Origin of the sequence: Streptomyces sp. NPDC097617 (assembly GCF_044761485.1) — a bacterium.
Lineage (GTDB): Bacteria > Actinomycetota > Actinomycetes > Streptomycetales > Streptomycetaceae > Streptomyces.
Genome location: NZ_JBIWCL010000018.1, coordinates 118,950 through 174,735 on the forward strand (window position 1 = coordinate 118,950; position 55,786 = coordinate 174,735).

General features: G+C 70.8%; 53 protein-coding genes, 2 tRNA genes and 6 pseudogenes (1 of these 61 running past the window's edge). 44 read left to right on the forward strand and 17 right to left on the reverse strand.

The annotated features are described in order from the left end of the window. A pseudogene (locus ACIQZO_RS26260) lies at positions 1–384 on the forward strand (RNA helicase); the annotation flags it as partial. Between the two features lie 216 nt (positions 385–600). Next, a tRNA-Lys gene (locus ACIQZO_RS26265) sits at positions 601–673 on the forward strand. Positions 674–891: 218 nt separating this feature from the next. On the opposite strand, the pseudogene ACIQZO_RS26270 reads toward ACIQZO_RS26265, so the two are convergent. Together ACIQZO_RS26270 and ACIQZO_RS26275 are read right to left on the reverse strand one after the other, a co-directional pair. Beyond that, a pseudogene (locus ACIQZO_RS26270) lies at positions 892–2,118 on the reverse strand (tyrosine-type recombinase/integrase); the annotation flags it as partial. Continuing rightward, positions 2,052–2,681, reverse strand: coding sequence for a hypothetical protein (locus tag ACIQZO_RS26275; protein WP_403630448.1), 630 nt, complete (start codon positions 2,679–2,681; stop codon positions 2,052–2,054). The gene ACIQZO_RS26275 and the pseudogene ACIQZO_RS26270, both read right to left, overlap by 67 nt. A 110-nt stretch (positions 2,682–2,791) precedes the next feature. Between ACIQZO_RS26275 and ACIQZO_RS26280 the strand changes: the two genes are divergently transcribed. The 12 genes from ACIQZO_RS26280 to ACIQZO_RS26335 all read left to right on the forward strand — a co-directional run bounded on the left by ACIQZO_RS26280 (position 2,792) and on the right by ACIQZO_RS26335 (position 10,473). Beyond that, positions 2,792–3,028, forward strand: a complete 237-nt coding sequence (locus ACIQZO_RS26280) for a helix-turn-helix domain-containing protein (RefSeq protein WP_403630451.1) — start codon at positions 2,792–2,794, stop codon at positions 3,026–3,028. Further along, positions 3,025–3,258: a helix-turn-helix domain-containing protein gene (locus ACIQZO_RS26285; RefSeq protein ID WP_403630454.1), complete on the forward strand. Its 234-nt coding sequence runs from the start codon at positions 3,025–3,027 to the stop codon at positions 3,256–3,258. Before ACIQZO_RS26280 ends, ACIQZO_RS26285 begins: the two co-directional genes overlap by 4 nt. A 125-nt stretch (positions 3,259–3,383) precedes the next feature. After that, entirely contained in the window at positions 3,384–3,572 is a 189-nt protein-coding gene (locus ACIQZO_RS26290) for a hypothetical protein (RefSeq protein ID WP_403630457.1), read from the forward strand. Positions 3,573–3,774: 202 nt separating this feature from the next. Then, a complete protein-coding gene (locus tag ACIQZO_RS26295; RefSeq protein WP_403630459.1) occupies positions 3,775–4,656 on the forward strand; it encodes a bifunctional DNA primase/polymerase in 882 nt (293 codons plus the stop codon). Beyond that, positions 4,653–5,777 carry an AAA family ATPase gene (locus ACIQZO_RS26300; protein WP_403630462.1) on the forward strand — a complete coding sequence of 375 codons (1,125 nt, stop codon included), beginning with the start codon at positions 4,653–4,655 and terminating at the stop codon, positions 5,775–5,777. The genes ACIQZO_RS26295 and ACIQZO_RS26300 overlap by 4 nt, the downstream gene beginning before the upstream one ends. Positions 5,778–6,068: 291 nt before the next feature. After that, positions 6,069–6,620: a multiprotein-bridging factor 1 family protein gene (locus ACIQZO_RS26305; RefSeq protein ID WP_403630465.1), complete on the forward strand. Its 552-nt coding sequence runs from the start codon at positions 6,069–6,071 to the stop codon at positions 6,618–6,620. Next, positions 6,617–6,898: a hypothetical protein gene (locus ACIQZO_RS26310; RefSeq protein WP_403630468.1), complete on the forward strand. Its 282-nt coding sequence runs from the start codon at positions 6,617–6,619 to the stop codon at positions 6,896–6,898. Before ACIQZO_RS26305 ends, ACIQZO_RS26310 begins: the two co-directional genes overlap by 4 nt. Beyond that, on the forward strand, positions 6,879–7,385 hold the full coding sequence (locus tag ACIQZO_RS26315; RefSeq protein ID WP_403630470.1) for a helix-turn-helix domain-containing protein: 507 nt from the start codon (positions 6,879–6,881) through the stop codon (positions 7,383–7,385). The genes ACIQZO_RS26310 and ACIQZO_RS26315 overlap by 20 nt, the downstream gene beginning before the upstream one ends. Further along, positions 7,382–8,101 (forward strand): hypothetical protein, encoded by a 720-nt coding sequence (locus ACIQZO_RS26320; protein WP_403630473.1) that lies wholly within the window; start codon positions 7,382–7,384, stop codon positions 8,099–8,101. The genes ACIQZO_RS26315 and ACIQZO_RS26320 overlap by 4 nt, the downstream gene beginning before the upstream one ends. Then, positions 8,098–8,361, forward strand: a complete 264-nt coding sequence (locus ACIQZO_RS26325) for a hypothetical protein (RefSeq protein WP_403630476.1) — start codon at positions 8,098–8,100, stop codon at positions 8,359–8,361. The genes ACIQZO_RS26320 and ACIQZO_RS26325 overlap by 4 nt, the downstream gene beginning before the upstream one ends. A gap of 128 nt (positions 8,362–8,489) precedes the next feature. Then, positions 8,490–9,818, forward strand: a complete 1,329-nt coding sequence (gene hisS / locus ACIQZO_RS26330; protein WP_403630479.1) for a histidine--tRNA ligase — start codon at positions 8,490–8,492, stop codon at positions 9,816–9,818. Between the two features lie 43 nt (positions 9,819–9,861). Further along, positions 9,862–10,473 carry a hypothetical protein gene (locus tag ACIQZO_RS26335; RefSeq protein ID WP_403630482.1) on the forward strand — a complete coding sequence of 204 codons (612 nt, stop codon included), beginning with the start codon at positions 9,862–9,864 and terminating at the stop codon, positions 10,471–10,473. 591 nt (positions 10,474–11,064) lie between these two features. On the opposite strand, the gene ACIQZO_RS26340 is transcribed toward ACIQZO_RS26335, so the two are convergent. Beyond that, complete coding sequence (locus ACIQZO_RS26340; RefSeq protein ID WP_403630485.1) at positions 11,065–11,256, reverse strand: hypothetical protein; 192 nt, start codon at positions 11,254–11,256, stop codon at positions 11,065–11,067. 194 nt (positions 11,257–11,450) lie between these two features. Between ACIQZO_RS26340 and ACIQZO_RS26345 the strand changes: the two genes are divergently transcribed. Together ACIQZO_RS26345 and ACIQZO_RS26350 are read left to right on the forward strand one after the other, a co-directional pair. Next, on the forward strand, positions 11,451–12,269 hold the full coding sequence (locus ACIQZO_RS26345) for a Scr1 family TA system antitoxin-like transcriptional regulator (RefSeq protein WP_403630487.1): 819 nt from the start codon (positions 11,451–11,453) through the stop codon (positions 12,267–12,269). After that, positions 12,266–12,475 carry a DUF397 domain-containing protein gene (locus ACIQZO_RS26350; protein WP_403630490.1) on the forward strand — a complete coding sequence of 70 codons (210 nt, stop codon included), beginning with the start codon at positions 12,266–12,268 and terminating at the stop codon, positions 12,473–12,475. The genes ACIQZO_RS26345 and ACIQZO_RS26350 overlap by 4 nt, the downstream gene beginning before the upstream one ends. A 130-nt stretch (positions 12,476–12,605) precedes the next feature. On the opposite strand, the gene ACIQZO_RS26355 is transcribed toward ACIQZO_RS26350, so the two are convergent. Then, positions 12,606–13,367: a hypothetical protein gene (locus tag ACIQZO_RS26355; RefSeq protein WP_403630492.1), complete on the reverse strand. Its 762-nt coding sequence runs from the start codon at positions 13,365–13,367 to the stop codon at positions 12,606–12,608. Positions 13,368–13,771: 404 nt separating this feature from the next. Beyond that, a pseudogene (gene xerC, locus ACIQZO_RS26360) lies at positions 13,772–14,719 on the reverse strand (tyrosine recombinase XerC); the annotation flags it as partial. Positions 14,720–14,990: 271 nt separating this feature from the next. Between xerC and ACIQZO_RS26365 the strand changes: the two are divergent. The 15 genes and pseudogenes from ACIQZO_RS26365 (at position 14,991) to ACIQZO_RS26435 (ending at position 27,911) form a co-directional block, all read left to right on the forward strand. After that, positions 14,991–16,340, forward strand: coding sequence for a DUF3631 domain-containing protein (locus tag ACIQZO_RS26365; RefSeq protein WP_403630495.1), 1,350 nt, complete (start codon positions 14,991–14,993; stop codon positions 16,338–16,340). A 583-nt stretch (positions 16,341–16,923) separates the two neighbouring features. Continuing rightward, a complete protein-coding gene (mobC, locus tag ACIQZO_RS26370; RefSeq protein WP_403630498.1) occupies positions 16,924–17,457 on the forward strand; it encodes a plasmid mobilization relaxosome protein MobC in 534 nt (177 codons plus the stop codon). Beyond that, positions 17,458–19,131 carry a relaxase/mobilization nuclease domain-containing protein gene (locus ACIQZO_RS26375; protein ID WP_403630501.1) on the forward strand — a complete coding sequence of 558 codons (1,674 nt, stop codon included), beginning with the start codon at positions 17,458–17,460 and terminating at the stop codon, positions 19,129–19,131. Between the two features lie 65 nt (positions 19,132–19,196). Further along, positions 19,197–19,499: a ParB N-terminal domain-containing protein gene (locus ACIQZO_RS26380; protein ID WP_403630503.1), complete on the forward strand. Its 303-nt coding sequence runs from the start codon at positions 19,197–19,199 to the stop codon at positions 19,497–19,499. Continuing rightward, positions 19,496–20,161, forward strand: a complete 666-nt coding sequence (locus ACIQZO_RS26385) for a hypothetical protein (protein WP_403630506.1) — start codon at positions 19,496–19,498, stop codon at positions 20,159–20,161. Before ACIQZO_RS26380 ends, ACIQZO_RS26385 begins: the two co-directional genes overlap by 4 nt. A 113-nt stretch (positions 20,162–20,274) precedes the next feature. Continuing rightward, on the forward strand, positions 20,275–20,622 hold the full coding sequence (locus tag ACIQZO_RS26390; protein WP_403630509.1) for a GntR family transcriptional regulator: 348 nt from the start codon (positions 20,275–20,277) through the stop codon (positions 20,620–20,622). Then, positions 20,619–21,593 carry a DUF1648 domain-containing protein gene (locus ACIQZO_RS26395; RefSeq protein WP_403630511.1) on the forward strand — a complete coding sequence of 325 codons (975 nt, stop codon included), beginning with the start codon at positions 20,619–20,621 and terminating at the stop codon, positions 21,591–21,593. Before ACIQZO_RS26390 ends, ACIQZO_RS26395 begins: the two co-directional genes overlap by 4 nt. A 272-nt stretch (positions 21,594–21,865) precedes the next feature. Then, on the forward strand, positions 21,866–22,543 hold the full coding sequence (locus ACIQZO_RS26400; protein ID WP_403630513.1) for a sporulation delaying protein family toxin: 678 nt from the start codon (positions 21,866–21,868) through the stop codon (positions 22,541–22,543). A gap of 84 nt (positions 22,544–22,627) precedes the next feature. Continuing rightward, positions 22,628–23,227 (forward strand): SdpA family antimicrobial peptide system protein, encoded by a 600-nt coding sequence (locus ACIQZO_RS26405; RefSeq protein WP_403630516.1) that lies wholly within the window; start codon positions 22,628–22,630, stop codon positions 23,225–23,227. After that, positions 23,227–24,174 (forward strand): sporulation-delaying protein SdpB family protein, encoded by a 948-nt coding sequence (locus ACIQZO_RS26410; protein ID WP_403630518.1) that lies wholly within the window; start codon positions 23,227–23,229, stop codon positions 24,172–24,174. Before ACIQZO_RS26405 ends, ACIQZO_RS26410 begins: the two co-directional genes overlap by 1 nt. 52 nt (positions 24,175–24,226) lie before the next feature. Beyond that, on the forward strand, positions 24,227–24,676 hold the full coding sequence (locus ACIQZO_RS26415; protein ID WP_403630521.1) for a hypothetical protein: 450 nt from the start codon (positions 24,227–24,229) through the stop codon (positions 24,674–24,676). A gap of 198 nt (positions 24,677–24,874) precedes the next feature. Beyond that, positions 24,875–25,126: pseudogene (locus ACIQZO_RS26420) on the forward strand (NAD(P)-binding protein); the annotation flags it as partial. A 148-nt stretch (positions 25,127–25,274) separates the two neighbouring features. Continuing rightward, the gene (locus ACIQZO_RS26425) at positions 25,275–26,312 is read left to right on the forward strand and encodes a Mu transposase domain-containing protein (protein WP_403630523.1); all 1,038 of its coding nucleotides are present in this window, start codon (positions 25,275–25,277) and stop codon (positions 26,310–26,312) included. Then, positions 26,309–27,114, forward strand: a pseudogene (gene istB / locus ACIQZO_RS26430) (IS21-like element helper ATPase IstB). Before ACIQZO_RS26425 ends, istB begins: the two are co-directional and overlap by 4 nt. A gap of 155 nt (positions 27,115–27,269) precedes the next feature. Continuing rightward, entirely contained in the window at positions 27,270–27,911 is a 642-nt protein-coding gene (locus ACIQZO_RS26435; protein WP_403630526.1) for a leucine-rich repeat domain-containing protein, read from the forward strand. A gap of 93 nt (positions 27,912–28,004) precedes the next feature. Here ACIQZO_RS26435 and ACIQZO_RS26440 read toward each other — a convergent pair. Then, positions 28,005–28,409 (reverse strand): annotated as a pseudogene (locus ACIQZO_RS26440) (transposase); the annotation flags it as partial. A 92-nt stretch (positions 28,410–28,501) separates the two neighbouring features. On the opposite strand from ACIQZO_RS26440, the gene ACIQZO_RS26445 reads away from it, so the two are divergent. The 3 genes from ACIQZO_RS26445 (at position 28,502) to ACIQZO_RS26455 (ending at position 30,699) form a co-directional block, all read left to right on the forward strand. Further along, complete coding sequence (locus ACIQZO_RS26445; RefSeq protein ID WP_403630529.1) at positions 28,502–29,443, forward strand: XRE family transcriptional regulator; 942 nt, start codon at positions 28,502–28,504, stop codon at positions 29,441–29,443. After that, the gene (locus ACIQZO_RS26450) at positions 29,440–30,168 is read left to right on the forward strand and encodes a class I SAM-dependent methyltransferase (protein WP_403630532.1); all 729 of its coding nucleotides are present in this window, start codon (positions 29,440–29,442) and stop codon (positions 30,166–30,168) included. The genes ACIQZO_RS26445 and ACIQZO_RS26450 overlap by 4 nt, the downstream gene beginning before the upstream one ends. A gap of 162 nt (positions 30,169–30,330) precedes the next feature. Further along, on the forward strand, positions 30,331–30,699 hold the full coding sequence (locus ACIQZO_RS26455) for a VOC family protein (protein ID WP_403630535.1): 369 nt from the start codon (positions 30,331–30,333) through the stop codon (positions 30,697–30,699). 48 nt (positions 30,700–30,747) lie between these two features. Here the strand turns inward: ACIQZO_RS26455 and ACIQZO_RS26460 are convergent, their stop codons facing one another. Both ACIQZO_RS26460 and ACIQZO_RS26465 read right to left on the reverse strand, forming a co-directional pair. Continuing rightward, complete coding sequence (locus ACIQZO_RS26460; RefSeq protein WP_403630538.1) at positions 30,748–31,596, reverse strand: transposase family protein; 849 nt, start codon at positions 31,594–31,596, stop codon at positions 30,748–30,750. A 53-nt stretch (positions 31,597–31,649) separates the two neighbouring features. Beyond that, positions 31,650–32,105: a hypothetical protein gene (locus ACIQZO_RS26465; RefSeq protein ID WP_403630540.1), complete on the reverse strand. Its 456-nt coding sequence runs from the start codon at positions 32,103–32,105 to the stop codon at positions 31,650–31,652. A 54-nt stretch (positions 32,106–32,159) separates the two neighbouring features. On the opposite strand from ACIQZO_RS26465, the gene ACIQZO_RS26470 reads away from it, so the two are divergent. The 4 genes from ACIQZO_RS26470 (at position 32,160) to ACIQZO_RS26485 (ending at position 35,854) form a co-directional block, all read left to right on the forward strand. Beyond that, positions 32,160–33,449 (forward strand): aKG-HExxH-type peptide beta-hydroxylase, encoded by a 1,290-nt coding sequence (locus ACIQZO_RS26470; RefSeq protein WP_403630612.1) that lies wholly within the window; start codon positions 32,160–32,162, stop codon positions 33,447–33,449. 56 nt (positions 33,450–33,505) lie between these two features. Continuing rightward, complete coding sequence (locus tag ACIQZO_RS26475; protein ID WP_403630543.1) at positions 33,506–34,663, forward strand: MFS transporter; 1,158 nt, start codon at positions 33,506–33,508, stop codon at positions 34,661–34,663. 23 nt (positions 34,664–34,686) lie between these two features. Beyond that, positions 34,687–35,169 (forward strand): flavin reductase family protein, encoded by a 483-nt coding sequence (locus ACIQZO_RS26480; protein ID WP_403630546.1) that lies wholly within the window; start codon positions 34,687–34,689, stop codon positions 35,167–35,169. A gap of 172 nt (positions 35,170–35,341) precedes the next feature. Then, on the forward strand, positions 35,342–35,854 hold the full coding sequence (locus ACIQZO_RS26485; RefSeq protein ID WP_403630549.1) for a GNAT family N-acetyltransferase: 513 nt from the start codon (positions 35,342–35,344) through the stop codon (positions 35,852–35,854). Between the two features lie 70 nt (positions 35,855–35,924). On the opposite strand, the gene ACIQZO_RS26490 is transcribed toward ACIQZO_RS26485, so the two are convergent. Then, entirely contained in the window at positions 35,925–37,190 is a 1,266-nt protein-coding gene (locus ACIQZO_RS26490; protein WP_403630551.1) for a hypothetical protein, read from the reverse strand. 310 nt (positions 37,191–37,500) lie between these two features. Between ACIQZO_RS26490 and ACIQZO_RS26495 the strand changes: the two genes are divergently transcribed. Beyond that, positions 37,501–37,574, forward strand: a tRNA-Met gene (locus tag ACIQZO_RS26495). Here the strand turns inward: ACIQZO_RS26495 and ACIQZO_RS26500 are convergent. Beyond that, complete coding sequence (locus tag ACIQZO_RS26500) at positions 37,556–37,810, reverse strand: hypothetical protein (RefSeq protein WP_403630554.1); 255 nt, start codon at positions 37,808–37,810, stop codon at positions 37,556–37,558. The two genes, ACIQZO_RS26495 and ACIQZO_RS26500, sit on opposite strands and share 19 nt — an antisense overlap. A gap of 81 nt (positions 37,811–37,891) precedes the next feature. Between ACIQZO_RS26500 and ACIQZO_RS26505 the strand changes: the two genes are divergently transcribed. Together ACIQZO_RS26505 and ACIQZO_RS26510 are read left to right on the forward strand one after the other, a co-directional pair. Beyond that, entirely contained in the window at positions 37,892–38,221 is a 330-nt protein-coding gene (locus ACIQZO_RS26505) for a SpoIIE family protein phosphatase (protein ID WP_403630557.1), read from the forward strand. Positions 38,222–38,523: 302 nt separating this feature from the next. Further along, complete coding sequence (locus tag ACIQZO_RS26510; protein ID WP_403630560.1) at positions 38,524–39,552, forward strand: M23 family metallopeptidase; 1,029 nt, start codon at positions 38,524–38,526, stop codon at positions 39,550–39,552. Here the strand turns inward: ACIQZO_RS26510 and ACIQZO_RS26515 are convergent. From ACIQZO_RS26515 to ACIQZO_RS26530, 4 genes are all read right to left on the reverse strand, one after another. After that, positions 39,461–40,873, reverse strand: coding sequence for a PrsW family intramembrane metalloprotease (locus ACIQZO_RS26515; protein WP_403630563.1), 1,413 nt, complete (start codon positions 40,871–40,873; stop codon positions 39,461–39,463). The genes ACIQZO_RS26510 and ACIQZO_RS26515 overlap by 92 nt on opposite strands. 64 nt (positions 40,874–40,937) lie before the next feature. Beyond that, on the reverse strand, positions 40,938–41,684 hold the full coding sequence (gene trmB / locus ACIQZO_RS26520) for a tRNA (guanosine(46)-N7)-methyltransferase TrmB (RefSeq protein ID WP_403630615.1): 747 nt from the start codon (positions 41,682–41,684) through the stop codon (positions 40,938–40,940). Between the two features lie 140 nt (positions 41,685–41,824). Then, the gene (gene lhgO, locus ACIQZO_RS26525; RefSeq protein ID WP_403630565.1) at positions 41,825–43,057 is read right to left on the reverse strand and encodes an L-2-hydroxyglutarate oxidase; all 1,233 of its coding nucleotides are present in this window, start codon (positions 43,055–43,057) and stop codon (positions 41,825–41,827) included. Positions 43,058–43,102: 45 nt separating this feature from the next. Next, entirely contained in the window at positions 43,103–44,830 is a 1,728-nt protein-coding gene (locus tag ACIQZO_RS26530; protein WP_403630567.1) for a sporulation protein, read from the reverse strand. Between the two features lie 630 nt (positions 44,831–45,460). Here ACIQZO_RS26530 and ACIQZO_RS26535 point away from each other — a divergent pair. Further along, the gene (locus tag ACIQZO_RS26535) at positions 45,461–47,689 is read left to right on the forward strand and encodes an asparagine synthase-related protein (protein ID WP_403630569.1); all 2,229 of its coding nucleotides are present in this window, start codon (positions 45,461–45,463) and stop codon (positions 47,687–47,689) included. Between the two features lie 46 nt (positions 47,690–47,735). Here ACIQZO_RS26535 and ACIQZO_RS26540 read toward each other — a convergent pair whose 3' ends face one another. Then, complete coding sequence (locus ACIQZO_RS26540) at positions 47,736–49,031, reverse strand: MFS transporter (protein ID WP_403630572.1); 1,296 nt, start codon at positions 49,029–49,031, stop codon at positions 47,736–47,738. 145 nt (positions 49,032–49,176) lie between these two features. Between ACIQZO_RS26540 and ACIQZO_RS26545 the strand changes: the two genes are divergently transcribed. Both ACIQZO_RS26545 and ACIQZO_RS26550 read left to right on the forward strand, forming a co-directional pair. Continuing rightward, a complete protein-coding gene (locus ACIQZO_RS26545; protein ID WP_403630575.1) occupies positions 49,177–49,683 on the forward strand; it encodes a MarR family winged helix-turn-helix transcriptional regulator in 507 nt (168 codons plus the stop codon). A 47-nt stretch (positions 49,684–49,730) separates the two neighbouring features. Then, entirely contained in the window at positions 49,731–53,015 is a 3,285-nt protein-coding gene (locus ACIQZO_RS26550) for an ATP-binding protein (RefSeq protein WP_403630578.1), read from the forward strand. Here ACIQZO_RS26550 and ACIQZO_RS26555 read toward each other — a convergent pair. Further along, positions 53,002–54,990, reverse strand: a complete 1,989-nt coding sequence (locus ACIQZO_RS26555) for a sigma-70 family RNA polymerase sigma factor (RefSeq protein WP_403630581.1) — start codon at positions 54,988–54,990, stop codon at positions 53,002–53,004. The genes ACIQZO_RS26550 and ACIQZO_RS26555 overlap by 14 nt on opposite strands. A 156-nt stretch (positions 54,991–55,146) precedes the next feature. Continuing rightward, a protein-coding gene (locus tag ACIQZO_RS26560; RefSeq protein ID WP_403630584.1) for a TetR/AcrR family transcriptional regulator crosses the window boundary here: on the reverse strand, positions 55,147–55,786 show its 3' portion. Its footprint extends 134 nt past the window's final position; 640 of the gene's 774 nt are visible here — the last part of the coding sequence; the start codon falls outside the window, past its right edge; the stop codon is at positions 55,147–55,149.

A 55,786-nucleotide genomic window follows, 5' to 3' on the forward strand; every position in this document is an offset into this window, starting at 1 on the left:
CCGTCCGGTGGTGGCTTCCGTGGTGGCGACCGTCCGTCCGGTGGCTTCAACCGCGATGACCGTGGTGGCGACCGTGGTGGCTTCCGCCGCGACGACCGTCCCTCGGGCACCTTCAACCGCGACGACCGTCCCTCGGGCACGTTCAACCGCGACGACCGTCCGTCCGGTGGCTTCCGCTCCGGTGGCGACCGTCCGTCCGGTGGTGGCTTCCGTCGTGACGACCGTCCGTCCGGTGGCTTCCGCTCCGGCGGCGGCGACCGCCCGTACGGCCGCCGTGACGACCACCGTCCGTCCGGCTCCGGCTCCGGCTCCGGTTCCGCCGGTTCCACCGGTGGCTTCGGTGGCCGCCGCGACGACAAGCCGCGCTGGAAGCGCAACGGCTGATCGCAGCTGAGCTGAACCCCTGAGAAAGGGCCCGTACGACACCCAGGTGCCGTACGGGCCCTTTCTTCGCTCCCGGCGCTCCCGGAAGCTGATGGTGCGTAACGCCCCTTCGGGGACCGGACCGAGGCGCCCGGCGGCGGTGGCGACAGGCCGGGCGGGGGATACCCGATCGGCTGACCGGCGCGGTCCGGCTATGCTCTGGGGTGAGCACCTGGAGGGCCATTAGCTCAATTGGCAGAGCAGCGGACTTTTAATCCGTTGGTTGTCGGTTCGAGTCCGACATGGCCTACTCACCCCTTCGGGGGCGGAACCCTCGTTGACCTGCGTCAACGGGGGTTCCGGCGTCTCCGGGATCTGCCCGGCGGGTGAATCCGTAGGCGGGGTGGTCACCATGTGGTCACGATCGCCGTCGGCTGGTGCCTTCGGCGCGGTGCGGCGGGCGCGCGGTACAAGGGCCGATGCGCGGTCTGCGGCGTCCCGTCCGACGCCGCCGAGCAGGTGCGAATACGTGTCCGACGTGATGGTGATGGTTGAGTGACCGAGCCGCTTCGACACGATCGCCATATCGATGCCGGCGGCGAGCATGAGGGACGCTTGACCGTGGCGCAGGTCGTGAAGCCGGATGCGGCGTAGTCCGGCCTCCTCGACCAGGGCGCCAAACAACTTCGTGACGTCGTCGGGGCGCAGGGGCTTGCCGTCCTCACGGGCGAACACGAGACCGTGGTCGGCGTATGCCTTGCCCCACGTCCCACGCTCCTGGTCCTGCCGCAGCTTGTGAGCGATGAGTGCGCCGACCGTGACCTCGTCGAGGTCGATGATGCGATCCTCGCCGGACGCGGTCTTGGGCTTGCCGAATGAAACGCCGAGGTGTCCGGCGTCGCAGTAGGGACACGCGGCGGGCTCCTGCTTGTTCTTCTTCCGTCCGGACTCCTGGACGATCTGCTGCCGAACCACGATCACGCGGCTGGCGAGGTCGATGTCGTCCCAGCGCAGGCCCACGGCCTCACCGCGGCGCAGGCCGGTACCGGCGACTACCTCGAACATGGCGCCGAGGCGGTGTGTACCGATCGAGTCGAGGAACTGGCCTAGCTCGGCGGGCTCCCACGGCTTCACGTTCGGGCGCTGCGAGGCCGGCAGGTCGACATCCTTGGCCGCGTTAAAAGTGATCATGCGGCGACGTACGGCCGTTGAAAGGGCGCTGCGCAGCGTCGCGTGAATCCGGCGAACCGTAGCGGCCTTCCGCTTCCCGTTGTCGAGGGTGGCGAGCAGCTGGTCGACGTGCGACGGCCGCAGGTCCCGCAAGCGCAGTCGGCCGAGGTGCGGCACGAGGTACTCATCTATGTGGCTCCGGTACGCGCGGATCGTCGAGGGGCGCAGGCCGGCCCGCCGCTTCAACTCCATCCACGTTTCGAGCCACACGGCGACGGTCTGCCCGTCGTCGTGGGTGTAGCTGCCTTCGTTGACCCGGCCGAGCAGCTTGGCGAGCGCCTTCTCGGCGTCGTCCGCGGTGCGGAAACCACCCTTGCGGGCCTGCTTGCGCTTCCCGTCCGGTCCGAAACCGACGTCGGCGACGTAGTACCAGGCGCCATGGTCCTTGCGACAGTTCCGCCGGTTGCCCTTGGTGTCGTAAGTGGCAGGGCACTTACACCGCTTGTAGGTCGAGCCCTTCACTGCTGTCCTCCCTCGCGTTGTGTTTCTGGCAGGAACCCCGCCTTGCGTGCCCGGTGAATCCACGAACGTACGGTCGCCGGATTCGCCTCGCGTGCACGTGCGATGGCTCCGGCAGGGTCCTTCACACCAAAGATCGAGTGCGTCGCGTACTCGATTGCGACGCTCGCGAGGTGCGTCATGCTTCGCATCTTCCGAAGGCCCGCCGGCGTCGTGTCATTCGCTAGCTCCGGGAAGTGCTTGAGGACAAGCTCTTCGGCTCCGCCCGTCTGGTCACCTACCGGGTACGGACCGCCAGGTCCGCCGCGGCCCAGCTGGATCTCAGCTTGGAACTGTGCTGCGGACTCCCAGCGTGAGAGCGGCAGGTCTCGCATATCGCTCGGCTTGACCGAGATGTACTCGGCATAGGGCAGCCCCGGTGCGGGACGCACGGTGATCGCGATAGGTGAGAGCCGGTATCCGGGTACGGCGATGTACTCGAAGACTGCGGCGCGACCGGGCGCGTTCGGATCGGTCACCGTCACAGATACGGAGACGGCTCCATCCGGGCCCCCGTCGACCGGTTCGATGTCGGACACGGTGATGTGTACGGGCTCGGGGCCGTCGGGTTCGTCTGGAGAGCTGGGCATGGGGCCATCGTGCATGAACCAGGAACGGTTACGCAACACATACGGAAGAAGTTTCGCCACATTTAAGGATACTGTTGCGCAACGCTCCCGGAAGGTGTTCTACTTCCGGCATGTCGCCCGATGACCTTCACCGAGTCAGCACGGTGCGTCGCCTCGCCGCAGTGGGTGAAGCGCGTGCTGTCCGCATTGCCCGTCGAATCAGCCTCCGGGAAATGGCCGCCACCCTCGGAGTCCGCCCCTCGACTGTCTCCCGCTGGGAAACCGGCCGAGCAGTACCGCGCTCCGCGGTGGCGCTCCGGTGGGCAGACCTGCTCAGCCTCGACATCCGAGGGGAGCGCGCCGCATGAGTAGTAGTCGCGGACTCACTGTCGAGGAAGTCCTCTCGCTGCCCGCCGCTGTAGACCTAGTCACCGCCGGCCGTGCCTGCGGGATCTCCAGGACCACGGCCTACGACCTCGCCCGCCGCGGCAAGTTCCCCGTGCCGTTGCTACGCCTCGGAGCGCAGTACCGAGCGCGCCGCGTCGACCTGCTCGACCTGCTCGGCATCGAGCAGCCTGCCCCTACCCCCGCCGCATGAAGACGGGCTCTCACCAGGGTGGCAACCCCGGCGAGAGCCCTCGCAGTACCCCCACAGACAAAGAGGGCCCGGGACTTAGCTCGCCAGCCAACCCGGGCCCCCTCACGTACGGAGCACCACACCTCATGATTGCACGCACCGCCATAGCACGTGCCGCGCAAGCCCTCGACGCCTATGACCTCGCCATCGAGCAGGGCGACCGAGGCGGCGTGGAGAGCGCCGCCGCCGAGGTCGGCCTGTGGTGGACCATCGCCGAGGCGCAAGGCGCCACCACGGCCGACGTTCGGGCCCACCGCACCAGCCGCGCCCGATGACACTCCCCACCGCGCCCAGGTGGCGCGCCGCCCTCCGTACTCCGCCCCTGCCGTGCGGGCACCGTGATCCCGCCCTTTGCGACCCCGCGCCGAGCGGGCCCTCTACATACGGCCTCGACGATCAGCAGCTCGCCGCGGAGCGGGGGCGCTGCCTCGCCGCAGGCTGGGCCCTCTGGGAAGTCACCGAAAGGCTGATGCCCGCGTGATCGAGTCCCGCACTGCGCCCGCGCGGCGAGCAGTCGAGCACGTGCTCGACCTCGCCGCGCGCGGCATGCACGTCTTTCCGCTCCGCCCCAACGACAAGCGGCCTGCTGTCGACCGATGGGAGCAGCGCGCCACCGTCGAACCGGACCGCATCCGCCGATGCTGGGACGCCGTTCCGTACGGCGTCGGTATCGCTTGCGGTCCCTCCGCCCTGGTCGTCGTCGACCTCGACACGGCCAAGGGTGATCAGCCACCGGCCGAGGGCATCACCAGCGGCGAGGACGTGCTCGCCCTGCTCTACGAACACCACGGCGACCGCTTCCCGTTCGGTACCACGCCGACCGTTCGCACCACGTCGGGCGGCACGCACCTGTACTACCGCGCCCCCGAAGATCGCGAGGTGCGTAACTCCGCATCCCGCGTCGGGTGGAAGGTCGATGTACGGGCCGCTGGGGGTTACGTCGTCGCTCCGCCCTCGACCGCAGCCGGGCAGCCGTACACGTGGCTGACTGGCCCCGCCGACGCCGAACCCCTGCCGCTCCCCGCGTGGCTCGCCGAGCGTGCCATCCCGAAGCCCATCGTCCTGCCGCGCCCCGCCATGCCCGCTGTCCTCCGCAACGCCACCGGCTACACCGCAGCAGCCCTGCGCGGTGAACTCGAAACCGTCCTCGCCGCCCAACCCGGTACCCGAAACGACACCCTGCACCGAGCCGCGTTCAATCTCGGCACTCTCGCCGGAGCCGGACGCCTCGACACCCGGCTCGCCGTCGAGGCCCTGCTCGCCGCCGGGCAGTCCATCGGCCTTACGCCGGGCGAGGTGCAGGCCACCGTCACTTCCGGCATGCGCGCCGGCACCAGCAATCCCCGGAGCAGCGCATGACCGCCCCCGCCGGCCTCGATATCGAGGCCATACTCGCCAAGGTCGCGCCCCCCGACGAGGCGGACCAGGGCGCGGCCGGACGTTCTTCCGAAGAGCACTTCGAGCTGCGCGTCGAGGGACTGCTCGGCGAACTCCTCGACAGCGACGCCCTCGACAACATCGAACCTCTTGAGCCCGTGGTCGATGGCCTGCTCTACCGCGACAGCCTCGCCCGGCTCTACGGCCCATCCGGCACGTTCAAATCGTTCCTCACGCTCGACTTTGCAGCGTGCGTCGCAACCGGCCTGCCATGGCATGGGCAGGACACCCAGCGCGGGCCCGTCCTGTACCTCGTCGCCGAGGGAATCCGCGGTATCCGTAAGCGCGTCCGCGCATGGGAACAGCACCACGGCCGCCGCATGACAGGCGTCAAGTTCCTGCCCCGACCCGTGCAGGCCCTTGACCCCGAATGGGCCGTACTGGTCGAGGTGTGTAAGCGGCTTGAGCCCGCCCTCGTCATCGTCGACACACAGGCCCGCGTGACCGTAGGCGTCGAAGAGAACAGCAACACGGAGATGGGCCGCTTCGTCGATCAGATGGAACGCCTACGGGCCGCCTGCGGCGCCTGCCTGCTCCTCGTCCACCACACCGGCCACGACACCGAACGCAGTCGGGGAGCCACCGCCGTAAAAGGCGCCCTACAGACCGAACTCGGAGTCACCCGCAAGGACACCGACACGGGCCCCGTCATCACACTCAGAACCGGAAAGCAGAAGGACGACGAGGAGTTGCCCGACCTTGCGTTCGGCATCCATCAGGTCATCCTCGACGGCGAGGCCAAGGAAGACGGCACGCCCGTTACTTCCGTCGTCCTGGTCAAGCTGGACACGGCCGGAGAGTCGCAGGCGCGCACCAGCTATCAGGGCCGCGTCGACGAAATCGCCGACGCCCTCGACCGCGCCGGGGTGCCAGCCAAGGCCGGCCGTGACCGCCTGCGGACCGAGTGCACCCGCCTCGGAATCCAGGCCCGGAACGACGTACTCGGCGACGTAGCCAAGCACCGCAAGAACCGAACAAGCGCCCCCAACGGCCTGTCCCCGAGCACCCTCGAAGACATGCCGGGAACGGGACAGGGTGAATAGGACAAACCGCCTGTCCCCAGGAACGGGGACAGGAAGGAAGAAACAGCAGGTCAAACCTGTCCCGGACAGTTCGGGGACAGCAGGAGGCAGGGCACCACCCGACGACCTGTCCCCCCTGTCCCCCCTCTTTAGAGGGGGGACAGGGGACGGACGGAAGCCCCCGCCCCAGCACGCTGCCTCACCGCGGGCCCCAGATCGTCGACAACGACGCACGGGGCCCGCCCCTGTATCCGCCAATGTCGCCCCGCGACGTTCCCTGTCTCGCGCGCACGCGCGAAGGAAGACCCCCCGATGAACACTCCGCACCTCGACCGCGACCGGTCGCTCGCGACGCGCGCACGCACACCCGCGCGTCAGGCAACGCCGATCCCCGCGACCGCGTCCGGCATCGTGACCGGTCGCGAACAGGTTCGCCTCGCCGCCACCCTTGGCACGCTCCTGCACGCCACGCGGACCGCCCGCGGATGGTCCGCACGCCACCTCGCCGCCCGAGTGGGCGCCACGGCCTCTACCGTGACCCGACTGGAGCGCGGCGAGCGGCGCCCCTCCCTCTCGATGCTCCGCGCCTTGGCTGCCGAGTTGACCGAGAGCACCGCCGAGGCAGCCGACCTCTTGACCCGCCTCACTGCCGCAGCCGGCCCCTCGCTTGTCCAGGGCACCCCCGGGACCGAACGACGCCGCGTCCGCCGCCTGCTGCGGGCCCGACAGGCAGCCGCCCGCGCAGCGTTCCAGGAGCAGCGCGCCCGCGAGGAATCCGAGCGCCCAACCCGCATCACCCGCCGCGCGCTGCGCCGCATCGCCCAGCACTCCACAGCCCTCGACCCGCGAAAGGCCACCCGATGAGCAACCGCGCCGATCTCCTCGCATGGCTGCGAGCCCAACAGCGGGCACAACGAGACGCCGACATCCGCGCCGGCCGTAAGGCACCGCGCACCATGCGGGAAACCGAGCAGTACCTCGAACACCGCGAGACGTTCGAGCAGCGCCACGCCCGCGAGGCCGAGGAGCACCGCCAACAACGCGCCAACAAGCGGGCCCGCGCCGCGATGTGGCGAGCCCAGCGAACCGCGCAGGCAGCAAGCGCGCGCGAAGGGGCGACCGATGAGCAGTCCCAGCCGTGACCACCGCGTGAGCACCCCCTCTGTGGCCAGCAGCGATGCGTCCTCCACCGGATATCAAATCCGTAGGAATCGTGAGCCCGAGCAGTCCCTCGACCTCACCCTCGACGACGGATCAGTCGTCATCCCTCCGGCCGTAGCGGGCGACGTCCTACGCGCCCTCGTGCGCGACATCACCGTCCGTATCCGCGCCGACGGCGGGGAAGTCGGCCCCGGGGTGCGCCGCCTGCTCTACGCATTGCACGAGGCGGCCCAGCGCGCCGAACTCGAACACAGTTCCGATATCGGTACTGCGCTGCCGCCCCCTGCCACGGTGGTCGAAGTATCGGTCGACGAGGCCGCAGCACTCCTCGAATGCACCCCCGAGTACGTGCGACGCCTCGCCCGCCGCGGAACCCTCACCGCCCGCCGCCTCGGCGCCCGCGCTTGGGCAATCGACCGCACCGCACTTGATCACTACCGACATCGAGCAGGAGCCAACGCAGCATGACCCACACCATCGAACCGCCGGCCGACGAGGTCACCATCGCCGAACGGGATGAGGCCGAAGCGCAACAGCTTCTCGCCGCCCTCGAAGAAGCCGTACTTGACGGCGACATCATGATCACCCCGCAGCAGCTCACGGAGCAGCGGGAACTGAGCCGCTTCGCCCGCCTGAGGGCCGAAGCCGCCCGCCGCAAGGTCGAACGCTTCGCCGCCGAGGCCGCCGAACGGAAGCGAGCACGGACCGTGGCGCGTGCCGTTCGCCTGGTCGACAACGCCGCCGACCCCGCCACGGTGGCCGCCGCCTACGACAACGCCCGTGCGGCCATCGCTGCTCTCCTCGGCATCGTGAAGGCTCACGACGACGCCATTGCCGAAGCCGCACACCTGCTCAGGCAGGCCGACGCCCCCGCTATCACGCGCTTTGCCAGCGACCCGGCAGCTGACGTAGAAACTGCGCCCGCGTGCCGCACCGCACCGACCGTCGAGCCCCAGCACGCAACCCTGTCCATCGAGACCGGCACCTACCGCGCCGCCATCGGTACGGGGCCGGCCCTCGTCGCCCTACTGGACGAGATCACCCAGGCGTACGACGTATCCATGCCACCGGGCAGCGCGGCATTCATGCAGGCCCCAATGTCTGAGCATGCATATCGCCACACCTACCCGGTGCGCCGGCTCCTCGACCTCGCCAGCACGCAGGCCGAAGGGAGCACCAAGTGACAGACCGCGCGCACATCACGGACGACAATCACCACCAGGCCACCATGCATCGGCACGCACCGGAGCCGACCGGGTACGTGTCCCCCGCATACCGGCGATGGGCCGAGTACTCCCAGCGCGCCGCGGAGCCTTCGCCCGACACCTTTACCCTGCCGACCACCACGGCCGAACTGGACGCCATGAGCTATGCCGACCGCGTACGCGCCTACACCGAAGATCAGGCCCTGTACGACCGGCTCACCGGCCGCACAGCCGTATAGGAAGCGACAGAGCCCCGCTGCTCAGGTCCCTCCGACCGGCCGCGGGGTAAAGCGTTCGCATGGATCGGGTTGAGACACCGGCCGATGTGTTTTGCCCCGGGCCGCTGGCTTCCGGGATTATGGCTCGCATGGCCTCCTTGAAGCAGTTCGACCCCGCGTCCGGGACGCGCGACTTCCTCGCCGCCGAGTTCGAGCGGCGTGAGCACGCGTTCGCGACTATCCGTTCCGTGTTCGCCCGCTACGGCTTTCAGCCTCTTCAGACCCCGGCATTCGAGCGGCTGGACGTGCTCACCGGCAAGTACGGCGACGAGGGCGACAAACTGATTTTCAAGATCCTCAGGCGCGGCGAGCATGAAGCGACCGGAGAGGCAGACCTCGCCCTTCGCTACGACCTCACTGTCCCTCTGGCCCGAGCAGTAGCCGCCTACGGCAGTCAGCTCCCCACGCCGTACAAGCGGTACGCCATCGCGCCGGTATGGCGAGCAGATCGGCCCGGCAAGGGGCGGTTCCGTGAGTTCGTTCAGTGTGACCTGGACATCGTCGGCTCATCCTCGCCGCTTGCGGACGCGGAGGTCGTTCTTGCGCTGCACGACGCCCTTGAGTCGCTCGGCGTGCCGGAGTTCCGTTTCCTCTTGAACTCCCGGCACGTTCTGTTCGGTCTGCTGGAGGCGTACGGCGTCCCGGACGATCTCGGTGGCGGCGTGCTGATCACGCTCGACAAGCTCGACAAGCTCTCCCCGGAGGCGGTCGTGACCGAGCTGGTAGCCAGTCGTGGACTGTCGCCAGAGGTGGCGGAGGGCTTGGTCGGCGACCTCACTGCCCCCGACTCCGTCGAGCGCATCCGGGATGAGCTGAAGGCCAGCGAAACCGGTCAAGCCGGGTTGGCCGAGGTGGACCGGCTCCTAGAATTCACCAAGGACGCCATCCCCGCCGAGCGCATCGGATTCACGCCAAACCTCGTGCGGGGACTCGACTACTACACGGGGATCATCTTCGAGGTAGTCGCCCCCGGCATGCCCGGATCGATCGCTTCCGGAGGCCGGTACGACGGCCTTATCGGCCGACTTGGAGGCAAGGACTCCCCTGCGTGCGGCGGTTCACTGGGCATCGAACGCATCCTGCCCCTGCTCGCACAACCAGACGAAGCCACCTACTCCCAGATCGACGTAGCCGTCACGGTCATGGGCGAGGACCAGGCCGCCGACAGCTTCCGCCTGGCAGCCGAGATCCGCCGTGCTGGAGTCCGCACAGGTGTCTACCTCGGGTCAAGCGGAAAGTTCGCCAAGCAGATGAAATGGGCGAGTGACCAGGGGGCCCGATTCTGCGTGATTTACGGCGCTGCCGAACGTGAGGCCGGTACCGTCACCCTGCGGGACATGGACAGCGGTGAACAGGTCCAGGTCCCGTTTGATCAGGCCGCCGAAGAACTCTCCCGGCGGTGCGCACCATCCAGTTGAGCAGCGGACCCCTCCGCTGCCGACTCGTTCCAAGGAGGAGCGGATGGGAACGCAAGGCGATCGAATTTTCGAGATCACGGCCGAGCGCGGGTTTCCGGACCCGTGGCTCAGCTTCGGGGACTCGCTCTGTGATGAGGCAGCCCTCAGCACAGAGTTGACCCGAGCCATCAGCAAGGCGCGCAAGGAGTCCTCGGACCAGACCCACGCCGAGGTTGCGCGGGTCTTCGAGGCGAAGAAGGCGAATCTCCGGCGCTGTGCCGGAATCCTGGACCAGGTGCTCGGCGACTACGACGAGTCGGGCATGTGGAACGTCCTGGACGAGCGGGCCGGCAGGCTCGACGTGCCGGACGTGCTGGAGACCTGGGGCCGCACACAGGCACTCCACCCGTTCCCCGTCGTGCTCCGCAGCCTTGAGTTCAACTGGGGCTACATGAAGGAGCACGGCGTCCGGGCGTTCTACGAGATGACGCGGGGCTACGTGTCGCGCCTCCAGGAGAACACCGAGCGGTGGCACGTCGCATGGCAGGGCGAGGTACAGACCGGGGTCGTGGACCGCATCACGTCCATCGAGGCCGACCTCGCCAGCATCGAGGCCCCGATGCACTGTGACGTCTGCAAGAAGACGATCACCGCGCTGCTGTACCTCGACGAGTAGTCCGCGGTAACACAGTGGGCATGAAGGAGGCCCCCGCACCGGCTGACCCTGGACAGGTCATGCAGCCGAGCGGGGGCCTTGGTGCACCCGCTCTGGTCACACGGCGGGGGAGCCGGATGAGCCCCACCCCACCGGATGGCGAGGTCTTCCAAGGGGGCTCCCGCGACCAGAGCGGGGGTCTAGGTGGCGCCGGAGCGCCGAGCGCGAAGGCCACGCTGCTGAGGTTCAGCAGGAGACACCAGCGGCTACGAGGTGGCGATCACACCTACGGCGAGCAGCACCAGCGACCCGAAGATCATCACGAGGTACAGAGGGCCGGCGAACCGACCGAACCGGCGCAGGGCCCACCTGCCTAAGCAGTGCACTACGCCGCCCCTGAATCGATCGAAGCCGGACGCAGAGCGCGGGCCGATAAGGTCGAGGAGTCGACGCAGCGGGCGCACTCGCAAGGCGGGTAGCGACCCGGGTCCGACAGGACGACGTACGGATCGCCCGAATGAACGCGGAGCGTCTGTGACCACGTCTGGCCCGAATCCCGCGACACCCGAAGCGTCATCAGGACTCGCGGTTCGTCATCGCCCAAGCTCCGAATCACAGGCTTCCCCGTCCCTGATGGCTTTCCTTGTTGGCCTCGGCAACGAGCGGCACCAGGCGCTCACGTGCGGTTGGCCGCCGGAACGATCCCGTCTCCCACACGTCGTCGTTGGGCGCCTTGAGGGTGAGGAGAACCCCGTCCCAGGCCGTCACGATCCCTACTCGGCCCGTCCGGGCATCGGTGGTCAACTCCCCTTCCCTCGGCACGTATGCAGGCTCAACGGTCCCGCCGTTCCCCTGCGCTTCCGGCACTCTCCCGCTCATGCGTGCCGCGCCTTTCGCTGGGTACGTCACCTTGCGTAGTTCCAGGGTTGCCCCGTGCTTGTAGGCCCGCTAGGCGTGTAGCCATGACAGGGCGAGAGTCATGAAAGGCAGTTGGACAGATGACCGCAGAGACCGACGGCCCGGATCCCACCTCGTCGCTACTCGCCTTCTTCGGCTCGGAGTTGTTGCGCATCCGCACCGAGGCTGGATGGTCACAAGCGAAAACGGCCCATAAGGCGCACACCACGCAATCGATGCTCAGCAAGGTCGAGTCGGCTCAGCGAGTGCCATCCGAAGACCTAGTTCACGATCTTGACGAGGCGTTCGGCACCGGCGGGCACTTCGGCCGGCTGCACCCGCTCGTCATCCGCTACGCATACCCGAAGTGGTTCCTGCCGTTCATCGAGCTGGAGCGAGACGCTACGTCGATGCGTGTCTTTGAGAGCCAGATCCTGCCCGGCCTCTTGCAGACGGAGGAGTACGCCCGAGCCATGCTCAGCGCCGTCCGCCCGGACAACCTTGACGATCTCGTTGCGGCGCGGATAAGCCGCCAAGACATCCTTGAGCGGGAGACTCCGCCCCGGTTGTGGTGCGTGGTAGACGAGCACGCGTTGCTCAGGCCCATCGGCGGAGCCGGCGTGATGCGGGCCCAGCTCGAACACCTGTTGAAGGCGAGCGAGAAACCTCGCACCGTGATCCAGGTGATCCCGACGAACGTCCCAGCTCATGCAGGTCTCGCCGGGCCGTTCACGATCCTGGGTTTCAACGAAGGCCCAGATGTGCTCTACGTGGACGGCTTCGGACAGGGCCGCATCGCGCTCGATATGACCGAAGTAGCCGAGGCCGCTCGCTCCTATGATCTGCTCAGGGCCGTAGCCCTGTCGCCCGACGCAACCGCCGACCTGATCGGCGCGCACCTGGAAGGACTGAACCGATGATCAGCGCAAGCAAGCTGTCCGTTGCATGGCGCAAGAGCAGTTACAGCACCAACGGCGGCAACTGTGTTGAGGTGGGACAAGGGATCTCCCATGCCGTCCCTGTCCGTGACAGCAAGGACCCGCACGGCCCGGCGCTCATCTTCGAGCCGTCCGCGTTCGCCACGTTCGTCTGTGCCATCCAGCGCGGGGAGCTCAGGGCGTTTTGATCCGCCTACCCACTCCCTCGGAGTTGAGGAGCGCAAGGGCCCCCGGTTCCGAGACCCGGGAACCGGGGGCCGTGTGCTGAGGGACGATCTACGTCAGAGCGTCAGTCCCCTGGGGGGATCCGCTGCGACCTCAGGCGGCGCGCAGTGCCGGGCCGCGGGCGTCGTCGAGGCGGGCGAACACCTTCTTCGCGTACGAGTTGCTGCGGGTAGCTAGGCGCGCTGCTTCGGCTGGCGGGGTGCCCCTTGACCAGCACGATTCGAGGACGACACGGGCGGCATCAGTAGACAGCCGTTCGGGCTGCTCGATGGGCACCTCGTCGTCATTGTCGGCGGCGGGTACCTCAAGGCGGTACACCTGGCGGTCACCGCAGATGACCAGCGGTGATGCCTGCGGCGCGGTGCCGACCTGGTCGGTGTCGAGTGGTGGCTCGGCGGTCACCTGGACCGCAGGCGGATCGGTCACCTGAACCGGGTAGCCGGCCGGTTCCGCCGTGGGCGGCGGGGTGACCGGTGCAGCCGCGGTGAGGGTCCGCTCGCGCGTCCGGACGATGGCCTCGACGTCGGCGAGCCTGTGCACGCGCCACAGGACAAGCGGAGCGATGGCGGACACTCCGACGACCAGCGGCCACGCCACGGGTAGCAGGCCGGCGGACACGAGGTGCGCCGCGGCGTTCGTGGCGATCATCGCGGCAACGGCACTAGCCACGTCGCGCCGTGCGCGCAGTGCCCGTACGGCGTAGATGTCGAGGGCGGCGGGCAGGGCTGCGGCAGTCCACTCGTCGAGCCCGGCAGCGCGGGCGAGGGCGTACTCGGCGGATGCGGTGACGACCAGGGCGGCGGCGAGCGCGGCCCATGCGAGGTAGTCGCGGGGTGGGCGGGTACGGTCGTGCAAGGGTCTTGGCTCCTTGTACCGGAAGGGCTTCGGCTCAAGGCGCCGCCTGGTGTTACGAGCACTGGGCGGCGCCGTCGTGGTGTCGGGGGCGCGGTGGTCACGTGGTCACGGTCGTGGTCACGGACGCGCTGTAGAGGCCCGACAGGGGCCGGTACGCGGTGGTGGGGCTCTGGCCTGCTGACCGGCATGGGAGCCGGGAATTGTCATCCGGCATCATCCGGCGACACGTCCGAATTCGAACTTTTAATCCGTTGGTTGTCGGTTCGAGTCCGACATGGCCTACCGCTCACAGGCGGGGGTTAACCCCTCTGACCTGCTACTGAGCGCCCCACCCGGTTTCGGCCCGGTGGGGCGCTCAGTCGTTTCCAGGCTCGTGCGTGAGCGGACGGCCCGTCATCCCATGGTCAGGAGGCGGACGAGCGGGCACGAGGCACCAGCTGCGCCGCCGCCTCTGCGGCTGCCTGGTCGACCTCGGGGAGCAGGCTCGTGTACGTGCCCGAGGTCAGCGTGATCGTGGAGTGGCGGAGCGTCTCCTTGATCGTGTGGAGGTCGCCGCCCCCGCCGTGGGTGAGCGTGGCCGAGACGTGGCGCAGATCACGAAGGGTGATCGGCGGCAGGTCGGTGCGGGCCAGGATCTGACGGAAGGTCTCCGAGGCGGTCTCGGGATGGAGCCAGGCGCCGTTCTCCTGGGTGAAGACCTTTCCGGTGTCCTGCCAGGCCGGCCCCCACTTCTCCCGCTCCTTCAGCTGACGGGTGCGGTGCTCGCGGAGCGCGGCGACGTTCAGGCTGTCCAGGGCGATCGTGCTCGCGCTGCCGTCCGTCTTCGGTGCTGACTCGTACGGGTCCCAGCCGTCCACCACGATCTCCTTGGCCGGCGTGATCTGCCCGCCGTCCAGGTCGACGTCGGACCACTCCTGGCCGACGCACTCGCCCCGGCGGAGGCCGCGGGTGCCGGAGAGGTGGAAGAGGGCGTACAGCCGGTCGCCTTCGGCTTCGTCGAGGAAGGCGCCGAACTGGGCCGGGGTCCACACCATGACGGGGGAGGGCTTCTCGCCGGTGATGCGCCACCGCTCCACGCGGGCGTCCGTCCACAGCAGCGGCTTCGGGCGCTTGCCGGACTCCAGCTCTACGTGGGACGCCGGGTTGAACGTGATGAGCTGCTGGCGGATGGCTCCGTTCAGCGCGGCCCGCAGGGTGCGGCGGACGCTCTGCCGGGTCGCGGGGCCGGTGGGCTTCCGGAAGGGCTCCATCGCATCGAGCTTGGCCCGCTCGGCGGCCAGGAGTGCCCGCTCGGCCGCGACCGGCCTGCCGGCCTTGCTCGGCTTGCAGCGGGCGATCTGCTCACACCGGGCCGACCTGCTGGGCCTGTTGGGACTGGCCGCATGACCGCCCGGCTCCGCGCCGGAGGATTCTGCGCGGAGCTGACACATATTGCTGGACTGTGGCCAGGGCCATACGTACTGTTCGTGTTCCCCCGGGGCAGCCAACTGCCTGCGCCCGGTGGCGAATTCCCCGGCGGATCGACGCCGGAGGCCCCCACAACCTCCCCCACCCGCGACGCGCGGACCACCCGGTGCCCGGGTACCGCCGCATGCCCACAACCCACGAAGAAGGAGCTGCCCCTTGGAACACACCCAGCCCACCGCCAAGACCGTCTGGCCCGTGACGGCGATACCCGGTCAGCCCGGCGCCCACCTGCAAGACCGCCGGAAGGAGCCCGGCGAGGAGCTGTCCCCCAGCCTCCCGGCCCAGCCCGCCGACCTCGGCCCTCGGCCCATGGCCGAAGGCGAGCAGGCGCTGGACGACCTGCGGCAGAAGGTCAAGAAGTACGTCGTACTGCCCAGCGAGGAGGCCTTCACGGCGGTGACGCTGTGGGTGGCGGCCACTCATCTGCAGACCGCCTGGCAGCACGCGCCGCGCCTGGCTGTGGTCGGTCCCGCGAAGCGGTGCGGTAAGTCGCGTTTGCTGGACGTCGTCGCCGAGACGGTCCACGACCCCTTGGTCACGGTGAACGCCTCTCCCGCCGCGATCTTCCGGTCGATCACCGAGACCCCGCCGACTCTGCTGGTCGACGAGGCCGACACCCTCTTCGGCTCGGCGAAGGTGGCGGAGAAGAACGAGGAGCTGCGCGGTCTCATCAACGCGGGCGCCCAGCGAAACCGGCCGACCCTGCGGGTCTCCGGGCCCAACCACGAGGTGTCGAAGTTTCCCACCTTCGCCATGGCGGCCCTCGCCGGCATCGGCGATCTGCCCGACACGATCATGGACCGCTCGGTCGTGATCCGGATGCGCCGCCGCAGGCCCGGCGAGAGCGTGGCGGAATTCCGCTCCGCCCGCGACATCCCCGCGCTGAACGCCCTTCGCGACCGCCTCGCCGCCTCGCCGCCTCGCCGCCTCGCCGCCTGGCTGACGCCGCTCCACGCCACGGCGATGGGCATGGCGCCTGCCATGCCGGTTGAGGACCGGGCGGCCGATACCTGGGAGCCTCTGGTCGCCGTCGCCGTCGCCGTCGCCGTCGCCGTCGCCGTCGCCGTCGCCGTCGCCGTCGCCGTCGCCGTCGCCGTCGCCGTCGCCGACCTCGCGGGCGGCCAGTGGCCCGCCCTCGCCCGCACCGCCTGCCAGGCGATGACGAGCCACGAGGCCGAGCAGGACCAGGACAGCAGCGGCCTGGGCATCCGCCTCCTGGCCGACATCCGCCGCGCCTTCGCCACCGAGGGCGACCCTGCGGTGATCCGGACCAGCCGCCTGCTCGACATCCTGAACAAGGACGACGAGACGCCCTGGCCGGAGCACACCGACAAGGGGCTCACCCCGCGCGGTCTGCAGATTTTGCTGAAGGACTACGGGATCAGCTCGGCCAACCGGCGCTTCCCCGACGACAGGCAGGCCAAGGGCTTCACCCGCCTGCAGTTCGCCGACTCCTGGGCACGCTACTGCCCCGAGCCGAAGCCGGAACCCGCCACCGGCGCCTGACCCGGCACGACCCGTCGCGACCCGTCGCGCCGCAGGTCAGCCCGGTTACGAGTCACAGGCCCGCAACGAGTCGACTCGACATCAACACCGCACCCGTACCTGCCCTGACCAGGCACGCGACGAGTCGCGACGGGTCCCCACCCTCCACGGGCGGCCACGCCCTGCCCTGCACGCCGTGGCCGCCCCTCCCCACCTGCCCTTGGAGCACACCCGCTTGTCCGCACCTGCCACCACCGCTCAGGCCGCCCCGACCGCGCTGGGGATCACCGCGATCCGCCTGGGCATCACCCTCCTCGGCGTCACCGCCTTCGCCCTCTCGGGCACCGCCGCCTGAACCACCGCGGCCTCCCTGCCCTGCCCGCCTCCGCACCAGCCCAGCACCGGGGGCGGGCCCCACATGGCCCACGTCGCCGTGACCCCACCAACACCCCCACACCCGCCGAGGAGCATCCGCATGCCCGACCAGCCGAACGAACTCCCCACACCAGCAGCCCAGATACCCTCCGCCTCAGCCCCAGACCAGGCAGCAAGGTATGGCGTTGGACCGTCCAAGGGCCGGTCCAACACAGCCTCCGCCCCAGGGGTGGCGGAGGAGGAGCCCCGGCGCGAGGGCGCACCGGAGCAGAGGCCGTCGGGCCTCTCCGCCGTCGGCAGCAGTCCCGTCGTGGCGGTACGGGCCGCCGACAAGGCCGCCCTCTACCGGGTCGCCCGCCGCCGCAGGCGCAAGCACGTCCAGCGCAAGGAACGCGTAGATGTCCGCTGGAGCGTGGAGGAAAAGGCAGAGATCCTCGGCGAGGCCCGCCGGCTGAATCTGGCCGGCGCGCACCTCGTCGGCGCGATCGTCATGGCGCACCTCCACGGCGATCTTGCACTGCCCGGCCAGCGCACCGGGCTCGATGACCTGATCGACGAACTCGCCGCCCTGGGCTTCGAGGTCTCGGCGATCGGCAAGAACCTCAACCAGATCGCCAAGAAGCTCAACTCCGGAGGCCATCCACACCCTGGGGACAGCGCGGTCCTCGCCGCGGTCGGTGACGTCCTCGACCGGGCGCACGCTGCCGCCAGGGCGATCGACACCGCCGCATATGCGGCTGCCACATCGAAGCGGGTGGCGTGATTGATCGCGAAGATCGGCAAGGCAGGCGCCAACACCCGTGGGCTCCTGAAGTACCTGTACGACACCGTACGCGCCAAGGATCACACCGACCCCCACCTGGTGGCGGCCGGGGTCGACGGCTTCGCCCCCGACCCCGGCCGCCACGAGGCCGACACTCTCGCCCGGCTCGCTGCCATCCTCGACCTGCGGGTCAAGCAGGCCGGCGACCGCGCGCCGGACAAGCACGTGTGGCACTGCTCGGTTCGGGCCGCACCCGAGGACCGGATCCTGTCGGACGAGGAGTGGGCCACGGTCGCCCGCCGCGTGCTGAACGCCACCGGCATCGCACCCGCAGGCGATCCGGACGCCTGCCGCTGGGTCGCGGTCCGCCACGCCGACGACCACATCCACATCGTCGCCACCAAAGTCCGTGGCGACCTCAGCCAGCCCCGCAACTGGAACGACTACCTGCGCGCCGACAAAGAACTCGCCGCCATCGAAAAGGAGTACGGGCTACGCCAGGTCGTGCGCGGTGACCGCACGGCGGCCAAGCGGCCCACCCGTGCAGAGCAGGAGAAAGCCCGCCGCGCCGGACACGCCACCACCGCCCGCGAGCGCCTGAGCACCCACGTCCGCACCGCACTCACCGCAGCCACCAGCACAGACGAGTTCTTCCACATCCTTGCAAGCACCGAGGTACTGGTGGAAATCCAGCGTTTCCCTTCGGGGGACGTGCGCGGCTACAAGGTCGCCCTCGACGGCGACACCAACAAGGACGGGCAGCCGGTGTGGTTCTCCGGCTCCGTCCTCGCCCCCGACCTGTCCTACCCCAAGATCGCAGAGCGCTTCACCGACGCTCCGGCACCGACCCTCCCGCAGCCCGGCCGCAGGCGTCCGGCGTGGCAACGGGTCACCGACGCCACCGACCGCATACCCGACCTCCTCACCCGAAGCGAGGACGGCGACGCTCAGGCGCACATCGCCGTCCTCGCCGAGACACTCGACGCCCTCCCGCTGATCGCCTCAGCCCACCTTCAACCGCAGCTGATGCAGGCGGCAGCCGCGTTCGAACGGGCCAACCGCTCCCGCATCCGCGCCCGACACGAACAGGCGCAGGCCACGCGGCGGGCGGTGAAGGCGATCGTGCGGGAACCCGCCCCGAAGGACGCGGCCGCCCTGGCGATCATGCTCGACGTGATCTGGCTCGCCGTCATCGCCGCGCGGCACTGGCACCAGGTCCGGCAGCACGACCAGCAAGCCGAGGCCGCCCGCCAGACGGCGGAGCATCTCCGCGCCGCCTACCAGCAAGCCTCAGCCCAGCCCATGGCCGTGATCGTCCAACGAGGCCAACGCCTGACCGTGCAGGTTCAGCAGCGGCAAGTGACCATCCTCCGCCAGGTGCTGCCGGAACTGGCCGAGCAGATCCTGGCCGAGCCCGGCAGGCCCGCCCTCGCCGACACCCAGGCCGCCGGCCACGACTCGGCCGTCCTCCTCACCGAGGCGGCCACCCGAAGGGAACTCGACACCGCCACCTCCATCAGCGACGTCCTCGTCTGGCGCCTGCGCCACACCGCCGACCTGCCCACCGCTGACAACCCCGAGACACCCGCCCGAGGCAACCGCCCCGCCTCGCCCCCGGCTCCCGCCACGCAGCCCACGAACCGGACCACGAACGGCGGCGCTCGTCGGCGCTGACTCCGTGAAGCCGACAGAAGTTAACCGACGATCCCCGGTTAGCCAAACCGGGGAATCTCCAGACCATGAACACCAGGGCCTACGCCCAACCCCATCCACAAGGCCGCACGGCACACCCATGCCGTCTGCACCCCCACCACCGCAAGGAGCACACCCTGAAGGTCCACCCCTTCGCCGACACCCTCCCGATGCTCGACCAGGACGAGCTGCACGACCTCGCCGAGTCCATCAAGACCGAAGGCCTGCACCACCCGATCGTCCTCGACCCCGACGGGGTCCTCGTCGACGGCCGCAACCGCCTCGCCGCCTGCAAGATCGCTGGAGTCGAACCCGCTTCACCACCGACGACAGCGATCCGCTCCGCTTGATCGTCTCGCACAACGTGATCCGCCGGCACGTCAGCAAGGGCCAGCAGGCCATGATCACCGCGATGGCGTGTTCCTTTTCGGGACACTCCCTGTGGGCTCAGGCCAAGCTCCACGGCCTCAGCCGCAGCCGCCTCTCCGCCGCCAACGTCGTCCTCAAGCACGCCCCCGACCTCGCCGAAAGGGTCCGGGGCGGCACGCTCGGCCTCGACGCCGCCCACGCCGCCCACGCCACCGCGCTCCAGCGCAAAGCCCACGCCGAGGCCATCGCCGCCCAGTACGAACAGCTACGCCGACACGCTCCCGGCCTCGCCGACCAGGTCACCGAGGGCCACATCAGCCTCGACGAAGCCCTCCTCCGCCACCTGGTAAGAGACACCGATACCGTCCGTGCCGCCGACGGCGACACCGCACCCGCCCTCACCCAGCTCGCGGATCGCGGACAGATCACCTGGGACCAAGCGGCTCAGCGCGCCGAGGAACACCGCACACACCGCAGCGACGCCATCCGCCGCACCCAGCAAGCCCTCCAGATCGTCGCCGAAAACTGGACCGCCGTCCACGACCTCACAACCCGACCCGACACCCCCTACACCCAGGAGATCCTCGACGGCCTCACGCCCGAAGCCCGAACTCTCGTCACGCAACTGACAACCCGATCCTGACCCCGTCAATCCCTGGGGGGTCACGTCCAAGGCGTTGGCCCCCGAGGGAAACCTGCCTGTGCTCATCGGACCCCAGTCATCATGACGCCAATAGTGCTACGCTCACTAGCATCATGCTGCTGAGACTGGACACCACGGACAGTCGCCCTCTCCACGAACAGGTAGCGGGGGCGATCCGGCGCGCCATCGCCGAGGGTGAGTGCGCGCCGGGGGACCGACTGCCTCCGGCCCGGGATCTTTCCCAGGCGCTCGGGGTGAACGCCAACACGGTCTTGCGCGGGCTGCGCGCTCTGCGAGACGAGGGGGTGCTGGAGTTCCGGCGGGGTCGCGGGGTCACCGTCGCCGAAGGCGCGGACCAGCGGTCCGAACTGCTGAGCAGGACTCGGCAGTTGGTGGCCGATGCCGCGCACCTCGGATACAGCAAGAACGATCTCATTGAAATGATCAGGGGGCTTTCGTGACTGACCGTACGAAGCGGACGGGTGGCACGCGCTGGGGAGCGGCGGCCTGGGCGGTGGGCGTGCTGGCTGTGCTGGCGGGACTTCCACCGGCCGCGAGCAGCCGGCTGCCGAAGCGCCTTGCCACGCATTGGGGCGATGGGGCTCCTGACGGTTCGATGCCCTTGTGGGCGGCGGCCGTGTTCCCGGCGCTGATCTGGGCCGTTCTGGCGCTTTCCATCGCCATAGCCGGCCGGCGCGGAGGCGCGCCCGCACGGGCGTGGATCGGGGTGTCCCTGCTGTCCGGCGGTGTGTTCCTGGCCGGCGCCCAGGCTTCGATCGTCCGCGCCAATCTGGACCGGACCGACTGGCGGGACGCCGGTTCAGTGGGCGTGGGGATGGCCATCACGGCGGCGGTCGCGGTCGTGGCCGGTGTGCTCGGGTGGTTCGCCGGCCGGCGCGCGGCGCTCCCGGTCCAAGCTCAGCAGGACGGGAGCGGCGAGGTCATGGAGATCCCTGAGGGTGAGCGCCGAGTCTGGCTCTCCCGGACCACGAACCCCTGGCTCCACCTGACCGCCGCCCTCACCGGCCTCGTGGCGGCAGCCGCCGTACTCGCGGCCGCTGGGGGTCTGATTGGCATGCAGTGGGCGCTCATCGCCCCGTTCGCGATCGCTTCGGTGCTCGTACTGTTCTGCGCATCGGTGCAGGCGCGGGTGACCGAGTCCGGGCTGGAGGTGGCCTTCGGTCCGCTCGGCTGGCCGGTGCGCCGCTGGCCGGCCCAGAACATTGTTTCGGCGCGTGCCGAGATGCGGACCCCGGCGCAGGTCGGCGGGTGGGGCTACCGGCTCAGCGGCCTGGGCACCACGGTGATGCTCCGGGCCGGCGAGTGCCTGGTCATCCGCCCGGCCAAGGGCACGGAGTTTGCCGTGAGTGTCGATGACGCCGAACGCGGCGCCGCACTGCTCAACGCACTTTCGACCCGACGCACCAGCTAATCAATCAAGCCATTCTGGCGAAATTGATTCGCCAGAGTCGCCCTGATTGACACTCCCTCGGATACCCCGAGTCAAGTACCTCCGCCGCTACTGGCCGGAAAGAAGCGGAAGATTACCGGAAGGTGTCTTTCCGCTTAGGCCGGCTGTGAGTGCGGTCATATTTGCTCGACTCATGATCATTCCCTATGCGAATATCACGGAGGCAAGTTCACGCATCGGGGGGCGAGTGACCAAGAGCCTGTCCGCTCCCTGATGTTTTTCCAACGAGGGGAATGAAGTTGAACATCAAGCAGCGCGGCATCCTGGTGGTCGCGGGCGTTACGGCAGCGGCCCTGTGCGTGGCCGCAGCCCCGTCGGCGATGGCCGACGCGGGTACCAAGCCCGTCACCACCGTCTCCGTCGCGTCGCCGGCCTCGGCCAAGGCCGATGGCGAGAAGGTCTTCCGGGGCCTGTTCTTCGGCCAGGGTGAGGTCGGCAGCGACCTGTCGAAGCTCGACCTGTTCGCGGAGGCCCGCCAGCACGTCGACAACGAGGACCTCGACGAGGTGCGGGCCTCGAACGCTGTCATCGACCTGATCAACAAGCGGTCCCCCGCCTTCTTCGCGGAGCTCAGCGCGAAGACCCGCAGCGGCGACCCCCGCCAGGTCGAGAAGGCCGTCACGGACGCCCAGAACATGCTGATGGCAGTGGCGCAGAAGGACGACAAGGCCACTCCCATCGAGAACGGCCAGCTGTGCGGCGTCACCGTCGCGGTCGGCGCCGCGGTCGTCCATATCGCCGCCGTCGTGACCGCGGCCGGCGCCGTAGTGACGGTCACCGTCGCGGTGGGAGCGAACTTCGTCAAGGGCAAGAACTGGTTCTGGAGCCCGCAGCCCACCACCGGTGACGGCACCCCGCTGTCGAAGGACGAGGCTGTCGCCCAGGTGACGAAGGCACTCAAGGCCGCCTAAGCGAAAGGGGGGCGGAGAGGCTGCAGACTCTCCGCCCCCGACGCTGCGTTCCCGTCCAAGCGGCAGAGGACCCTCCCTTCCATCATGAACAGCAAAATCCGGACGGCCTGTGCCGCATTCACCCGCAGCGGCAAAGGCACCGTCTCCGTATCCCTTAAATCGGTCGTCATCGTGTGCATCATCTGGTCGGTGATCGTGCTCTACGCAGTGCAAGAACAGGTCCCGAAAAACGTCATCACATTGCCAGCGCAAAATAAGGTGAAGCATGCGGTAGTGAATATCGCACCACAAGGCTGGGCCTTTTTCACCAAGTCCCCGCGCGATCCCGAGGTCGTCCCCTATAAGAAGACTCCCGAAGGCTGGCAGGCACTCTCCCTCACCCCGCACGCCTCTCCACGCAATGCCTTCGGGCTCAACCGCGAATCACGCGCCCAGGGCGTCGAAATCGCTATGCTGCTCGCGGCCGCCCAGAAGTCGGACTGGCGTGAATGCACCGACAGCGGGCAGACCTGCCTGTCCGGCTCCGGTGACGCCGCCCGCCAGTTGGAGAACAGCTCCCCCGACCCCACACTGTGCGGAACCGTCGGCCTGCTGCAGGAACGCCCCACGCCCTACGCGTGGCGAGACCTCGTGCCCGAGTCCCACTCCACCGAACGTGTCATGGTGCTCGAGGTGACCTGCTGATGCGAAAGCGCACCGTCACCCTCCCCTGGGCCGCCGGCTACGGCCTGGCCCGCACCCTTCTGGCGCTCGGTACCTTGGGCACGCTCGCCTTCAGCGACAGCGCGACCCTCTTCCGGGAAGTCTCCACCGTCGGCCAGTACCCGCTGTGCCGGGGCGTCACTGGAGCAGGAGCCTTCTGCCTGGTGTCCCCCGACCATTTCGAGACGATGCGCTGGGTGTGCTGCCTCGTCCTCGTCATCGCAGCCAGCGGCTGGCGCCCCAGGTTCACCGCCATCCCCCACGCCTACGTCGCCTTCAGCGTGTTCACCGGCATCTCCATCCCCGATGGCGGAGACCAGATCACCTGGATCCTCACCTTGATCCTCGTCCTGGTGGCCATCGGCGACCCACGACGCTGGCACTGGCAGCCACAGCCGTCCGAACCCACGGAGAACACGCGCCGCCCAACCCTGGCTCTGATCGGGGTCAGCGCGATCACCGTGGCCCGTATCCAGATGTCCGTCGTCTACTTCCAGTCCTGCGTGGCCAAACTGCCCCACGCCGAATGGGCAGACGGCAGTGCCCTGTACTACTGGATCAACAACTACGCGTTCGGAGCCCCCGACTGGCTCCGCCCCGCCCTGAACACCGTGGTGGACAACCCCCTCGGCGTCGCCGCGCTCACCTGGGGCCCCCTCGTACTCGAGATCGTTCTCGCCGCCGCGCTCCTGCTGCCGCAGAAGGTGCGGTGGGCCCTCCTGCCCGCCGGCATCCTCTTCCACCTCGGCATCGCCGTCGTCATGGGCCTGTGGAGCTTCGCCTTCGCCATGTGGGCCGGCCTGCTGCTGCTCCTCGCCCCCTACGGACACGACCCCCGTCTCACACGGTTGTGGCGCAAGCGGGCCCAGCCCGCCGAACCCGAACGCCCGGCCGTCGAGACACCTGTCAACGATCCCGTCCACGCCTGACCGACGGCCCACGTACAAACCTGCCGAACACTCCACTGAAAGACCGCTGCCCATGCGCTCCAGCACCCGGAAGACCCTCACTGTCGCCCTCGGCTCGGCCGCCGCCATCCTGCTGGCCGCGTCCCCGTCCTCCGCCGCCGGAGTGCCGTGGTCAGCCGGCCACGGCGCCGCCACCGCCAGCGGCACCCGATGGCTCGAAAAGGGCAGCGGCATCCTCACCTCGACGCTCGCCGTCGAGGGCGAGCTGAAGAACACCGGACCCGGGTGCTACTCGCTGTGGTCCATGACGATCCACGACTTCGCCCCCATGCCCGCCCGCAAGATCGCCACGCAGTGCGGCGCTGGTACCAAGCCCGTCAGCTTCAAGACCCACTACGCTCCCACCACCACAAGCAGTGTCTACGTCTGCAAGGGCGAGGTCGCCCAAGACTGCGGCCAGCAGGTCTCCATCACCACCTGGCCCATCCAGAAGCCGGCTTCACCGACCGCCGCCGCCAAGTAGCCGAGCAACGACCACAGGGCGGGCCGCAGGCAGATCCTCAGCCCCAACAGCGAGCCCCTCAAGGCAACAGCCGTCGTACAACCAGGTGCACGCACTAGCCGACGGCGCAGACGGTACTGGCACTGATACCAGTACCGTCTGCCCCTGAGGCGTGCCGATCCGGACAGACACCCAACCACGCACCGAGGAGCGAACGGCATGTCTCCGGACGCGGTAATCATCGGCACTGGCCCCAATGGGCTGGCCGCCGGCGTCACCTTGGCGCGCGCAGGGCTCTCCGTCGCACTGTACGAAGCACGCGACACCATCGGAGGAGGCCTACGCACCGAGGCCCTCTTCGACAGCGACATCGCGCACGACATCTGCGCCGCCGTCCACCCGATGGCCCTGACCTCCCCCTTCTTCCGCGAGTTCGACCTCACCCAACGGGGGGTGCAGATGCTGCACGCCCCCGCCAGCTACGCGCACTTCCTGCCCCACGGAGCCGCAGGCATCGCCTACCGCGACCTCGACGCCACGTGCGCCGGTCTGGGAATCGACGGTCGGCGCTGGCGCAGCCTTCGAAGGGCACGTTCACGCGCTTCGGACGCTGGGCGGGGTGCCACGGAGCAAGGTCCGCTACGACAACTTGAAAGCCGCCGTCGCCCGGGTGCTGGGGCTGAGCCGGGCGAGGGTGGAGGCCGACCGGTGGATCGCCTTCAGGTCGCACTTCGGGATCGAGAGCTTCTACTGCCGGCCGGGCATTGAGGGCGCCCACGAGAAGGGCGGAGTGGAGGGGCAGATCGGGTACTTCCGCCGCAACCACTTCACCCCGGTGCCCGAGGTCGATTCGCTTGCCGAGCTGAACGAACTGGTCGATCAGTGGGACCTGCGTGACGGGCGGCGCCGGATCGGTTCGCGGCCGCGGACCATCGACGAGTACTTCCAGGTCGAGCGCCCGCTGCTGATGCCGCTGCCGGAGGAGCCGTTCGAGACGGGCCGGCTCTTCACTCCGAGGGTGGACCGTTACAGCCAGATCGCGGTCCGCACGAACCGGTACTCGGTTCCGGTCCGGCTGATCGGCAAGCGGGTCCGGGTCGTGTTGCATGCCTCTCACCTGGTGGTTTACGACCGGAACGTGGAAGTGGCCCGGCACGAGCGGCTGATCGCGAAGGGCGGCTGCCGCCTGGATCTGGACCACTACCTGGAGGCCTTGATCCGCAAGCCGGGTGCCTTCCCCGGCGCGACCGCGCTCGAACAGGCCCGCTCAGCTGGCAAGTTCACCCCGGTCCACGACGCCTGGTGGGCCGCGGCGGTCAAGGCCCACGGCGATACCGCCGGCACGAGGGCGCTGATCGAGGTGCTGCTGCTGGCCCGCCACCTCCCGCACGAGCACCTGGTCGCGGGCCTCTCGATGGCTCTGCGGGCCGGGGCCTTGACCGCGGACGCGGTCGCGCTTGAAGCCCGCAAGATTACCCAAGCCGAGGACGAGCCGACTGGAGCCGCTGGCGCTGCCACGGTGACGTTTCTGCACGAGTGGCGGCTCGCGCATCTTCCCCCGGACACCAGGCCGCTGCCCTCGGTGACCCACTACGACCAACTGCTCCGACGCCGTCGCGCCAGCGGCGGTGAACACCGCGGGGGAGAAGCACAGTGACCCTGCCCCGCCAGCGAGGACTGACCGAGCAGGCCGCCACCACGGCCATCGACACCGCCTGCCGCCCTGCTGCGGCTTCCGTCGATCAGGAACGAGTTCTCCGACATCGCCGACCGGGCGATGAAGGACCAGATGACCTACCGAGGATTCCTTGCCGAGCTGCTGATGGCCGAGTGCGACGACCGGTCCCGGCGCCGGTCGGAACGGCGGATCAAGGCCGCCGGCTTCCCCCGGGACAAGTCCCAGATAACTACGGACCTTCGACTTCGACGCGAACCCGAACATCGACGCCGCGGCCATCCACACCCTCGCCAGCTGCGAGTGGATCAAGAAGAGCCAGCCGCTCTGCCTGATCGGCGACTCCGGCACCGGCAAATCGCACATGCTGATCGCGCTCGGAACCGAAGCCGCGATGGCCGGCTACCGGGTCAAGTACGTGCTGGCCACGAAGCTGGTCAACGAGCTCGTCGAAGCGGCCGACGAGAAGCAGCTGACCAAGACGATCGCCCGCTACGGACGCGTCGACCTGCTCTGCATTGACGAACTCGGCTACATGGAACTCGACCGCCGAGGCGCCGAACTCCTCTTCCAGGTCCTGACCGAACGCGAGGAGAAGAACAGCGTCGCCATCGCCTCCAACGAGTCCTTCGGCGGTTGGACCAAGACCTTCACCGACCCCCGCCTCTGCGCGGCCATCGTCGACCGCCTCACCTTCAACGGCACCATCATCGAGACCGGCACCGATTCCTACCGCCTCGCCAGCACACGAGCCCGAGCCGAAGAATCGGCCAAGGCCGGCTGATGTTGTCCTAGCTGTCTGCTGACCCCAGGGCCCCGGACGACAATCGGAGCTTCGTAGGGTTGATGAGGGGGATGGCCGTGAGGCACACATTGAACTTGTGGCGTCAAGAGCTCGGAGAAGCACCCGATTCGGTCTGGCAACAGACCGAGCTCCACGTGCTGATCCTCGCCGACAACGGACTTACGGCCCTCCCGCCAGAAATCGGGCAGCTCCACCAGCTGAACACCCTGGACCTGGGCCACAACGCGCTGACGTCAGTGCCCGAAGAACTCGGCAAGCTGACCGGGCTCAGCGGCTGTCTCTACCTGCACGACAACCAGCTGACGCAGCTTCCGGACTGTCTGGGAAACCTGAACCGGTTGCGATACCTCAACGTCGGCGAGAACTCTCTCACCGCATTGCCAGAGACCATCGGTGGGATGAGCGGCCTCATCGAGCTCAGAGCGCAGCACAACCGGCTCGCCTCATTGCCCGATGCCATCGGCCAGCTCCGAGGCCTGCGTGAGCTGTGGCTCCGGGGGAACGCGATCGAGCACTTGCCTATGTCGGCAGCCGACCTGCACGAACTACGCCACCTAGACCTACGCGAAAACTCTCTGGACGCAGTGCCGGAGTCCCTGGCAGGCCTCCCGCGCCTTCGTCAGATCGACCTGCGGAGCAACCGCCTCGGCCAGCTGCCCGACTGGCTCGCCCTGATGCCGTCGCTGGAGAAGCTGGATCTGCGTTGGAACGAGGTCGATCCCTCGCTACCACTCGTCAGTGAGTTGGAGCGGCGGGGCTGCGTCGTCTTGACATGACAGAGACGACACCACCTCTCGCCACAGTGCCGCTATTTCTCGTGAACAAGTACAACCGAGTTGATCACTGAACGCTGCCGAAACTCGTCAACAAACGCTGTCGCTGGAGATGCACAAAGCCACCTGGGTGTGGGTCTTGCCGCGGGCGCGTTGGCGGTCGTAGTAGGTGCGGGAGGCGGGGTCGGCGTTCATGCAGGCGAAGGCGGAGAGGAACATCGCGCGTTTGAGCTGCCGGTTTCCGCCTCGGGGTGCGTGTTCGCCGTGGATCGATGTCCCTGAGGATCTGGTCGTGGGGGCAAGGCCGGCGTAGGAGGCGAGGTGGGCTGCGCTGGGAAAACTGGTGCCGTCGCCGACGGTGACCAGCAGGACGGCGGCGGTCCTGACCCCGACTCCCGGCATCGAGGTCAGGACCTGGTGAAGAGGGTGGGCTTCCAGCAAGGTGCTGATCTGGGCTTCCAGGGCCCGGCGCTGGTCGTGGACTGCGGCGAGCGAGGTGGCCGAACCCACCGACGAGACGAGCAGCCTCCACGCCGACACCGGAGCTGTCGGTCCGACTCGCACGGCTGGCTGCCGCGACCAACGTCAACGGCTTGGTGCTGGAACAGTTCGACGCCGACGTGGAGCGGCTCGCCAGGGAATTCGTCAGCCGGCCGCTGTCCCTGCTGGTCCCGGAGATCCGTACCCTGCGCACGGACGCGTTCCGGTTACTCGAGGGCCGCCAGCACCCCGGTCAGACGCGGCACCTGTACGTACTCGCGGGATGGTTGTCCGGACTCGCGGCGCACGTGTCCCTCGACCTCGGCCACCAGGTCTCCGCCGCCACCCATGCGCGGACCGTGGCGCAGTGCGCGGAGATCGCGGAGCACCCGAGGCTACGAGCCTGGGCCCGCTCGTTCCAGTCCCTGGCTGCGTACTGGACAGGCGACTACCGGCAGGCCGCAGACCTGGCACGGGCCGGATACGCGGACGGCCGAGGGCCGGGCTCAGGAACGATCACAGCGCGACTGCTGAGCCTGGAGGCCCGTGCCCTCGCTGCCGGCGGCGACGGCCGCAGCGCGTTGCGCTCCCTGGCACTGGCCCATGAAGCCCGCAGCAGCGCGGAACCGGATGAACTGCCAGGCGTCTTCGCCTTCCCCGAGGCGAAGCAATGGGCCTACACGGGCACCACGCTCCTGGCCGTCGGCGGCGACGAGCAGATCCAGCGGGCGATAGCGGCATCCAACCGCGCGGTGGAGCTGTACCAGGCCGGGCCGGAAGGAGACCGGTCTTCCGGAGACCTCCACGCCGCCCATCTCGACCTGGCCACCGCATACCTGGCGAGCGGCGAAGTCGAAGGCGCCGGTACGGAACTCGACGCGGTCCTCGGCGCGGATCAGTACACAGCGAGCATCACCATCAGGCTTCGCAAACTGGACACGCTCATCGGCAGCGGACCGTACCGTGACTCACGGCCGGTGGTCGATCTCCGGGAACACATCCACGAGGTGACCGCCCGGCCCGCTCTCGTCAGCACACCCACGGAGCCACGATGACCACCCAGCCGACGAACGACCCTTCCGTGACCGACCGGCGCCTGCTCTCAACCCAGGCGTACGGCACCGGCCAACACCTCGCAGCCCGCCAGTCCCTCTACCAATGGCAGACCCCGCGCCACGACCTCCCCGGCATCGTCGTGGGCGAGCTGGCCGGCATACGCGGGGCAGTGGCGGACGTGGGCTGCGGCAACGGGAAGTTCGTACAGCGGGTACGCGCCGACCGGCCGGACCTGACCGTGCTCCCCATGGACATCTCCCCCGGCATCCTGGCAGGCATCACAGGAGCCGTCGCCGCGGACGTCCAGCGGCTGCCGATCGCGGACGGGGCCTTGGGCGCCGTCCTGGCCATGCACATGCTCTACCACGTCGAGGACCAGGCCCGAGCCGCCCAGGAGCTGAGCCGCGTCCTGGCAAAGGACGGCATCGCCATCGCCCCCACCAACAGCAGGACCGACAAGCGGGAGCTGGAGGACCTCTGGCGACGAGCTGCCGGCGACGTCCTCGGCATCCCGGAGGGCCCCGCACGGGTACAGCTCTCCGCCCGCATCACTCTGGAAGACGTCCCCGCCATCCTGGGCACCGTCTTCGACGATGTCCGGACGATCCCCCTCCCCGGAGTGATCGAAGTGACCGACGCTGCGCCCGTGGTCGCCCACCTGGCGTCGTACGAGGCGTGGGCCGACCAGATGGGCGTCCCGTTCAAGGTGGCTGCGCCATCTTGAAGTGGCTGGTCAGCAGGGGTGGCGTGACCCCGTTTCGGGGTGCTCGTGCTGGTCGTGGGCGGCAGTCTGGGGTGTAGATCGTCCGGCGGGGTGGTTTTGCCGATGAGTTCACCGTCCTCGAACGGTCTACCCAGCGACACGACCGTTCTCGACAGGAGTGCCATGTCCACCATCCAGCCAGTGATCATCACTGCCGACCAGGACGTCCTGGTCGGCTTCTATACGAAATTGTTCGGCGCCGAGGAGATCTTCCGGGTACCGGCGGAAGGCCCGGCCTTCTACCTCGGCTTGCGCATCGGCGACACCGACCTCGGGCTGGTGGCCAAGACGAACCCGGGGACCGGGGCGGCACCGCGGATCCTGCTCAGCATCGGTGTCGACGACGTCGACGAGACGCTCGGCCGGGTCACGGCGCTGGGCGGCTCGGTCAGCGGCGGCCCCAACGACATGTCGTGGGGACAGCGCGTCGCCCACATCCAGGACCCCGACGGCAACCCGGTGAACCTCACTCAGCCGATCCCGGTTCAGTGACGCTGCTCCGGGGTGCTTGTGCTGGTCGCGGGCCGAATGCGGTAGAGATCAATTGCCTGTAGTGGCCTCGATGTTGGTCAGTACGAGCAGCGCGCGAAGCAGGTGGGTGGCACGGGCGGGGTCAGTGCGGAGCTTGGTGAGGATCCGCCAGTTGTTCAGGTGGGCGAACCCGCGCTCGACGGGCGCGCGTCCGGCGGCCAGAACCCGGTTCGCCGTCTTCTGCCCAGGGGTGAGCTTGCGGTAGCGGGTGGCCTTGAAACCGGTCACGATGACCAGGTCATCAGGGTCGTCGGGCTTGTCCACGCCGAGGAAGCCCAGGTCGGCGAGCGCGCCGAGGCCGGCCGCCTTGAGATGTTCGACGAGATGGTCGTGGCGGGCGGCGGTGGCGTCGTGGGTGCGGCCGGGCCGCGCGGCGGAGATCCAGATCAGGCGGCCCCTCTCGTCGGTCAGGGCGAGGAAGTGCAGGCCGTGACGGTGGTGCTTGCCGGAAAAGTGTTTTCGGTTGTCGCGGCCGGTGCGGCGCTGGGTGGCGATGAGGGTGCCGTCGACCAGGACGACTTCCCCGCCCCGCTTCGCGATCTTCTTCAGGGCCCGGTCCAGGCGCGGAGCGCGGGCGGCGAGCAGGCGGATCATCTCGTCGCGCCAGCGGCGGACGGTGGACTCGGCGATGCTTTTGCCGCCGGCCATGTCGGCCAGGCGCTGATCGTGGCGGAGTACGGCCAGGACGATCACCGCGATCTTCCCCGGCGGCAGCGACCGCCAGCGCGAACCTATCGATTTCAGGTGACGCCGCAGCAGGCCGGCGAGGTGGTTGACGGCGCTCGTGGACAGCGGCAGACGGCACTGGTAGACAAGGGACACGGTGTCCCCGATGTGCTTTTCGGTATGCTCACGCATTCCCAACGAGCCCCGGGGGCACCGAAGTTACGTCCGCCCCAGGGAACTGCGGGTCACGGACGGACGGTGAACCGCCCGTCGGGACGCTTGTGCAGCCAGCCGCGATCGGCCAGTTTCGTCAGCTTCCCGCGCAGCGGCTCCAGCTTGCCCCGCACCCCGGTGTCCACCCCGAGCGCCTCGCCCACCTGCCGGACCAGGACCGGCCCGCCGGCAGCGCGGACGGAAGCGAGAATGCGCTGGTACTCCGGCGGGAGCGCGGTCTCGGCCATCTCCGGGGCGCGGTGCGGGATCAGCAGCACCCCCTTCCCGCCCACCTGCGCGACAGCCGGCGCCGTCGCGGCCCGTTCGGCGGCGACCTGCTCGCCCATCCGGGCCAGGACCCGCTCCGCCGCCGCCAGGTCCTCGCGTTCGGCCCGCACCTCGGCCAACTGCTTGACCAGCTGTTCTTCCAGATCGTCCAACTCCGCGCGGCGTACCGCGATCCGCTCCTGCACCTCGGGATCCACCATGCGCCGGATCGTAGGGAGGAGAACGAGGCGGCGGACCGGAACAGGCGAACCGCCCTGCCCGACGATCTACCTGCTGGACACTGCCCCACCACCAGCCCGAGCAGCCTCACCCGCCATCACACCAGAGGCCCTGACCAGCCAGAATCAAGATGGCGGAGCTTCCATGAGTGCGGCCACGCCCTGCACGCTCTGCTGTCGGACGTCACCTACCCTTCGTTCACCGCGCCGGGGGTGCCACGGGACTTCTCCGAGGCTCCGGCGCAGGTGCACGAAGGATGGGCCTGGCACACTCTCACGGCGGATCAGGGGCCGGGCGAGCCGTCCGAGATCGAATCGCGGACAGCGGCGGCTCACGCACTGGACACGCTGCCGCAGATCCCGCCACGCTATCGTTCCGCCTACTTCGGCCACTTCGTCGCCGTCCCCTACCTGATGGGGCCGGGCAAGGGCGCGGAAGTGGAGCTGCGCCTGCCCGAGCCGGGCACCGAGCTGTGGCTTCCGGGCCACGCGTTCCACCTGCTCTTCGCCTCGCCGGTCGAACGCGTAGTGATCGCCGACCTCGGCGACGGGACCGTCCGGGACGGCGTGCTGCGTCTGCCCGTGGCCTTCTTCGACGGCAGCGGGCCCGACAACATCGGCGAAGCCACCCGAGCCGGGCACCTGGTCATCGGCGGCACCGCCATCGAGATCGACGGCGAGCACCCGTGGATCGCACGGCACTTCGCCTCGATGAACAGTCACGAGCCGCAGCCCGGGTACCCCTCCTCCGACCTCACCGTCAGGGCGGCGAATCATGAGGATGGCGCCCTCGTCGATGCGGCGTTTTCGCTGATCGATGAGTGCTGGCCCGAGTTGGCCGCGGAGATCCGTGCGTACGTGAGGCTGTTCGTGCCCTACGGCTCCGCGTTCCACTCCTCCTTCACCGAGACCTGCCTGATGGGCGCGATCTTCCTCTCCGAGGCGGCACAGCCCTTCACCTCCCGTGAATACACCGCCGAACACCTGCTGCACGAAGCAGCCCATCTGCGGCTGATGCTCATCCTGGAGCTCGACCCGCTCGTCACCTGCCGTGACGAGGCCGTGTTCAACTCGCCGGTGCGCAAGGACCCGCGCCCGCTGTGGGGCATGCTTCAGGCGATCTTCGTGTTCGCCCGGATCACCGCATTCCACCGACGGGCCCACGCCGTCACCGGAGTGCAGTTCCACCAGGACGCGCAGAGGGACAACGCAAGGCTTCTGGCGGAAGGCATGGACGAGATCGAGGCCGAGCCCTCGACGTCCTTCACGCCGGCCGGTGTTCTGCTGTGGCAGCAGATGCGCAGCGAAATCGCGGCTGCGTCCTGATGAAGGCCGACATCGAGCAGCCGCCCGGGATCCGGGACCTGCTGAGGTCGGGCCCCGTGCGGGTACTGGCGGCGACCACCCTCGTCACCTCGATCGCATTCTTCGCGATGGTTCCGTTCCTGACCCTCTACCTTTCCGACGTGACGGATCTGTCGGCCGCAGCCATCGGCGCCGCTGTCGGAAGCATCGCTCTGATCTCCGCCCTCGGATCGTTCTTCAGCGGAGCTCTGGCCGACCGGGTGGGAGCCGTGACGCTGCTGCGCACAGGCCTCGGCCTCTACGCGGCGGTGTGCGTCGCTCTCTCGCTGTCCGACGCGGTCTATGCGGTCCTTCCTCTGATCGTCTGCCTGGGCTGCGCGCTCACGCTCTGTACCCCGTCGCTGAAGAAGCTCCTCTCCCTTGCCGCGCCAGGTGAAGGAAGCGTCATCTTCCGCGTCCGCTACATCTCGCAGTCCCTCGGAGCGGTCCTCGGTCCTCTCGTCGGCGCCGGCGCCTACCTGATCGACCGTCGAGCCCTGTTCCTGTGTGCGGGAGCCCTGTTCGGGCTGTGCCTGCTGATAGTCCAGCTCGGCAACGGTTCCTTGGGCGCCCTGGAGGCAGAGCGGGAGCCGAGCGCCGCGGCGGGCAGGGCATGGGGTCCGGCGCTGAAGGACAGGCGTCTCTTCCTTGCGGTGGGCGCCGGGATCAGCATCACATTGGTGTTCTCCCAGTTCGAGTCGATCTTCCCGCTGTACTTGAAGAACGAACACGGCACGGCAGCAGCGGCCTATTTCTCTGGATTGTTCGCCTTCCACGCCCTCATCGGCATCGTCTTCCAGTTCCCCGCCCAGTGGCTGGCGCGCCGGTTTCCGCAAGCAGCCCAAGCCGCTGTGGGATGTATGGGCTTCTGCGGCGCCTTCGTCCTCTTCGGCCTTTCGGAAGGTGGCCTGCTGATGCTCGCCGCCGGAGTGACGGTCTGGACGCTGGGCGAGGCGATCCTGATGCCGATGCCGGACCAGATCACCCACCGGATCGCCCCTGACGCCTTGAAGGGCGCCTATTTCGGGTTCGCCGAGCTACGCTACGCCGGGTTCTTCGCCGGTCCTCTGATCGGCGGTGCACTGCTCGGCATCGGGCCCGCCGCCTACTTCACGACCCTTGCGGTCCTCGCGTTCCTGGCGCTGCCCTTCCTCGCTTCCCCTTCCCTCAGCGCCCCTCGTGAGGCTGCCTCGTGAATCTTCCGCACGCTGTCGCAGACGTGGAAGCGGGTGCCTTCCGCGAGGCCATCGGTCACTTTGCTTCAGGAGTAGTGGTCATCACCACGCTCGGTCCGGCCGGCTTCACCTGCCAGTCTCTGACGTCTCTGTCACTCGGTCCGCCCTTGATCTCCTTCGCGATCAACCGCAGCTCAGCCACCTGGCCGCGGATCGCGGCCGCAGGCGTGATCGGTGTCAACATTCTCGATCTGGGCCAAGAAGAACTGGCGCGACGCTTCGCCAGCCCTCACACGGACCGGTTCGCACAGACCGAGTGGGTGCCCTCACCGGAACTCGGTGTGCCCCGCCTGACGGGTTCCACCGCCTGGATCGAAGCAACGATCGAGAACGTCCATCCCGGCGGCGACCACCACATCGTGGTGTGCCGGGTCAGGAGTGCGCAGAAGTCGGAGCAGGCGAAGCAACCCTTGATCTACCACAAAGGCCGATTCGGCCGGCTGGCGCACGGTCCTTTCGTGGACTGAGCGCACCTCGGCTCCGAGGAGAAGTCCCAACCTCCGCCCTGGGCGAGAGCGCCCCATCCGACTCCTTCGGGAGGGGCGCTTCGCGTAGGGGCGGACGGTCCGTCAGTCCCCGGGTGCGGGGCGGCGGAAAATGCGGTGAGGCCGGCGGGCCGGGTGGGTAGCGTCGGTGGACATGCCCCCTGTTCTGCGGACCGAACGACTGCTCCTCGACCCGTACGCCCCCGAGGACGAGGAAGGCTTCGTGGCCCTCTTCCAGGACACCCGGGTGTCGCGGTGGATGGGGGACGGGCCCGCCACCGAGGCCGAGGACCGGGCGCTTTTCGGGAGGGTCTTCACCAAGGTCTACGCCGAGAACCTCTTCGACGTCTGGGCGGTGCGCCGGGGCGGCCGGCTCGTCGGACACGCCGAGATCAAGCGGACCGACGGGGTCGACGGGTACGAGATCATCTACGCGCTGGCTCCCGGGGCCTGGCGATCGGGCCTCGGCACCGAGATCGCGGAGGCGATCGTCGCGTACGGCTTCGGGACCCTCGGCCTGACCGAGGTGCACGCCACCGTGGCCGACGCCAACACGGCCTCCCTGGTCCTGCTGGAGCGCATCGGATTCGTCCACGTACGGGACGTACGGGAGGACGACGGGAGCACCACCCGCGTCCTGACCCGCCGCAGGGATGCCATCGCCTGACGGCACCGCACGCGAAGCGCCCCACCCGGAGGGACCGGGTGGGGCGCTCGTTCGTGCGGGGAGGAGCCGATCAGGCGGCGGTGCGGCGACGGCGGCCGAGCCAGGCGGCGGCCGCGCCGAGCGCGACCAGGGCGGCCGCGAGGCCGGCGTACAGGCCGGTGCCCGAGTTCGCGCCCGTGTGGGCGAGGGAGCCGCTGGACGTGGCGGTGGCCGTCAGGTTGGCGTTGCCCGTGGAGGTGGCGGCGGCCCGCTGGACGACGGGCGTGGCGGTGGACGGGGTGGAGGGGTTGGGGGTGGGCTGGATGGAGGGCGGGATGGAGGGCGGGATGGACGGGGTGGTCTCCACGATCGGGGCGAGCGGGAACTTCACCGAGCTGTTCTGGAAGGGGTAGGTGTTGCCCTCGGCGTGCCCGACCTCGGCGTCCATCGTGATGACCGTCTTCTTGGTCAGCTCGGTGTCCTTGCCCAGGGAGACGCGCAGCGGCAGCGTGCGGACGCCGGCGGAGGCGCCGAAGCCCTTGGGGATGCGCGGCAGCTCGTAGCGGCCGTGCTCGCCCCGCAGGTCCTGCCAGCGGCCGTCGATCAGGGCCTGCAGCCGGAAGTCGGCCTTCTGCTCGCCCAAGTGCGTCAGGCTCAGGGTGGTCGCGAGGGCGGTGTCGAAGGTGCCCTCGCCGGTGGCCTGGTAGTTCAGGTCCAGGTACGCGCGCTGCTCCTGGCCGTCCTTGCCGGAGCTGACCTGCTTGAACCAGGTCTTCAGCTCGCCCGTCTTGATCTGCGGGGCGACCTTGAAGAGGTGGGAGTCCGAGCCGCCGGGCGCCACCGAGTTGTTCCAGCTGGTGGAGGTGAGGGTGAAGTCCCCGTCGTTGGTGGGGTGGTTCGCGCCGAGGCCGATGGTGACCTTCCAGGTCATCCTGCCGTTCGCCGGGATGTCGAAGCCCGCGCCGCTCTCCTTGCCGGCGGCCGTCGCCGGGTAGAACAGGCCCTGCCAACCGCCGTCCTGCTGGCCGACCGAGGACTTGGTCGCCGGGGCGTCCACCGCGTCCACCGTGAAGACCACGTCGTCCTTCATCAGACGGCTCGGACCGGTCTGGTCGACGAGCATCCACGGCTTGTACTCGACCGCCTTGCCGGTCGGGTTCTTCACCGTCAGGTCGAAGGTCTCGGTGGCGCCGCCGCGGATCAGCGAGCCGCCGGGGACCGGAGCGCCCATCTCCGTGCGCAGCACGGCCTGGTCGTCGGTGGCGGGTGCGGCGGACGCGGCGGTGGCCGAGAGCGGCAGCAGAGTGGTGACAACGCCGGCGACGACTGCGATGGCGGCTGCGGTGCGAACGGACATGGTGGACTCCCCCCAGGAATCACAAGGGCACCGGCAGAGCGCCGGGCCGAGGAGGTGTGGTTGCCGCCGGCCGGTTCGTGTTCCCCCTGGCCCTTGCGACAGGTGAATCATCGCCCGGATCCGATCCCGGAACCATCCCCGCAGTGTCACCGCCGCGCAACAGAGATGATCTTCATTCGCGAGGGGGTGTCCCGAGGGCTGGTTCGGTCCGGTTTTGGGCCTTTGACCTGCGGCAATGACCATCCGGGGGTGGGGTGGCGGTTAATTGGTAAAGGGCTCTCCCCGGATGGCGTAGAGTTGTGTTTACCGACGCGGGGTGGAGCAGCTCGGTAGCTCGCTGGGCTCATAACCCAGAGGTCGTAGGTTCAAATCCTGCCCCCGCTACTCAGTACGAAGGCCCGGTTCCTCACCAGGAACCGGGCCTTCGTCGTGTCCACCCCCAGGGCCCGTCCCCGGTGCGCCCCCGTCCTCGGCATGGTCTTCGACCTGCCGACCCCGCCCAGCTTCACCGGATCCCCCTTCTTCACCGCGGCCCCGCTGATCGCCGCCCCGCTGTTCAGCCTCCCGGCCACGGCCCTGACCGGCGCCCTGGCCGTGCTCGCGGTGTTCGTGCTGCACATCGTCAACGGCACCGGCTGGAAGGTCGAGGCGACGGCGAGCTGGCGGTCCTCGCCCCGGCGGAGCCCGCCCTGCCGCTCGGCATGGGGGAGCTGGGCGGCCGGCCGGACCTGGTGCAGGAGTGGGACTTCCCGGCGGGGAGCACCCTGCTGCTCTATACGGACGGGCTGACCGAGGCCCGGGACGGGGCGGGGGACTTCTACGATCCGGCGGCCCGGCTGCGCGGCCGGATCTTCCCCGGTCCGCAGGCGTTGCTCAGCGCGCTCAGCACCGATGTGCGCCGGCATGCGGGTGGCGGGGCGACGGACGGCATGGCGCTGCTGGCGGTGGGGCGCCCGGGGGAGCGGCAGCCGGAGCGGCAGCCGGAGCGGCGCCGGACGGTGCCGGTGGTACCCCGGGACGACGTGATGTAACGGTGCGTAGTGGAAAGAACGCTCTCCGCAAGGAAATTGACGAGCCGTCATGTGTTGGTTGTGGCTGAAGAGATGGCGGAGTCGGTTGATTTTTGTACTGGTTAGGGTGGATTTATAGGGTAAAGGCGTGGCCAAAGCCGGTCGGTGAGTGGCTGATTGCTGTGAACGATCAAGCGGAGATGCTTGGAATCACTCCCCTACGTCTATTACCTTTCGATAACGCAGCGCGGTCGTCCAAGCCGTCGCAAGAGACGGCACCGTGCGCGCGCGCGTCCACGCGCGTCAATGAGGAGTGTGCCCCGGTGGCCTCCAACTTGCCTGCCCCTGAAGGCATCGAGATCCAGGAGCAGCCCACCGCGGGTGCCTGGGGCGAGTGGAATCCCACCGAGGATTCGGTGCGACCGGTGCGGGGCAAGCACCGGGTCGCCAAGCAGCGCGGCGGACTCGCGCGCAGCTCCACCGTGCTCGGCGTCGGCGTCATCGCGGCGGTCGGCGCCGGCGGCATCGCCACCGCGCAGGACCGGCCCCAGGTCGCGATATCCATGCCGTCCCTGCCCGACCTGGTGAGCGGGGACAAGTCCCACCAGGACGACGGCGGTTCGGGATCCGAGGCCGGGGCCGCGGGCGGGCGCACGGGAATCATGACGCAGCAGTCCGCCCACGGCGCCGACGCCGGTGAGGTGCTGCGCAACCGCATCCTCCAGCAGGCCGAGTCCCAGCAGGACGCCGCCGGGGCGAAGGGCCGTGCCGAGGCCGAGCAGGCGGCGCAGCAGGCCGCGGCCCAAGAGGCCAAGGACAAGCTGGAAGTGGCCCGCAAGGCGGCCGAGGAGGCGAGGGCCCAGGCCGAGGCGAAGGCCGCGGAGGAGGCCGCCGAGAAGGTTGCGGAGAAGGCCGCCGCGGACCAGGCCGAGCAGGAGCGCCAGGCCAAGCCGGCCGGCAGCTTCTCCCTGCCCACCTCCGCCTACACCCTCACCTCGCACTACGGGGACTCCGGCTCCATGTGGTCCTCCGGCCACCACACCGGCCTCGACTTCGCGGCCCCGACCGGTACCCCGGCCAAGGCCGTCGCCGGCGGGAAGATCACCTCGGCCGGCTGGTCCGGCGCGTACGGCTACCGGATCGTGCTGGAGCTGCCCGACGGTACGGAGGTCTGGTACTGCCACCTGTCCTCGATGTCGGTGACCTCCGGCTCGGTGGGCGCGGGCGAGACCATCGGCCGCGTCGGCGCCACCGGCAACGTCACCGGACCCCATCTCCACCTGGAAGTACGCAAGGGCGGATCGACGATGGACCCGCTGGCGTGGCTGAACTCCAAGGGCCTGAGCGTCTGAGACCCGGGTCCGGGTCCGGGTCCGCGGCCGTGATCGGGGTCATGATCGGGGCCGGGTCCGTGCTCTGAGCCGGATCCTGAGCCGCCGGGGCATCGGCAGTCCGTCGCGGCCGGGGTACGTCGGCATGTGAGGCGGACGGGTCCAGCAGGTCGAACCACGGCGGAACCAGCTCCTCCATGACCGCAGCCCGGGTCAGCGCGGGACCCGCCGTCGCGCGGCCCTGCCAGAGCCGCTCCAGCAACTCCCTTTCCCGGCCCGCGAAATCCCGCTCCCGTACGGGACCGCCGCGCCGCGCCCGGTTCCGTAGCAGGGCCAGGGCCGCGGCGTCCGCCTGGTAGCGCGCGACCGTGCGACCGGCGGCCCGGCCGCCGTTGTGCCGGGCCAGTGCGCGGGCCAGTGACCGGGCCGGCATCGAGGCCAGGGCCGGTACCTCGGCCGGACCGAGCCAGCCCGCGGCCGCGTACAGCGCGAGCTCCCCCGCGACGGCGCGCAGCCGGTCCCGCCTTATCCGCACGGCCAGCCACACCAGCAGCCCGAACGCCGGGACCATCACGCACGCGTAGACCACGTAGAACCCGTGGTCGCCGAACTGCGAGGAGCCGTTCCACAGGGCGTGCATGCCCATGGCCAGCGCCAGGCCGAGCAGCGGCAGGAAGATCCGGCGCGTGCGGCGGGCACTGACCGCGGCCACGCCGAAGCCCAGCCCGGTGAGCACCGTGAACAGCGGGTGCGCGAACGGCGACAGCACTATCCGCACGAAGAAGGTCGCCGCCGTCACCGATTCCAACGCGCCGCTGCCCTCGGCGAGGTCCTCGACGAAGGCGTTGCCCAGGTAGAGGACGTTCTCGGTGAAGGCGAAGCCGGTGGCGGTGAAGCCGGCCACCACGAATCCGTCGGCGGGACCGGTGAAATGGCGTCTCCGGAAGAAGAACACCAGCAGCAGGGCCGCCGCCTTGGCGCTCTCCTCCACCACCGGCGCGATGGCCACCGAGCCGAGGTGGTCGGCGGCGGAGGCGTCGGCGGTGGCCGCGGCTATCCACTCGGTGGCGAAGTTGTTGGCCAGTATCGCGATCAGCGCCGCGGTGCAGGCACCCCAGGCGAAGCAGAACAGCAGCTGCGACCAGGGCGCGGGCGCGGCCCGGCCCAGCCACCGGAAGGCCGCCATGAGCGGGGCCACCGGCAGCATGGCCAGGCCGAGACCGACGAAGAAGCCGGAGGTGCCGGTCTGCTCCCGCACGAGTTCGAGGATGGCGATCCCGGTGACGGCGAGCAGGACGAGGAGCACGCACGTGCGGATCGTGCCGGACGGACGTGCGCGCACAGGGTGGGGCGCTCGGAACACACCATGACCCTAGCGAGCCCCTCTGACACGCGCGGTGACCTTCTCAGTTCTCCCTGCGACGGAAGAGCAAGTCGTGTACGAGGTGGCCCTTGTCGAGGCCCTGGCCCTCGAAACGGGTGAGCGGCCGGAAGGCGGGGCGCGGCGAGAAGCCGCCGTCGGGCTGCGTGTTCTCGAAGTCCGGGTGCACGCTGAGCACTTCGAGCATCTGCTCGGCGTACGGCTCCCAGTCGGTCGCGCAGTGCAGGACGGCCCCGGGCGCCAGGCGGGTGGCGGCCAGCGTCAGGAATTCGGGCTGGATCAGCCGGCGCTTGTGGTGGCGGGCCTTGGGCCACGGGTCCGGGAAGTACACGCGGATACCGGCCAGGGAGTCGGGCGGCAGCATCTCGCGGAGCAGGATGATGGCGTCCCCGTTGGCCACCCGGACGTTGGTCATGCCGCCGCGCTCGGCGAGGGCGAGCAGGTTGCCCTGCCCGGGGGTGTGCACGTCGGCGGCGAGGATGCCCGTCCCGGGGTCGTCGGCGGCCATCTGAGCCGTGGCCTCGCCCATGCCGAAGCCGATCTCCAGGACGACGGGGAGGCCGTCGAAGAGCTCCTTGAGGTCGATGACCTCGTGGCCGTCGATGTCCATGCCCCATGTGCCCCACAGGCGCTTCAGGGCCTCGCCCTGGCCGGTGGTGACCCGGCTGCGCCGGGGCTGGAAGCTCCGGATCCGCCGCTCGTGGTGCGAGCCGGCCGGGTCCGGGGAGGGCCCGTCGGGGAAGCGGGGCTCGGTGCGCCACTTGGGCGGCACGTACGAGTTCGCCTCCGGCGCGGCGTCCGGGAGGCGGGGCGACTGGGGGTTCAGGGACTCAGACACAATGCGCTGATTCTACGACGGGGGGTGCGGGAGTCGCTGCGCGAGCGGCTCCCGCACCCCCCTCGAAGCAGTGCTCAGGCAGAGCCGAGCGTCCGCAGCGCCCGGGACGCGATCTCCCGGCCGATCGGGAGGGACGCGGTCGCGGCGGGCGAGGGGGCGTTGAGGACGTGGACCGTGCGCGGGGCGTCGCGGATCAGGAAGTCGTCCACGAGGGTGCCGTCGCGCAGGACGGCCTGCGCGCGGACCCCGGCCGAGGCGGGGCGCAGGTCCGCGGCGGTGACGGCCGGCAGCAGGCGCCGTACCGCCCGGGTGAAGGCCTGCTTCGACAGCGAGCGGTGGATCTCGCCCGTCCCGTACCGCCAGTGCCGGGCGGCCATCCGCCAGGATCCAGGCCAGGCGAGCTCGTCCGCGATGTCCAGGGGCCGCACCGTCGACCAGCCGTAGCCCTCGCGGGCCAGCGCGGGCACGGCGTTGGGGCCGACGTGGACGCCGCCGCCGATGCCGCGGGTCAGGTGCACGCCGAGGAAGGGGAACGCCGGGTCGGGCACGGGGTAGACCAGCCCGCGGACCAGTTCGGGGCGGGTCAGGTCGTAGTACTCGCCGCGGAAGGGGACGATCCGCATCCCCGGGTCGTCCCCGGCCAGGCGCGCGATCCGGTCGCACTGGAGGCCCGCGCAGTTCACCAGCACCCGGGCCCGGACCACCAGGCCGGACGTGGTGCGGACGGCCACCGCCGAGGCCCGGCGGGAGATCAGGTCCACCGCGCCGCCGTAGACGATCTCCGCGCCCGAGGACTCCGCGAGCTGGGCGCTCACCCGGCCGTAGTCCACGATCCCGGTGCTGCCGACATGGATCGCGGCGAGCCCGCGCACCTCCGGCTCGTACTCCGAGATCTGTGCCGGGCCCAGCTCGCGCACCGGGATGCCGTTCTCCCGGCCGCGCTGGACCAGGGCGTGCAGCCGCGGCAGCTCCTCGCGCTCCGTGGCGACGATGAGCTTGCCCGTCACCTCGTGCGCGATCCCGTGCTCCGCGCAGAACTTGACCATCTCCGCGGCCCCGCTGACGGCGAAGCGCGCCTTCAGGGAACCCGGGCGGTAGTAGATCCCGCTGTGGATCACCCCGCTGTTGCGGCCCGTCTGGTGCCGGGCCGGACCCGACTCCTTCTCCAGGACCACGACCCTGGTCCCCGGAGCCAGGCGCGACAAGGCATGCGCCGTCGACAGGCCGACGATCCCGCCGCCGATCACCAGCACATCGCAGTCCACGCCGCCACCCACGCTGACACCTCCCACCCCTGCATACTGCACCCCGGCACCGACAACGCGGCCACGCGGCCCCCCGGAAGACAGGTCTTACGCCGGCGCCACCAACAGCGGCCGGGCCCGCTCCCTCAGCTCCGCCACACGCGGCTCGTCCCCGTACGGTTCCAGGCGGTGCAGCAGGTCCCGTACGTATTCGGTCGTCCGTGCCGAGGAGATCCGGCCCGCCACCTCCACCGCCCGGGTGCCCGCCGCGCACGCCGCGTCGAGATTGCCCGACTCCAGCTCGGCGACCGCGCTCACCACCAGCCGCAGCCCGTGCGACCGCACGTACTCCTCGGTGGGACGCGACAGGGCCTGCTCGGTGAAACGGCGCACCTGCCGGGGCAGTTTGAGGTCCCGGTAGCACTCGGCCGCGTCTGCCGCGAAACGGTCGTAGGAGTAGAACCCCAGCCAGGTCGGATCGGGATCGCCCTCCCGGGACCGCTCAAGCCAGCCCTCCGCCGCCCGCAGCGCCGCCCCGGCGGCCACCGAATCACTGGCTTTCGCGTGCGCCCGCGCCTCGACCAGCCGGAAGAAGCTCATGGTGCGGGCGGTGGCCAGTCCGCGGTTGCGCTCGACGGCCGCCTGCGCGAGGTCCACGCCCTCGTCGGGGAAGTCCCGGTAGGTCGCCTGCAGCGACATCGAGGCCAGGACGTAGCCGCCGAGCGGTACGTCCGCGGCCGCGCGGGCGAGCCGCAGCGCCTGGATGTAGTAGCGCTGGGCGGCCTCCTGCTGGCCGGTGTCGAAGGCCATCCATCCGGCCAGCCGGGTCAGTTCGGCGGTCGCGCCGAAGAGCGCGCGGCCCACCTCGTCGGAGTACGAGCCGAGCAGCAGCGGCGCCGCGTCCACCCGCAGGCACTCGGGGACCATCGACGAACGCCAGTCCCCGCCGCCGTACTTGGAGTCCCAGCGGCGCGCGTCCTCGGCTGCCTCGCGCAGCTTCGTCACATCGCTGTGGCCCACGCGCTGACCGTGGTCGCGCGGCGTTTCGGGCCCCGGCTGGGCGGGCACAACGGTGGACGGCGGGCCGGACGCCGGGCCTGTCATCGAGCCGGACGCGGGGCCGGTCGTCGGACCGGTCAGACCCGTCGGACTCGGCAGGCCAGACGGACCCGGCAGGCCTGCGATCGCGTCGGTCGCCGGACCGGTCGCCGGCGCGTCATGAGCCGAGGGGGTCGCGGACACGGGGCTCTGGACCATCGAGTGCTGCGCGGCGGGATCGCGCGACGCGGAGGTGTCGGCCGTACCTGCGGCGGAGTCGTCGGCCGGGTGGTGGGCCGTGCGGTGCGCAGCCGCGCCCGCAGGTTCCCGGGCCACCGAGCTGTCGGCGGGAGATATCAGCCAGCGCGAGGCGGGCGTCGCGTACGCCGCCACGGAGAACGAGCCCGCGAGCGACTGCCAGATTCCGCCACCGCCGCGGCGGCCGGCGAGGTCGAGCCGGTAGAGGTCGGTGGCCGAGCGCACCGCCGCGCCCACGTCGCGCGGGAAGGCGAGGCCGACCTCGGGCGCGGGGTCCGCGTCCGCCAGTCCGATCTCGTGCAGCGGCACCGGCCGTCCCAGTTTCGCGCCGATGGCGGCGGCGATCAGGTGCGGTGCGGCGCCCTGCGGCACCATCCCCTTGGACACCCACCGGGCCACCGACGTCTTGTCGTACCGAAGCGTCAGGCCGCGCTGTGCGCCGAGGTCGTTGACGCGCCGCGCCAGTCCGGCGTTGCTGATGCCCGCGAGGGCGAGGACGGCGCCGAGCTTCTCATTGGGCTCGCGGAGCTCCCTGGACATGCGCCACCCCTCGTCACACGCGGAACGCAGACGCCGCCGGGGCATAGGCGCCCGGCATTTCGTAAACCCAGCGTAGTTCCCCGCCTCCCAAGCGTTAAGGCCCTTACTTCCGTATGGCGGGATTGTTGTCCGTTTGCACAGTCCGCCCCGGGCCCGGAGCCGGGGCGCACGTGTCATCGCGTGCTCCGTCCGTGTGGCCGTGCGCCCGCCCGTGCGCTCTGGCCGGTCCCGGGACCCGGCGATTCGATGTGCGGTGCGTGGGTCGGCCCGCTGCCTGGACCGGGCGGGTCGGGGGATGCCGCTGCCTCAATCCCCGCGGGTGGCGGAACGGTCCGGGGGGTGCGTTCCGCCTCCCGGACCGCGCCCCCGCGGCGAGCGCCGGCCGCCCGCGACGGCTCTGCCGGCAGCCGAAGAATGGCTGAAAGCGATCTATGGGGCGGTGGGAACGGAACGCCAAATACCTCGTGGCCGGGGCGTGTTCGTTTGCGTGTGCGCCCCCTTTAACCACTCTCGCACGCCTGTCCCGTGGCAGCATGGACCCCGAGCCACCCGGGGTCCCGCGGCCGCGCGCTCCGCGCCGTCCGTGCTGCCTGTGCCCCGGTCATGTGCCCACGGGCTGGGGAGGCGGCGGTGCGCTGGTTGGTGGGTTGGAGCAGTATCGCCGCGAGCTTCGGCACGGCCGGAAGGGTCTCCGGCCAAGGCCTCGGCCAAAGCTCCGGGCAGGGCTCCGGCCAGGGCTCCGGCCAGGGCTCCGGCCAGGGCGGATACGGCAACGGCGGCGCGCCCCTGCGGGGCGGCATCGCGGACGCTGCCCATCCGGACGACCCGGGCGCGGACGCGGAACGCACCGTCCACCCCGTCGGCGCACAGCTGCTCTGGGGCGACCCCGACCCCCTGTGGGCCGTCGGCGACTGGCGCCCCGACGAGATCCGCACGCTCACCGCCGACCCCGCCGACCCCTTCACCCGGCTCGCCGTCCTCGGCTGCTGCGGCGCCACCGACGCCGAACTGCGCCGCGCCCTCTACGCCGCCCGCGGCGGCGCGCTGCGCCACCTCACCCAGTGGTCCGGCAGCTACACCGCCGTCGTCCAGGCCGGCCGCCGCATCACCGTCCTCGGCGACCTCGCGGGCGCCCGGCCCGTCTTCTACACGCCCTGGGCGAGCGGCACGGCGTACGCCACCGCCGCCCTCCCGCTCGCCGACCTCATCGAGGCGCAGCTCGACATCGGCCACCTCGCCGCCCTGCTGGCCTGCCCCGACAGCCCCGAGGCACTGGGCGACGGCACACCGTACGCCGGGGTGCGGCGCATCCCGCCCGGGCACGCGCTCATCCTGCGCGAGGGCTCCCGCGAGATCACCGGCTACGAGCAGGTCGCCTCGCTCGCCGTGGCCGCCCCCGAGGCCGATGCCGAGCGCGCGGTGGAGGGCGTACGCGAAGCTTTGGTGGACGCGGTGCGCGCCCGGCTCACGGCTCCGCGGCATGCTCCCGACATACTGCCGCCGTACGATCCCGGCCCCGTGCCCGGAATGGGTCCCGCCGACCGCCGGGCCGCCCGCGGCGCCCCGGCCCCGGGGGTGGGCGCCGACCTCTCCGGCGGCAGTGCCTCCGCGACGCTTGCGCTGCTGGCCGCCGGTCTGCCGGGGGCCCCGGGCGCCCTGCTGAGTCCCGCCGGGGCGCGGCTTCTGGCCGTCACCTTCAACGACCTGGCCACCCCGCAGGGGCGCGAGGCCGAACTGGAGCGGGCCCGGGCCATCGCGGCCGACCCGCGCCTGCACCACGTCGTGGTGGCCGCCGCGGAGGAGGCCCTCCCGTACGCCGAACTGGACGGCCCGCTCACCGACGAACCGGGCCCCTCGCTGATCTTCGCCGCCCGCGAGCGCCGCCGCCTGGCCGCCGGCTCGGCCGACCACTTCACCGGTCACGGGGCCCGTCAGGTCCTGGACGCACACCCGGCCCGGATGGCCGATCTGCTGATGGACCGCCGCCGGCGGCACCTGCTGCGCCCGGTGGCGGCGCTGGCCCGTTCGGCCTCGGCCTCCGGGGAGTCCCTGCTGGTCCCGCTCACCGTGTACTCGGCGGCCCGAAGACTTGCCCGTACGACGTACCGCGCGGGCATGGAGGCAGCCGCGGCCCGGCTCCGCGAGGGCGGGGTCCCCGAGCGCACCACCGGTCCGGTGGACGCTTCGCTCGCCGCCCTGACCTGGTCCCGCCCGGGACCGGCGGCGGGCTGGCTCACGGGGGAGGCACTGGCGGAAGTATCGATCCGTCTGACGGTCGCGGCCGGCCGGCCCCCGCTGTCGCTTCGGCCCGGGGAGGCCCGGGCCCGTTCGCTGCTCGCCCGCCACGCCGCCGACCACCGGGTCTTCGAGCAGGCCGTGGAGGTCCGCAGCCAGCGCCTGCACGCCCCCTTCCTGGACAACCAGGTCGTACGGGCCGCCCGCGCCCTGCCCGAGTCGCTGCGGGTCCAGCCCGGGGCCCGGGCCGCGATCCTGCGCAGCGTCCTGTCCTCGGCGGGGGTGCGCGAGTTCCCGCCGGGCTGGGGCGCCACGGACCGCACGCCGAACGAGACGGCGACCCGGCTGGGGCTGCGCGCCGCTCTGGGCGACCTGCTGGACCTGTTCGCCTCCCCGCTGCTCGCGGACGCCGGGCTGATCGAGACCAGGGTCGTGCGCCAGGCCCTGCTCGACGCCGCCGACGGACACCCGGTTCCGCTGGACGGGCTGGCGGAACTCGTCTCCATGGAACTGTGGTTGCGCCGCCTGCTGGCCCGGCGCGGCACCTGCTGGACGGGTACCTCGACGGCCCGGCGCCGGGCGGTGCCGGAGGGAGTCCCCGTGCACCGGCCGGCGCTGTCCTGACGATTGCCGTGGGCCGGGTGGGCCGGGTGGGCCCGAAGGTCCCGGCTCAGGCGGCGAGCACCAGGGCGGTCGCGATCGCCGGGCCGAAGGCCCCGCCCAGCTGGTAGCACAGGGCGAACAGGCCGATGGCCGTGGGGCGCTGGGGGTCGGGGGCGCTCGACGCGGCGTGCATCGACAGCACGGCGTTGGACCCGGTCGCCGCGAACACCCCGCCCATGGTGGCGACCAGCAGCAGCGGGCCCCAGCTCGCGAACACCGCGGTTGCCGCGGCCAGTGCGCCGACCCCGACCAGCACCGAGCGGACAGCCGCCCGGCTCATGCGCGCCGAGGCCGCGGCGAGCAGCCAGGACAGCGCGGACCCGGTGAGCAGGGCCACGAGCTGACCGGTGCCCGCAGTGGCCACGTCCCAGCCCGCCCGGTCGGCGAGCAGCCGGGGTACGGAGAACAGCAGGGTGAAGTACGAGCCCGAGAGCCCGAGCGCGAGGAGTGCGGAGCCGAGGAAGAGCGGCTTGCGGATCAGCGCGGCCGGGACGAACCCGTCCGGGCGCCGCCGTATGTGGAGGGTGAGCAGCGCGGCGGTGAGGATCGCGACGCCGAGGGCGACGGCCGGTGCGTGGGGCAGCAGGACGAGGCCGGTGGCGAGCGCCGCCAGCAGTGCCGCGCCGCGGGCGTCGAACCGGCCCTGCGGGGTGGCCGGCGGGGCCGTCGCGTACCGGCTCACCGCCGGGACCGCGAGGATCGCGATCACGGAGACGGAGAGCGAGAGCCGCCAGGAGACGGCCTGCGAGAGCTGTGCGCCGAGCAGTGGGCCGGAGGCGCCGAGGATGCCGAAGCCCGCGCTGATCACGCCCATCCGGCGGGCCGAGCCGGCCAGGCTCATCGCGACCGCCGCCAGACCGGCGCCACCGGCGGCCTGGGTGGCCCGCCCGGCGAGGGTGAGCGGCAGCCAGGGGGAGGCGGCGACGAGGAGGGTGCCGACGACCAGGAGGGTGCCGGCTGACCGGAGCGCCGCCTTGAGGCCCCGGCGGCGCAGCAGCCCGGCCATCAGGGGGGTGCCGACGGCCATGGCCCAGGCGTATGCGGCGACGAGCCAGCCGGCGGTGGAGGCGCTCACCCCGAGGGAGCGGGCCATGTCCGGAAGGATCAGCACGGGGGCGTTGGCTCCGGCGGCCAGGGGGGTGGCCAGCAGAGCGAGCCAGAGGACGGGGACGGGGCCGACCCGGGTGCGCGTCCCGGTCGGGCCCTCGGCGGCGGTCCGGGCGGTGGCCTGGCCGGCAGTAGTGGCAGTAGTGGCAGTAGTGGCGGCAGTGGCGGCGGTGGCGGTGGCGGCGGTGGTGGTCATGGGTTGGCGCCCGCTCCGATCTATCTCAATGCTCAGAATCTCAACGTTGAGATAAAAACATCCAGTCTTCTCAACGTCAAGTGTCTCAACGTTGAGATATTCTGCTCGTGGGGTGCGAGGGACGCGAGCGATGGAGGAACACGTCATGAGCGACGCAGTGGATGCGATCGTCGGCCAGTGGACGGCGGAGCGCCCCGACCTGGCGGCCGGCCTGTGGCCCGTGGAGGTGATGGCCCGCATCCAGCGGATGACCCGCGTCATCGACAGGCACCAGAAGGCCTTCGCGGCCGAGCACGACCTGGAGTTGGGTGAGCTCGACATCCTCTTCACCCTCTGCCGCTCCGGCCCCCCGTACGCGCTGACCGCCGGCGCCCTCATCCCGGCCGCCATGGTGACCTCCGGCGCGATCACCAACCGCATCGACCGGATGGAGGCCAAGGGCCTGGTCGAGCGGGTACGGGACGGCCAGGACCGCCGCACGGTCCGCATCCGGCTGACCGAACGGAGCCTCAGGCTCACCGAGTTGATGATCGCCGAGCACCTGCGCCGCTACGAGGAGATGCTCGCCCCGCTGGACCCGGCCACCTGCGCCACCGTCGCCCAGGCGCTGCGCACCCTCCTGGAGGCCCACGGGGACACCTCGATCAGCTGAGGTCCGACCCGCCCCCGTCACCCGAAGGGGCCAGGCAGAATTGCCCGGTGCGGTATTTGATCCTGGGCGTCACCGAGGCGCTCGACGAGACCGGCGCCCCCCTACCCATGGGCGGCGCCCGCCTGCGCGCGCTGCTCGCCGCCCTCGCCCTGCGGGCCGGCGGCCCGGCCTCCGTCTCCCAACTCGTCGACGACGTCTGGGGCGACGAGCCGCCGCAGGACGCCCCCGCCGCTCTCCAGGCCCTCGTCGCCCGCCTCCGCCGCGCCCTCGGCGGCCGCGACGCCGTCCACTCCGCCCCCACCGGCGGCTACCTCCTGGCCGCCGCCCGTGAGGACATCGACCTGTACCGGTTCAACCGGCTGGCGGTCCAGGGCGGCCAGGAACTGGCCACCGACCCGGAGGCCGCCGCCCGCACCCTGCGCACCGCCCTCGCGCTCTGGCGCGGCCCCGCCCTGACCGACCTGCCCGAGCCGGCCCGCGCCGCCCATGCGGCCGTCGCCGAGGCCCGCCGCTCCGGCGCCGTCCGCCAGCGCATCGAGGCGGACCTGCGCAGCGGCGCCACCGCCCCGGCGACACTCCTGCCCGAGATCGAGACCCTGATCCAGGAGTCTCCGTACGACGAAACACTGCGCGTGCAGCAGCTCCGGGCCCTGCGCGCCGCCGGCCGCCCGGCCGACGCCCTCGCCGCGTACGAGCGCACACGGCGCGTCCTCGCCGACGGCCTCGGCACCGATCCCGGCCCCGAACTCGCCGCCCTGCACGCGGAACTCCTCCAGCCGCAGGCACCGCCGCCGCAGCCCGAGCCGGCGGTGCGGCCGGTGCGGTCGGTGCAGCCGCAGCCGGCGGCGCCTTCGGAGCAGCCGCGGCCTTCCGGAGCCCCCCGCGGGAACCTCCGCCCCCGCCTGACCTCTTTCGTCGGCCGCGAGCCCGAACTCGCGGCCCTCCACGCCGACCTGTCCCGGCTGCGCCTCGTCACCCTCACCGGCCCCGGCGGTTCGGGCAAGACCCGCCTCGCCGAACACGCCGCCGCCGCCCACCCCGAAGCCGGCTGGATCGTCGAACTCGCCCGCCTGGACCACCCCGGCGCCGTTCCCGGCGCCGTCCTCAGCGCCCTCGGCCTGCGCGAGAGCTCCCTCGTCGCCCGCGAGAGCCCGGCCCCGGCCGCCGACCCCACCACCCGCCTCGTCGAACACTGCGCCCACCGCAGCCTGCTCCTCGTCCTCGACAACTGCGAGCACGTCATCGGCGCCGCCGCCGAGCTCGCCGAACGCCTCCTCACGCACTGCCCCGGCGTACGGATCCTCGCCACTAGCCGCGAACCCCTCGGCGTACCCGGCGAAAGGGTCCGTCCCGTCGAGCCCCTGCCGCCCGACCCGGCCCACCGGCTCTTCGCCGACCGCGGTGCGGCCGCCCGCCCCGGCTTCAGCCCCGCCGACGACCCGACCGCCGTCGCCGAGATCTGCGCCCGCCTCGACGGGCTGCCGCTGGCGATCGAGCTGGCGGCCGCCCGGCTGCGGCTGCTCACCCCGCGGCAGATCGCCGACCGCCTCGACGACCGCTTCCGGCTCCTGACCAGCGGCAGCCGTACGGTCCTGCCCCGCCAGCAGACCCTGCGCGCCGTCGTCGACTGGTCCTGGGACCTGCTCGACGAGTCCGAACGCACCGTCTTGCGCCGGCTGTCCGTCTTCGCCGGCGGCTGCGACCTGGCCGCCGCCGAGGCCGTCTGCGCCGAACCTTCGGACCCCACCCGCTACGACGCCGCCGACGTCCTCGGCTCCCTCGTCGACAAATCCCTCGTCCTGGCCGAACCGGACGAGGACCACGGCATGCGCTACCGCATGCTCGAAACCATCCACGAGTACGCCGCCGAGCGCGCCGCCGCCCACCCGGCCGACGCCCGGGCCACCGCCCGCCGGCACGCCGCCCACTACCTCGCCTTCGCCGAGGAGGCCGAACCCCTGATCCGCTCCGCCGCCCAGCTCCCCTGGATCCGGCGCGTCGAGACCGAACTCGACAACCTCCGCGCCGCCCTCCACACCACCTCCGTCCAGGACGTCGACATCGAGGCCGCCCAGCGCCTCGTCTTCGCCCTGGGCTGGTTCTGGTGGCTGCGCAACTACCGGGCCGAGGGCGCCGAGTGGAGCACCCGGGTCCTCGCCCTCACTCCCGAGGTTCCCCCCGAGGGCGCCGCCGCCTACTGGCGCTACCTGCGCCTGCAGGTCCTCGACATGTTCCTGCTCGCGGAGAGCAACTCCGTCGACAAGTTCCGCACCCCCGAGTACCGCGACCTCGCCGCCCACATCAAGGAGACCTTCCGCCACGGCTCCCCCGAGACCACCCGCTTCCCCGGGATGCTCTGGCCCGCGACCTCCTTCCTCACCGGCACCGCCCTCGAGTTCCATGACGACCTCGACCGGTCCGTCGACAACTGCCGTGCCCACGCGGGTGAATGGGAACTCGGCGTCGTCCTCATGCTCCGCGCCCACGTCACCATCGACGTCACCGGCGGCCTGACCGCCGTCGACGCCGACCTCGCCGAACTGCACGAGATCGCCCTTCGCGTCGGAGACCGGTGGACCCGCGCCCAGGTGGCGAGCGCCGCCGGGGAGGTCGCCCTCTCACGCGGCCGGTACGCCGACGCTCGCGTCGAGTACGAGGAGTGCCTGCGCCTCGCCCGCGAGGTCGGGGCCATCGTGGAGACCCCCTTCGCCATCGCCCGGATCGCCGAGACCGCCTACTGCGCGGGGGACCTCGACGAGGCCGAGCGGCTGCTGGCGGAGGCCGCCAAGGAGTCCGACCGGTTCGGCGGGGTGTACGACGTCGCCACCTTCACCGGGCTCCTCTCGGCACTCCTCGCCCTCCAGCGCGGCGACGCGGCCGGGGCCCGCAGGACGTGCGACCGGGCCCGCGCCGAGGCCGAACGGATCACAGTGCCCGCACAGCTCACCGCCGGGCTGGACACCGTCGACGCCGTCCTGGCCGGCCGCGAACAGGGCCCGTCGGTCGGCCTGGCCCGGATCGGTCCCGCTCTCGCCGCCGCCATCGCCGCCCGGTGCGCCGAGCGCATCCTGTCGGGCATGGCCGAGGCGGCGGCTCTGCTGCTGGCCGACGCCGACCGGCCCGCCGAGTCCGTGCGGGCCCTCGCCGCGGCCACCGCCTGGCGCGCGGGCCATCCGCGCTCGGTTCCGGAGCGGGACGCGGTGGACGGCCTGCCGGAGCGGACCCGCGCACTGCTCGGCCCCGACCACCACCGGCGGGAGGAAGCGGCCGGCGCGGTGCTCACCCCGGCCGCGCTGGCCGCGACGCTGACGGCGGAGTTCAGCGGCAGCTGACGACGGCGTCGGCCCAGCTCGCCAGTGTCGGCAGACTGCCCGGCCCGGCCCGCTCGACCACCAGCCGCAGCGTCTTGCGCCCGGCGAGGGAGACCTGCACCGCGGCCGGCGGGTCCTCGTGGCCGAGCGCGGTGGACTGCCACAGCCGCTGCCCGTCGGCGTACACGGAGAACCGCACCGCGCCGTCGGTGAAGAGGGACAGGCCGTCCACCCCGGTCCGGGCCGAGAAGCTCGTGCACTGCCGGTTGAGGGTGATCTCCACCGAGGAGCGCGAGTTCACGGTGATGCCGTGCGCGAACCGCCGGCCACCCACCTCCAGCCCCCGGCGCTGCCACACCCAGCCGCTGCGCCAGGTCTGGATCTCCGGTCCGCTGTGGTCCCCGTAGGGCGCGTGCGCGATCCCGGCCAGCGGGAAGCCCTGCGGCGGCTTCGGGGGCGGCGACGGTGACGGCGGCGTCGGCCTGGGCGAGGGCCGCTCCGGCGACGGAGTGGGCGAGGCCTTCTCCCGGCCGGGGGAGGGCGACGGCGACGCGGAGGGCGCGGGAGCGGCGGAGACCGGAGCCGAAGGCGTCGGATCCGGCCGCGGCGCTACGGAGCCCCGCCGGGCCGGCGCCTCCGGCGCGGGCGGTTCCGGCTCGGCCGACGACGGGGCGGGCGCCTGCGGCACCGCCGGTGCTACGGCCGTGGGCGCGGGCTGCGCCCGGGCCTGCGGCTCCGCATCGTCCCCGGTCAGCGCGAACACCACCCCGGCGGCCGCGGCCACCGCGATCCCGGCGGCGATGGCGGCCTTGGCCGGCAGCCCGAGCCCCTCGGCGGCCGCGGCACCCCCGGCCCCGCCACCCGCGCCCCCGGCCCCGCCGCCGGCACCCGCCCCGGCGGCGCCACTGGCTGCCCCGGCCGTACCGGCGCCCGCGGTCGACCCGCCCGCGGCAGCCGCCGCGGCCCCGGCCCCGCCCGCGGCGACGGCCCCACCGGCCAGCACCCCGGCGGCCTTGGCCGCGTACCCGGCGGCGAACCACCCGATGACCGCGACCGGAAGCAGCGCCGGAATACCGGCGTTGACATCCTTGAGCTCTCCGGCGGCCAGCCGGCACTTCACGCACTCCTCCAGGTGCTTGCGCAGCCCCCGCTCCGCCCGCATCCGCAGCCCGCCCCGCGCATAGGCGCCCAGCCGGTCCGCGTACCGCGCGCAGTCGCCGCCCTCACTCAGCGCCGAACTCACATGGGCCTGCAGATAAGCCTGCTTGAGACCCTCGCGGGCCCGACTGGCCAGCACAGCGGTCGCGTTGGCGCTCAGTCCGAACAGCGGAGCGATCGTGCTCGGCAACGCCTCCTCGACGGTGGTGTGCCACAGCACGGCCTGCCACCGCTCGGGCAGGCTGCGGAAGGCCTGCATGGCCAGCGACTGCTCCGCCTCGTGCATCGCCCGCACGTCCGCGCCCAGTTCGAGCCTGTCGTCCCCGGACAGCCCGGACAGGCTCGCCCCGCTGTCCGCGCCGGTGGAGGCCTGCTCGGCGAAGAGGGCGAAGTCCTCGACGAGATGCTCCCGCTTGGCGGTCTTCGCCCAGGCCGCGGCAACCCTGCGCACGGTGGTCAGCAGGTAGGCCCGCACCGACTGGTCCGGACCGGCCCCGCCGCGTACCGCCTGCAGGGTCCGCGCGAACACCTCGGCGGTCAGGTCCTCGGCGGTGTGCCCGTCCCGGCAGCAGCTCCGCGCGTAGCGGCGCACGGAATCGGCATGGCGACGGAACAACTCCTCGTACGCACCGTCGTCACCGCCCCGCATCCGGGCGATCAAGTCCCCGTCGGACGGCGGCAGCTCGCTCCCGATGCCCCCGGGTCCGGAAGAGCCCGAGGAGCGTGCGTGCCGCCCGCCCGGACCGCGCTGCGCCGGCACCTGTCGGGCGGGCAGACTGCCCGCCTCCACATCACTGCCGCCGCCACCGAGTGGCTCTTCCCGACCGTCAACGCTCATCGCGGAGACTCCCGCACGACACACTCCACCGGTCCACCGGTCAAGCGTGTCACACGGGGGACGGACGCCGAACCCCTCGGCGCTCCATCCACTCGTCCGGGCACAGTCCGGCGAATCGCCCTACCGCGCGCTCACCGACCCGCCGACCCGCCTAGGTCACACGGTCCGGGACCGCAGCCCTTCGAGCAGGATGTCGAGCAGCCGGGTCGAAGCCGCCGCCTGCTGCGCCGGATCGGGCAGCGCGGGCGCCGCCGTCGCTATCACCAGCAGCACATCGGCCACCGTGACGTCGGTGCGGAGCTCACCGGCCTCCCGGGCGCGGTTCACCAGCCGGCCGACCACCTCGAGCAGCGCACCCGCACCCGCGTCGTCCGACGGCTCGTCCGCGATCGCACAGCGCGTGGCCCCGACCCGCAGGTCGAGAGAGCCGGCGCCCGGCGCGGCCTGCCGCTGGTGCGGAACGCGCGCGGCCTCCGCCTCCTCGGCCCCGTCCTCGACGGCCGAGCCGACCCGCAGCACCTGCGGCGGCAGCAGCCGCCCGGCGCCCGAGGCCACGGAGGTGCGCAGGAAGCGCGACAGCGCCTGCCACGGCTCCTGCTCCTGGCCCAGTGCGGTCTTGGCCTGCTCGGTCAGCCGGGTGGTCTCTTCCTCGGCTATGCGCCGCACCAGGACGTCCTTGCTCGGGAAGCGTCGGTACACGGTGCCGACCCCGACGCGGGCGCGGCGCGCCACGTCCTCCATCGGAGCCCCGTAGCCCAGCTCGCCGAAGACCTCTCGGGCCGCCCGCAGGACGTGC

Coding starts and splice junctions, on each gene's coding strand:
- ACIQZO_RS26275 (WP_403630448.1), bottom strand. CDS start 2,681: ATGCCCAGCTCTCCAGACGAACCCGACGGCCCCGAGCCCGTACACATC.
- ACIQZO_RS26280 (WP_403630451.1), top strand. CDS start 2,792: ATGTCGCCCGATGACCTTCACCGAGTCAGCACGGTGCGTCGCCTCGCC.
- ACIQZO_RS26285 (WP_403630454.1), top strand. CDS start 3,025: ATGAGTAGTAGTCGCGGACTCACTGTCGAGGAAGTCCTCTCGCTGCCC.
- ACIQZO_RS26290 (WP_403630457.1), top strand. CDS start 3,384: ATGATTGCACGCACCGCCATAGCACGTGCCGCGCAAGCCCTCGACGCC.
- ACIQZO_RS26300 (WP_403630462.1), top strand. CDS start 4,653: ATGACCGCCCCCGCCGGCCTCGATATCGAGGCCATACTCGCCAAGGTC.
- ACIQZO_RS26305 (WP_403630465.1), top strand. CDS start 6,069: ATGAACACTCCGCACCTCGACCGCGACCGGTCGCTCGCGACGCGCGCA.
- ACIQZO_RS26310 (WP_403630468.1), top strand. CDS start 6,617: ATGAGCAACCGCGCCGATCTCCTCGCATGGCTGCGAGCCCAACAGCGG.
- ACIQZO_RS26315 (WP_403630470.1), top strand. CDS start 6,879: ATGAGCAGTCCCAGCCGTGACCACCGCGTGAGCACCCCCTCTGTGGCC.
- ACIQZO_RS26320 (WP_403630473.1), top strand. CDS start 7,382: ATGACCCACACCATCGAACCGCCGGCCGACGAGGTCACCATCGCCGAA.
- hisS (WP_403630479.1), top strand. CDS start 8,490: ATGGCCTCCTTGAAGCAGTTCGACCCCGCGTCCGGGACGCGCGACTTC.
- ACIQZO_RS26335 (WP_403630482.1), top strand. CDS start 9,862: ATGGGAACGCAAGGCGATCGAATTTTCGAGATCACGGCCGAGCGCGGG.
- ACIQZO_RS26345 (WP_403630487.1), top strand. CDS start 11,451: ATGACCGCAGAGACCGACGGCCCGGATCCCACCTCGTCGCTACTCGCC.
- ACIQZO_RS26350 (WP_403630490.1), top strand. CDS start 12,266: ATGATCAGCGCAAGCAAGCTGTCCGTTGCATGGCGCAAGAGCAGTTAC.
- ACIQZO_RS26380 (WP_403630503.1), top strand. CDS start 19,197: ATGAACACCAGGGCCTACGCCCAACCCCATCCACAAGGCCGCACGGCA.
- ACIQZO_RS26390 (WP_403630509.1), top strand. CDS start 20,275: ATGCTGCTGAGACTGGACACCACGGACAGTCGCCCTCTCCACGAACAG.
- ACIQZO_RS26400 (WP_403630513.1), top strand. CDS start 21,866: ATGAAGTTGAACATCAAGCAGCGCGGCATCCTGGTGGTCGCGGGCGTT.
- ACIQZO_RS26405 (WP_403630516.1), top strand. CDS start 22,628: ATGAACAGCAAAATCCGGACGGCCTGTGCCGCATTCACCCGCAGCGGC.
- ACIQZO_RS26410 (WP_403630518.1), top strand. CDS start 23,227: ATGCGAAAGCGCACCGTCACCCTCCCCTGGGCCGCCGGCTACGGCCTG.
- ACIQZO_RS26415 (WP_403630521.1), top strand. CDS start 24,227: ATGCGCTCCAGCACCCGGAAGACCCTCACTGTCGCCCTCGGCTCGGCC.
- ACIQZO_RS26450 (WP_403630532.1), top strand. CDS start 29,440: ATGACCACCCAGCCGACGAACGACCCTTCCGTGACCGACCGGCGCCTG.
- ACIQZO_RS26455 (WP_403630535.1), top strand. CDS start 30,331: ATGTCCACCATCCAGCCAGTGATCATCACTGCCGACCAGGACGTCCTG.
- ACIQZO_RS26460 (WP_403630538.1), bottom strand. CDS start 31,596: ATGCGTGAGCATACCGAAAAGCACATCGGGGACACCGTGTCCCTTGTC.
- ACIQZO_RS26465 (WP_403630540.1), bottom strand. CDS start 32,105: ATGGTGGATCCCGAGGTGCAGGAGCGGATCGCGGTACGCCGCGCGGAG.
- ACIQZO_RS26485 (WP_403630549.1), top strand. CDS start 35,342: ATGCCCCCTGTTCTGCGGACCGAACGACTGCTCCTCGACCCGTACGCC.
- ACIQZO_RS26490 (WP_403630551.1), bottom strand. CDS start 37,190: ATGTCCGTTCGCACCGCAGCCGCCATCGCAGTCGTCGCCGGCGTTGTC.
- ACIQZO_RS26500 (WP_403630554.1), bottom strand. CDS start 37,810: ATGTGCAGCACGAACACCGCGAGCACGGCCAGGGCGCCGGTCAGGGCC.
- ACIQZO_RS26505 (WP_403630557.1), top strand. CDS start 37,892: ATGGGGGAGCTGGGCGGCCGGCCGGACCTGGTGCAGGAGTGGGACTTC.
- ACIQZO_RS26530 (WP_403630567.1), bottom strand. CDS start 44,830: ATGTCCAGGGAGCTCCGCGAGCCCAATGAGAAGCTCGGCGCCGTCCTC.
- ACIQZO_RS26540 (WP_403630572.1), bottom strand. CDS start 49,031: ATGACCACCACCGCCGCCACCGCCACCGCCGCCACTGCCGCCACTACT.
- ACIQZO_RS26545 (WP_403630575.1), top strand. CDS start 49,177: ATGAGCGACGCAGTGGATGCGATCGTCGGCCAGTGGACGGCGGAGCGC.
- ACIQZO_RS26555 (WP_403630581.1), bottom strand. CDS start 54,990: ATGAGCGTTGACGGTCGGGAAGAGCCACTCGGTGGCGGCGGCAGTGAT.